The sequence below is a fragment of the Paraburkholderia agricolaris genome (genome assembly GCF_009455635.1).
GTDB lineage: Bacteria > Pseudomonadota > Gammaproteobacteria > Burkholderiales > Burkholderiaceae > Paraburkholderia > Paraburkholderia agricolaris.
Map to the genome: position 1 here is coordinate 914278 of NZ_QPER01000001.1, position 57671 is coordinate 971948.

Annotated in this window: 51 protein-coding genes and 1 other RNA gene (1 of these 52 running past the window's edge); 34 read left to right on the forward strand and 18 right to left on the reverse strand. The window is 62.2% G+C overall.

Features of this window, described 5'->3' with window-relative positions; genetic code table 11:
- Positions 1-31 precede the first annotated feature (31 nt).
- From GH665_RS04165 to GH665_RS04175, 3 genes are all read right to left on the reverse strand, one after another.
- Positions 32-712 carry a GntR family transcriptional regulator gene (locus GH665_RS04165; RefSeq protein WP_153134792.1) on the reverse strand — a complete coding sequence of 227 codons (681 nt, stop codon included), beginning with the start codon at positions 710-712 and terminating at the stop codon, positions 32-34.
- A gap of 143 nt (positions 713-855) precedes the next feature.
- A complete protein-coding gene (locus GH665_RS04170; RefSeq protein WP_153134793.1) occupies positions 856-2208 on the reverse strand; it encodes an MFS transporter in 1353 nt (450 codons plus the stop codon).
- Between the two features lie 7 nt (positions 2209-2215).
- Positions 2216-2905 carry a DUF2848 domain-containing protein gene (locus GH665_RS04175; protein WP_153134794.1) on the reverse strand — a complete coding sequence of 230 codons (690 nt, stop codon included), beginning with the start codon at positions 2903-2905 and terminating at the stop codon, positions 2216-2218.
- A gap of 222 nt (positions 2906-3127) precedes the next feature.
- Here GH665_RS04175 and GH665_RS04180 point away from each other — a divergent pair, with 222 nt between their 5' ends.
- Positions 3128-4885, forward strand: a complete 1758-nt coding sequence (locus GH665_RS04180; protein ID WP_153134795.1) for a cation:proton antiporter — start codon at positions 3128-3130, stop codon at positions 4883-4885.
- 70 nt (positions 4886-4955) lie between these two features.
- On the opposite strand, the gene GH665_RS39010 is transcribed toward GH665_RS04180, so the two are convergent.
- Complete coding sequence (locus GH665_RS39010) at positions 4956-5156, reverse strand: hypothetical protein (protein WP_246216135.1); 201 nt, start codon at positions 5154-5156, stop codon at positions 4956-4958.
- On the opposite strand from GH665_RS39010, the gene GH665_RS04185 reads away from it, so the two are divergent.
- Both GH665_RS04185 and GH665_RS04190 read left to right on the forward strand, forming a co-directional pair.
- Positions 5140-6528, forward strand: a complete 1389-nt coding sequence (locus GH665_RS04185; RefSeq protein WP_246216136.1) for a gamma-glutamyl-gamma-aminobutyrate hydrolase family protein — start codon at positions 5140-5142, stop codon at positions 6526-6528. The genes GH665_RS39010 and GH665_RS04185 overlap by 17 nt on opposite strands.
- Before the next feature lie 384 nt (positions 6529-6912).
- On the forward strand, positions 6913-7629 hold the full coding sequence (locus tag GH665_RS04190; RefSeq protein ID WP_153134797.1) for a DUF2968 domain-containing protein: 717 nt from the start codon (positions 6913-6915) through the stop codon (positions 7627-7629).
- Positions 7630-7705: 76 nt separating this feature from the next.
- Here GH665_RS04190 and GH665_RS04195 read toward each other — a convergent pair whose 3' ends face one another.
- Positions 7706-8899, reverse strand: coding sequence for a hypothetical protein (locus GH665_RS04195; protein WP_153134798.1), 1194 nt, complete (start codon positions 8897-8899; stop codon positions 7706-7708).
- A 279-nt stretch (positions 8900-9178) separates the two neighbouring features.
- Positions 9179-9718 (reverse strand): GNAT family N-acetyltransferase, encoded by a 540-nt coding sequence (locus GH665_RS04200; protein WP_153134799.1) that lies wholly within the window; start codon positions 9716-9718, stop codon positions 9179-9181.
- 288 nt (positions 9719-10006) lie between these two features.
- Between GH665_RS04200 and tcuC the strand changes: the two genes are divergently transcribed.
- Positions 10007-11308: an MFS transporter gene (gene tcuC, locus GH665_RS04205; RefSeq protein WP_153134800.1), complete on the forward strand. Its 1302-nt coding sequence runs from the start codon at positions 10007-10009 to the stop codon at positions 11306-11308.
- A gap of 129 nt (positions 11309-11437) precedes the next feature.
- On the opposite strand, the gene GH665_RS04210 is transcribed toward tcuC, so the two are convergent.
- Positions 11438-13285 carry a tetratricopeptide repeat protein gene (locus GH665_RS04210; RefSeq protein ID WP_153134801.1) on the reverse strand — a complete coding sequence of 616 codons (1848 nt, stop codon included), beginning with the start codon at positions 13283-13285 and terminating at the stop codon, positions 11438-11440.
- A 127-nt stretch (positions 13286-13412) separates the two neighbouring features.
- Between GH665_RS04210 and GH665_RS04215 the strand changes: the two genes are divergently transcribed.
- From GH665_RS04215 to GH665_RS04225, 3 genes are all read left to right on the forward strand, one after another.
- Positions 13413-13772, forward strand: a complete 360-nt coding sequence (locus GH665_RS04215) for an ArsR/SmtB family transcription factor (protein WP_174771699.1) — start codon at positions 13413-13415, stop codon at positions 13770-13772.
- Positions 13769-15043 carry a cation diffusion facilitator family transporter gene (locus GH665_RS04220; RefSeq protein ID WP_246216137.1) on the forward strand — a complete coding sequence of 425 codons (1275 nt, stop codon included), beginning with the start codon at positions 13769-13771 and terminating at the stop codon, positions 15041-15043. Before GH665_RS04215 ends, GH665_RS04220 begins: the two co-directional genes overlap by 4 nt.
- Before the next feature lie 68 nt (positions 15044-15111).
- Complete coding sequence (locus GH665_RS04225) at positions 15112-16836, forward strand: FAD-dependent monooxygenase (protein ID WP_153134802.1); 1725 nt, start codon at positions 15112-15114, stop codon at positions 16834-16836.
- Between the two features lie 76 nt (positions 16837-16912).
- Here GH665_RS04225 and GH665_RS04230 read toward each other — a convergent pair whose 3' ends face one another.
- The 4 genes from GH665_RS04230 to GH665_RS04245 are packed head-to-tail and all read right to left on the reverse strand — an operon-like array spanning position 16913 to position 22189.
- Positions 16913-17167, reverse strand: a complete 255-nt coding sequence (locus tag GH665_RS04230; RefSeq protein WP_153134803.1) for a formate dehydrogenase subunit delta — start codon at positions 17165-17167, stop codon at positions 16913-16915.
- A gap of 8 nt (positions 17168-17175) precedes the next feature.
- Complete coding sequence (gene fdhF, locus GH665_RS04235; protein WP_153134804.1) at positions 17176-20121, reverse strand: formate dehydrogenase subunit alpha; 2946 nt, start codon at positions 20119-20121, stop codon at positions 17176-17178.
- A gap of 14 nt (positions 20122-20135) precedes the next feature.
- Positions 20136-21707 (reverse strand): formate dehydrogenase beta subunit, encoded by a 1572-nt coding sequence (locus tag GH665_RS04240; RefSeq protein WP_153134805.1) that lies wholly within the window; start codon positions 21705-21707, stop codon positions 20136-20138.
- Positions 21704-22189, reverse strand: coding sequence for an NAD(P)H-dependent oxidoreductase subunit E (locus GH665_RS04245; RefSeq protein ID WP_153134806.1), 486 nt, complete (start codon positions 22187-22189; stop codon positions 21704-21706). Before GH665_RS04245 ends, GH665_RS04240 begins: the two co-directional genes overlap by 4 nt.
- Before the next feature lie 133 nt (positions 22190-22322).
- On the opposite strand from GH665_RS04245, the gene GH665_RS04250 reads away from it, so the two are divergent.
- Entirely contained in the window at positions 22323-23402 is a 1080-nt protein-coding gene (locus tag GH665_RS04250; RefSeq protein WP_153134807.1) for a substrate-binding domain-containing protein, read from the forward strand.
- Positions 23403-23511: 109 nt separating this feature from the next.
- Complete coding sequence (locus GH665_RS04255) at positions 23512-23778, forward strand: hypothetical protein (RefSeq protein WP_153134808.1); 267 nt, start codon at positions 23512-23514, stop codon at positions 23776-23778.
- 198 nt (positions 23779-23976) lie between these two features.
- Here GH665_RS04255 and ssrA read toward each other — a convergent pair.
- The 4 genes from ssrA to ompA all read right to left on the reverse strand — a co-directional run bounded on the left by ssrA (position 23977) and on the right by ompA (position 26819).
- Positions 23977-24346, reverse strand: a transfer-messenger RNA (tmRNA) gene (gene ssrA / locus GH665_RS04260).
- A 168-nt stretch (positions 24347-24514) separates the two neighbouring features.
- Complete coding sequence (locus tag GH665_RS04265) at positions 24515-25228, reverse strand: HAD family hydrolase (protein WP_153134809.1); 714 nt, start codon at positions 25226-25228, stop codon at positions 24515-24517.
- A 31-nt stretch (positions 25229-25259) separates the two neighbouring features.
- A complete protein-coding gene (ubiG, locus tag GH665_RS04270; RefSeq protein ID WP_028200090.1) occupies positions 25260-25958 on the reverse strand; it encodes a bifunctional 2-polyprenyl-6-hydroxyphenol methylase/3-demethylubiquinol 3-O-methyltransferase UbiG in 699 nt (232 codons plus the stop codon).
- 213 nt (positions 25959-26171) lie between these two features.
- On the reverse strand, positions 26172-26819 hold the full coding sequence (gene ompA, locus GH665_RS04275; protein ID WP_028200089.1) for an outer membrane protein OmpA: 648 nt from the start codon (positions 26817-26819) through the stop codon (positions 26172-26174).
- A 498-nt stretch (positions 26820-27317) separates the two neighbouring features.
- Here ompA and gyrA point away from each other — a divergent pair, with 498 nt between their 5' ends.
- Positions 27318-29954 (forward strand): DNA gyrase subunit A, encoded by a 2637-nt coding sequence (gene gyrA / locus GH665_RS04280; protein WP_153134810.1) that lies wholly within the window; start codon positions 27318-27320, stop codon positions 29952-29954.
- 123 nt (positions 29955-30077) lie between these two features.
- Entirely contained in the window at positions 30078-30683 is a 606-nt protein-coding gene (locus GH665_RS04285) for a DUF2059 domain-containing protein (protein ID WP_153134811.1), read from the forward strand.
- 22 nt (positions 30684-30705) lie between these two features.
- Here the strand turns inward: GH665_RS04285 and GH665_RS39015 are convergent, their stop codons facing one another.
- On the reverse strand, positions 30706-31203 hold the full coding sequence (locus GH665_RS39015) for a hypothetical protein (RefSeq protein ID WP_246216313.1): 498 nt from the start codon (positions 31201-31203) through the stop codon (positions 30706-30708).
- On the opposite strand from GH665_RS39015, the gene serC reads away from it, so the two are divergent.
- From serC to cysM, 15 genes are all read left to right on the forward strand, one after another.
- Positions 31093-32139 (forward strand): 3-phosphoserine/phosphohydroxythreonine transaminase, encoded by a 1047-nt coding sequence (gene serC / locus GH665_RS04290; protein WP_246216267.1) that lies wholly within the window; start codon positions 31093-31095, stop codon positions 32137-32139. The genes GH665_RS39015 and serC overlap by 111 nt on opposite strands.
- Positions 32140-32217: 78 nt before the next feature.
- A complete protein-coding gene (gene pheA / locus GH665_RS04295; RefSeq protein WP_153134813.1) occupies positions 32218-33300 on the forward strand; it encodes a prephenate dehydratase in 1083 nt (360 codons plus the stop codon).
- 81 nt (positions 33301-33381) lie between these two features.
- Positions 33382-34494: a histidinol-phosphate transaminase gene (gene hisC, locus GH665_RS04300; RefSeq protein WP_153134814.1), complete on the forward strand. Its 1113-nt coding sequence runs from the start codon at positions 33382-33384 to the stop codon at positions 34492-34494.
- Between the two features lie 51 nt (positions 34495-34545).
- Positions 34546-35496, forward strand: coding sequence for a prephenate dehydrogenase (locus GH665_RS04305; protein ID WP_153134815.1), 951 nt, complete (start codon positions 34546-34548; stop codon positions 35494-35496).
- A gap of 18 nt (positions 35497-35514) precedes the next feature.
- The gene (aroA, locus tag GH665_RS04310) at positions 35515-36819 is read left to right on the forward strand and encodes a 3-phosphoshikimate 1-carboxyvinyltransferase (RefSeq protein ID WP_030101252.1); all 1305 of its coding nucleotides are present in this window, start codon (positions 35515-35517) and stop codon (positions 36817-36819) included.
- Positions 36820-36854: 35 nt separating this feature from the next.
- The gene (gene cmk, locus GH665_RS04315) at positions 36855-37541 is read left to right on the forward strand and encodes a (d)CMP kinase (protein WP_153134816.1); all 687 of its coding nucleotides are present in this window, start codon (positions 36855-36857) and stop codon (positions 37539-37541) included.
- Between the two features lie 163 nt (positions 37542-37704).
- On the forward strand, positions 37705-39438 hold the full coding sequence (rpsA, locus tag GH665_RS04320) for a 30S ribosomal protein S1 (protein ID WP_153134817.1): 1734 nt from the start codon (positions 37705-37707) through the stop codon (positions 39436-39438).
- Positions 39439-39548: 110 nt separating this feature from the next.
- On the forward strand, positions 39549-39875 hold the full coding sequence (locus tag GH665_RS04325) for an integration host factor subunit beta (RefSeq protein ID WP_028200079.1): 327 nt from the start codon (positions 39549-39551) through the stop codon (positions 39873-39875).
- A 256-nt stretch (positions 39876-40131) separates the two neighbouring features.
- Entirely contained in the window at positions 40132-40425 is a 294-nt protein-coding gene (locus GH665_RS04330; protein ID WP_074282569.1) for a LapA family protein, read from the forward strand.
- A 69-nt stretch (positions 40426-40494) separates the two neighbouring features.
- Positions 40495-41670: a lipopolysaccharide assembly protein LapB gene (lapB, locus tag GH665_RS04335; RefSeq protein ID WP_153134818.1), complete on the forward strand. Its 1176-nt coding sequence runs from the start codon at positions 40495-40497 to the stop codon at positions 41668-41670.
- Between the two features lie 148 nt (positions 41671-41818).
- Positions 41819-43234: a UDP-glucose dehydrogenase family protein gene (locus GH665_RS04340; RefSeq protein WP_153134819.1), complete on the forward strand. Its 1416-nt coding sequence runs from the start codon at positions 41819-41821 to the stop codon at positions 43232-43234.
- Positions 43188-44195: a D-glycero-beta-D-manno-heptose-7-phosphate kinase gene (gene rfaE1 / locus GH665_RS04345; protein ID WP_153134820.1), complete on the forward strand. Its 1008-nt coding sequence runs from the start codon at positions 43188-43190 to the stop codon at positions 44193-44195. The genes GH665_RS04340 and rfaE1 overlap by 47 nt, the downstream gene beginning before the upstream one ends.
- 98 nt (positions 44196-44293) lie before the next feature.
- Complete coding sequence (gene rfaD / locus GH665_RS04350) at positions 44294-45286, forward strand: ADP-glyceromanno-heptose 6-epimerase (protein WP_153134821.1); 993 nt, start codon at positions 44294-44296, stop codon at positions 45284-45286.
- 76 nt (positions 45287-45362) lie between these two features.
- Positions 45363-45764: a ComEA family DNA-binding protein gene (locus GH665_RS04355; protein ID WP_153134822.1), complete on the forward strand. Its 402-nt coding sequence runs from the start codon at positions 45363-45365 to the stop codon at positions 45762-45764.
- Between the two features lie 293 nt (positions 45765-46057).
- A complete protein-coding gene (cysM, locus tag GH665_RS04360; RefSeq protein WP_028200072.1) occupies positions 46058-46960 on the forward strand; it encodes a cysteine synthase CysM in 903 nt (300 codons plus the stop codon).
- 146 nt (positions 46961-47106) lie between these two features.
- Here cysM and mltB read toward each other — a convergent pair whose 3' ends face one another.
- On the reverse strand, positions 47107-48258 hold the full coding sequence (gene mltB, locus GH665_RS04365; RefSeq protein WP_246216268.1) for a lytic murein transglycosylase B: 1152 nt from the start codon (positions 48256-48258) through the stop codon (positions 47107-47109).
- A 281-nt stretch (positions 48259-48539) separates the two neighbouring features.
- Here mltB and GH665_RS04370 point away from each other — a divergent pair, with 281 nt between their 5' ends.
- Both GH665_RS04370 and GH665_RS04375 read left to right on the forward strand, forming a co-directional pair.
- Complete coding sequence (locus GH665_RS04370; protein ID WP_153134824.1) at positions 48540-49463, forward strand: histone deacetylase family protein; 924 nt, start codon at positions 48540-48542, stop codon at positions 49461-49463.
- A 63-nt stretch (positions 49464-49526) separates the two neighbouring features.
- Positions 49527-50330, forward strand: coding sequence for an enoyl-CoA hydratase (locus tag GH665_RS04375; protein ID WP_153134825.1), 804 nt, complete (start codon positions 49527-49529; stop codon positions 50328-50330).
- Positions 50331-50408: 78 nt separating this feature from the next.
- Here GH665_RS04375 and GH665_RS04380 read toward each other — a convergent pair whose 3' ends face one another.
- Positions 50409-51311, reverse strand: coding sequence for an alpha/beta hydrolase (locus GH665_RS04380; protein ID WP_153134826.1), 903 nt, complete (start codon positions 51309-51311; stop codon positions 50409-50411).
- Positions 51312-51561: 250 nt separating this feature from the next.
- On the opposite strand from GH665_RS04380, the gene GH665_RS04385 reads away from it, so the two are divergent.
- The 6 genes from GH665_RS04385 to GH665_RS04410 all read left to right on the forward strand — a co-directional run.
- Positions 51562-52596 carry a methionine ABC transporter ATP-binding protein gene (locus GH665_RS04385; protein WP_028200067.1) on the forward strand — a complete coding sequence of 345 codons (1035 nt, stop codon included), beginning with the start codon at positions 51562-51564 and terminating at the stop codon, positions 52594-52596.
- Complete coding sequence (locus GH665_RS04390; RefSeq protein ID WP_054037200.1) at positions 52586-53239, forward strand: methionine ABC transporter permease; 654 nt, start codon at positions 52586-52588, stop codon at positions 53237-53239. The genes GH665_RS04385 and GH665_RS04390 overlap by 11 nt, the downstream gene beginning before the upstream one ends.
- A gap of 47 nt (positions 53240-53286) precedes the next feature.
- Positions 53287-54087, forward strand: a complete 801-nt coding sequence (locus GH665_RS04395; protein WP_153134827.1) for a MetQ/NlpA family ABC transporter substrate-binding protein — start codon at positions 53287-53289, stop codon at positions 54085-54087.
- A gap of 261 nt (positions 54088-54348) precedes the next feature.
- On the forward strand, positions 54349-55098 hold the full coding sequence (locus GH665_RS04400) for an electron transfer flavoprotein subunit beta/FixA family protein (RefSeq protein ID WP_153134828.1): 750 nt from the start codon (positions 54349-54351) through the stop codon (positions 55096-55098).
- Between the two features lie 13 nt (positions 55099-55111).
- On the forward strand, positions 55112-56047 hold the full coding sequence (locus GH665_RS04405) for an electron transfer flavoprotein subunit alpha/FixB family protein (protein ID WP_153134829.1): 936 nt from the start codon (positions 55112-55114) through the stop codon (positions 56045-56047).
- Positions 56048-56154: 107 nt separating this feature from the next.
- Positions 56155-57671 carry the 5' portion of an acyl-CoA dehydrogenase gene (locus tag GH665_RS04410; RefSeq protein ID WP_153134830.1) on the forward strand. The gene runs 274 nt beyond the window's last position, so only the first 1517 of its 1791 coding nucleotides appear in the window; it begins with the start codon at positions 56155-56157; its stop codon lies beyond the right edge, outside the window.

The following is a 57671-nucleotide window of genomic DNA, read 5'->3' on the forward strand; positions in this document are numbered from 1 at the left end:
CGATTGGTTGCGTACGATGAAATGCGTTCGATCAGATGCGGCTGAACAAGGTCGCGCGAAACGCTTCGATATGCTTTTGCACCGATTGGCGGGCGCCTTCGGCATCGCGTTCGCGCAGCAAGCGAAACAGTTCGAGATGTTCTTCGTGCACGTCTTCCAGATGATGCGGCTCGGACAGCGAAATGAACCAGAAGCGCAGCGAGCGTTCATGCAACCCACGCAGGATGTCGGCCAGCACCGGGTTGCGCGAGGCCGCCGAAATCGCCAGATGGAACTCGCGGTCGATATCCATCATGCCTTCAATATCGTGCGCGGCGACGCAAACCGCCGAGCGTTCGAGCAAGGCCTGCATCGCGTCGAAATCGTGTTGCTGCGCATGGCGCGCGGCCAGCTCGACGCAGTAGCTCTCGTTGACGAGCCGCACGTCGATGATCGCCAGCACGTCGTCGAGTGAAACCGGGCGGACCATGATGCCCTTTCTCGGCATGATGGTGAGCATGCCTTCGTGCACCAGCCGATGCAGCGCCTGATGAACCGGCGTTCTGCCGATGCCCGTCAACACCATCAATTCCGCTTCGTTCAGCACCTCGCTCGGCCGCAGACGCATCGTGATGATCTCGCGCTTGACGAAGGCGTAGGCCTGTTCGGCGAGACTCGCCGAGGCGGTTTCGCGGGGGGCACTGGAACGGCGGGCAGTCTGCAAAAGCGTCATGTGAAGAAAGAGCGGGCGGTGTCGTCCGCATTGTAGAGCAAGGTTTTGCGCGGACGGCGGCCGGTGGGCGGTTGCTCTGCGGCGCCGTTTGCGTATGACGTGCGGCTGCGCGTCATACGCAATCACGGGAACCGCGCTATATGTCAGGCGCTCCTCGGTGTCACGGCGGCGGCGTGCTGCACCTTGACGCGCGGCATCATCAGCGTGACGAGGCCGCCGACGATCAACGCGCCCGCGATCAGCACCAGCCCGAAGGTCACGCTATGCGTCGCGTCCTTGACGATGCCGAGTACGTAAGGACTCACGTAGCCAGCCAGATTCGCAATCGAGTTGATCACGGCGATGCCGGCAACGGCCGCGGTGCCTTGCAGGAAGGTGGTGGACATCGACCAGAAAATGCCGAAGCCCGCCAGAATGCCGATATAGGCGATCGACAAACCGGTGACGGCGAGCGGAATCGAATTCGTCACGGAGGCACTGCCGAGCAGGCCCGCCGCACCGATGAAACAGCACACGGCATAGTGCCAGCGCCGTTCGCCGGTGATATCCGACGAGCGTCCGATCAGGATCATGCCGATACCTGCCGCAAGGTACGGAATCGCGGTGACGAAGCCGTTCGTGACGAGATTCGTGACACCGAGGTCCTTGACGATCTGCGGCAGCCAGAACGAGAAGCCCGCGTTGCCGGTGACGAGGCAGAAGTAGATCAGCGTGAGCAGCCAGAAGCGGCCCGAGCGCAAGGCAACCGAGAGGCTATGCTCGGCGCCGGCTGCCGCGGCGGCCGTATTTTCGCGCGCGAGGCGGCCGAGAATCACGCGCTTTTCGTCGTCGCTCAACCAGGCGGCTTCGGCGGGCGTGTTGCGCAACACGGCGAGCGCCCAGAAGCCGGCGAGGATCGACGGAATACCTTCGATCAGGAACATCCACTGCCAGCCGCGCAAGCCGTGCGCTTCGTGCAGCGCCGACATCAGAAAGCCCGACAAGGGCGCACCGATGATGCCCGCGACCGGAATTGCCGCCATGAACACGGCGACCATCCGCGCGCGCCGGTCGGACGGAAACCAGAAAGTCAGATACAGCACCACGCCCGGCACCAGCCCGGCCTCGGCGACGCCGAGGAAAAAGCGCAGCACGTAGAACGCCGTTTCCGAGCGCACGAACATCATCAGGCACGACAGCAGGCCCCACAGCATGGTGATGCGGGCGATGGTGGCGCGTGCGCCGAATTTCTTCAGCAGCAGATTGCTCGGCACTTCGAACACGAAATAGCCGAAGAAAAAAATCCCCGCGCCGAGGCCATACGCCGCATTCGAAAGGCCGAGATCGCCGGTGAACTGCAACTTCGCGTAGCCGATGTTGACGCGGTCCAGGTACGACAACACGTAGACGAGAAACAGGAACGGCATGATGCGCCAGGTGATCTTGCGCAGGGCGGCGGCCTCGATCCACGCGTCGGAAGACGTGTCGGCGTTGGCGGATAGCGGGGGGGTGCTCATGGGTGCCTCATTCGACGATGGGGAGCGCGTGCACGCGATAAGCGTGATGCAGTGTGCGTTTCAGGACGGGGTCGTGCAGTTCGAGTTCAAGCGCGTCGCCGTCGGCCATGCCGACGATCCCGCCTTGTACGGCCAGCGTGCCGCAGAACATCGCGGCGCCTTCTGCCACCGGCGCGCGTTCCAGCAGGTCGGCAGCCGCCAGCAGCGACGCGACGCTGCCTTGCTGATAGAGGCGCCGCTCGCCGTTGCTGGTCACGGCGAAAGCGCGCAGTTCAAGCTGATCCCAGTGGCCGGCCACATCGTCGAAGCGCCAGGCGTCGCGCGCGACCGGTTTCGGGCAGACCTGTTTGGAGACGGTGACGCCGTAGGCCTCGACTTCGCGATCGGTGTGATCCGAGCCGACGGTGACGAGCAGTCCCGCTTTCGAGCGGACCAGCACGCATTCGGCTTCCCCGCTGGACTTCACGCCAACCACGTCGATCTGTTCGGCCTGCGTCAGCAGTTCGGCGCCGAGGCGATAGAAGCAGGGCGTGGTCGACGGACGCTTCACGCCAAGTTCGGCCAGCTCGGCGATGTGATGCTCGATCGCCGCCTGATCGCGGCCGGCCCAGCCTGCAATTGTCAGACGATTCACTTCGACGATATCGGCGTGGCTGTCGCCGGAACGATCTACAACATTGAAGGACACCTGCTGCATCACTCGACTCCCAAGAAAATATGCAGCAAATATTATTGTGATATTTCACACGTGTCCAGCGTGTCAAAAAAGTTTCGGACGAAACGGCCGGCCGGTCCGCTGGCAGTTCGCTGCCGGTTTGACCAATCCCGCGCCCTTTCGGCGTTTGCGCGTTGCCGGCCGGTCGCATGAGTACGTTACACTGCGTTTTTTGAAACATTACTTTTTGTAAGGGACGCATCCATGCATCATGGCATCGGCTTCATTCAGGACCTGGCGGTCGTGATGGCGCTCGCCGGCGTCGTCACCGTGCTGTTCCATCGCCTGAAACAGCCGGTGGTGCTGGGGTACATCGCCGCGGGCGTGATCATCGGGCCGTACACGCCGCCGTTCCAGCTGATCCACGACGAGCAGACCATCCAGACGCTCGGCGAACTCGGCGTGGTGTTCCTGATGTTTTCGCTCGGGCTCGAGTTCAGCTTGCGCAAGCTCTTCAAGGTCGGTGCGACGGCGATCGTCGCGGCGCTTTCCGAAATCGTGCTGATGCTGTGGATCGGTTACGAAATCGGCAGCGCATTCGGCTGGAGTTCGATGGACTCGCTGTTTCTCGGCGCGATTCTCGCAATCTCGTCGACCACCATCATCGTCAAGGCGCTCTCCGAGTTGGGTCTCAAGCGCGAGAGCTTCGCGCAACTGGTGTTCGGGATTCTGATCGTCGAGGACATTCTCGCCATTGCGATGCTGGTGCTGCTCTCCGGCATTGCGCAGACGGGGGAGTTGAGCGCCGGTGTCGCCGTCGTGACGCTCGGCAAACTGCTGCTCTTCATGACGGTGTCGCTCGTGGTCGGTATTCTGGTCGTGCCGCGTGCGCTGAACTATGTGGCGCGCGCCAAAAGCGACGAAATGCTGCTGGTATCGGTGCTCGGCTTCTGTTTTGGCTTCTGTCTGCTGGTGGTGAAGCTCGACTACAGCATGGCTCTCGGCGCGTTCCTGATCGGCGCGATCATGGCCGAGTCGCGCCATCTGCATCGCATCGAGCATCTGATCGCGCCGCTGCGCGACGCCTTCTCCGCGATCTTCTTCGTGACGATCGGTCTGATGCTGAACCCGACCGTGCTGCTCGACTACGCGTGGCCGATTGCGGTGATTACGGTGGCGGTGATCGTCGGCAAGATCGTGTCCTGCGGGCTCGGCACTTTTCTCGCCGGCAAGGATGGGCGCACGGCGATGCGGGTCGGCATGACCGTTTCGCAGATCGGCGAGTTCTCGTTCATCATCGCCTCGCTTGGCTTGACCTTGAAGGTGACGAGCGCGTTTCTGTATCCGATCGCGGTAGCCGTTTCCGCGTTGACCACGCTTTTCACGCCTTACCTGATTCGCGCCGCCGACCCGTTGACGCAGCGCCTCGGCCGGGCGATGCCACCCACGCTGGCCAATGTGTTCAGCCTGTATGGGCAGTGGTTGCGCAGCTTGAGCACCGGGAGCGGTGAGCCGACGCTATTCAGCATGACGCGGCGGATCATTTTGCAGATCGCCGTCAATCTTGCGCTGGTCGCGGCGATCTTCCTGATCGTGTCGTATAGCGCGCCGTACACCAGCACCGTGCTCGCGCACTGGGTGGCGTCCGAGCCGATGCAGCGTGTGGTGCTGTGGAGCATTGCGCTGGTACTGTCGCTGCCGTTTCTGGTTGCGGTCTATCGCAAGACTAAATCGCTTGCGCTGTTGCTCGCCGAGGTCAGTGTGCAGCCGGCAACCGCGGGGCGCTTCACCAGCGCGATCCGTTATGCGATTTCGGACCTGGTGCCGGTGGTTTCGATGGTCGGCGTATTTCTGCTGGTGGCGGCGCTCTCCGGCAGTATCTTGCCGCCGACCGGCCTTCTGACCGTGGTGCTGGTGTGCGCCGCGCTGCTGCTGGCGCTGGTCTGGCGCTGGTGCGTGAAAATCCACGCGGCGATGCAGATTGCCTTGCGCGAAACCTTTGAAGAGCAGCCTGATCCCTAAGCTCGACGGCCTCACGGCTTGAGCCGTAACAATGTGAGCAATTGTGTGCGGGTTTGCCGGGCTTGCCGCGCTAGCGGATAATCAGGGCATATTCATTCGTTCGCGTGGAAGGCGCCTGTCTGACAGTTATGAGCGAAAACAAACCTGAAAACGCCGGCAAGCCCGGCAGCCCATCGTCGCCTTCGGGGACGCCATCGCCCTCAACGTCGCCAACGTCCGCAACGGCGCCAGCTTCGTCCGGCTCCACGCCCGGCATGTCGAAACCCGACATCTCGTCGCCTGAGCCGGCGGTTACGCTACCGCTCTCGCACGAAGACTCGATCCAGTCTCCAGTCAAGGACGTGGTGACACCGGCTGCCGCAGAGGCCGCGGTGAGATCGTCGACCGACAACCCTGACAGCGCTTCCACGGTCACTCCCACCCATCCGCAAACGGCGCAGCAACGCGACGCGGCCGAAGCGCGCAGTTCAGCGGCCGCGTCGACCGCGCGGCAGGAGGCCGAGGTTCACGAGCGCGCGGCGGCCAAAGCCGAACGTGCCGCCAAGGTTCAAGCGTCACGTCCGGCTACGCTCGAGAGCAACGAAACGCTTGCGAGCGGATTGAACGTGCCGGCCGACGAGGTGGTTCTGACAGAAAAGGCGGAAAAAGCGGAAGAAGCCGCGGCCGCAACTCGCCCGGCCGGCTCGCCGCCGCCGGGGTTCGGCGCTGCGCCAGATTTCACGGCAACGAACCCGCCGCCGCCGAACGCATTGCCGCCGTCGCCACCGCGCTATCTGAAGCAAAGCGACTCGGCGTGGACCGTGTTTGGGCGCATCATCGCGGCCCGCGCGCGTCAGTTGTTCGATCGCGCCGGTCAGCGGATCACGCAGCGCACGCTGCGCATCGGCGTGTCGGCACGCATCTTCCACCCCGAACCGGGTGCGAAGGGGCTGCGAGGCAAGACCTTGCAATATCTCGAGGAATCGATCGCGCACTGGGTCATGTCGCGTGACGTGCTGGTGTTCATGATTCCGACGGTCGGCCATCAAGGCATGCTGCACCCGAGCAATATCCGTTTGCGCGACTATGCGAAGCACCTTGACGGTCTGCTGCTGCAGGGCGGCGCGGATGTGTCGCCGCAGTCCTACGCCGAACAGGCGACGAGCCCCGAGTGGCCGGGCGACCGCGTGCGCGACATGTACGAGCTCGAACTGCTGCATGAGTTCATCGAGTCGGGCAAGCCGGTGCTTGGCGTATGCCGCGGTTGCCAGTTGATCAATGTGGCGTTCGGCGGCACCTTGTATCAGGACATCGCCACCGACGTGCCGACCGCCGGCGCGCACGTCAACGAGAACTACGACCAGCATCGGCACAGCATTCATTTCCCGGACGGCTCGACGCTCGCCAATATGTTTCCGGGCCGGCGCGAGGCGATCGTCAACTCGATTCACCATCAGGCGGTCAAGACGCTCGGCCGCGATCTGAATATCGAGGCCGTCTCGGCGTCGGACGGCATCATCGAGGCCGTGCGCTATCGGCGCGCACCGTTCGTGATGGGTGTGCAGTGGCACCCGGAGTTTCATCGCGCAGGCGGCCCCGAATTGCTCGATTGCACACCGTTGCTCGACACGTTCCTGCGGGTGGCACGCGAAACGCGGTTTTAGACGCGCGGTTTTAAAGACGCGGTTCCAGAAACGCGGTTTAAAGGCCATGCCTTTAAACCGCGCTTTCGCGTGCGGTCGTTCACGAAGATTCTTGCAGCGTGCCGCCACCATCTTCGCGGCGGCTATCTCTTATTGTCACGATGCTTGATGTCGAATTCGTGCGACTGCGGTGCAGATTGGGAAACGTCCGCACGAGTCAGATTGTTGTGTTTTTGTCCTATCTGAAATCTTTTATTTCGCGACTGACGTCTCCGTCCGGCCAAATCATTCGGTATCGATTTATCTCGATTTAAAGTCCGTCAGTGTGGCGTTTGAATGCTTCGCTTAACGGCTATTCCGCGCGATAATCCGAGGCTGTTTTGGATTTGCATGGAGCATGCACGTATGAAGTACCCCTTAATAGTACGGCGCGCCATGCTGCTCGCGACCTCGTGTGCGCTGTTGCAGCATGGCGGTTTCGTGCTGGCAGCACAAAGCGACGAGGCCGCGCCTCTGGTCGGCACGCGGCCGGCCATGAACACGCTAACGCCGCAACCGGTCGCGGATGCGCTGCGTAGTGCGGCATCGAGTACATCGGCTACCGCTGGCGACGTACAAGGTAATGTTGCCGAACTGATGCAAATGATTCACGACGCCAGGCTGAGCGAATTACGCACCACGTACAACGGCAGTTACGGCGCAAGTCTGTTTTTCTATCCACAGGAAATGACGTACTACGTCGCGCTTTTTCAGGACAAGCATTTCTGGCGGGTGATCAGATCGGAAGACGTTGGCCGTGCTGAAGCGATCTACGCGGGTTTCGTCCAGCAGACGGCACAACTCGCGGACGTCGAGATTCGCCGCACGCAACTGCAAGCGCAGAAGGCGTATATCGAAAATATTATCGCGTTGTCGGAAGATCGCGCGCGGCGCTTGCAGGCCGATCTCGAGGTTGCGCGTACGCAGCAGGCCAAGGTCAACGACTATCAGCGGCAGACGCAAGGCGAGGCGGCTGCGTTACACGCGGAAAAGGAACGGGTACAAGCGCAGTTGCGTCAGGTGCAGGGCGAAGTGATGCAGTTGCAGCGGCAAACCGAGTTCGGATTGCCAACCCAGAAGTAGGCGCATGAATGTAAAAAAAGCCCGGCAAGATGAATTGCCGGGTTTTTTTTGTGCCGCGTTTTTTAGATAACGGCGCTTACCTGGCGAACTGATCGGGCACCTCGGTCACGCGACGTTGCGACATGTGATTGATCCATTCTGTCCCGCTGGTTCCGGGCGGATTGATCGACGAAGCTGGGCGCGATGGCGGCGCGATATTGCGCAGGTGTGTGCCGGCCGACATGATCGCCGGCGCGTATTCATCGGCGCCGAGCCGCGATGGCGCGAGTGGCGAGTAAGGTCCCGCCGACGATGGTTTCGGCGACGTTTGTTGTGCATTTTCCGGCGCCGCGATCTGCGGCACTCCGTAGCTCATTGGCGCGAAGCCTGGCAACTGTGGTGGCCGCGGCGTCGCGATGCTGGCCTGCGAACTGCGGCCATGTCTTTGGTGCGAACCCGGCGCGACGTCGCGCAACTTATCCCGGCGTCGCGATATCTTTTTGCCGGTTGCAGCGCGCGGCAGCGTTGCCTTGACTGACGCGACGATTTCCGTGGCGGGACTTGCCTTGAAATCGCGCAGCGGAGCTGCGTCAATGGTGCCCGGCAATTTTTCAGGCGTTGCGGGTGCGGATGTTTGCGCAGATCCAGAAGCACCTGCGACGCGTGCAGGCAACGACGCGGCGCCCGGAGCAAGCGTCACTGCGCGGTTGTTCGCCGATGCGTAGGGCGTGGCAGTAGCATCAGGCGAGTGACGATTCGCCAGTTGCGCTTGCTGGCGCACCGGAATCCTGTTCGTCGGTTTGACATCGCCAGGCGCGTGGCGCTGCGCCAGATGACCGAACGCAATCCACGCAAGCATTGCGGCGCCGCCAAGTGCGCAGGCGCCGCCGGCTAGCGCGCCCCAATGCATCGATCGGCCGCGCGGCGCGGCAACAACCGCCGGCGTGCTAACCGGTGAGAACGATGCGGCTTCGGCGGAGGTTCGCAATGATTCGTCGGCCGGCGCGTCGAGCACGCTTGTCGAAGTCGCCGGCGCGGCGAACGCCGAGGACGCAGCTGGCGGTTTGCGTAACGATTCCCAGTGGCAGAGTGCGGGAATCGTTTCCGCGTTCAGACAGAAGGTGCGTAGCACGGCCGCATAGAGTGCCTTGAGTTCCGCGCGCAAACTGCGCACCGGCGGCACTAACGACCAATCGCGACCGAATGGCGGCGGCAGCAGGCGGCACTGTGGCGACAGGCTCGGCAGCGCCATGGTGCCTTCGATCAGCGTGAGGGGAATAGTGGTCGACATCGGTTTCTTCGCAGCGCCTCGTAAAAGGGCCGCGGACAGGCGGCTCAGGGGCTCTGGCTTCGAGCGATGTGTAGGGAAATGCGGTACACAACGCCATAGGGAAACGCCGTACTCAGATCGAGCACGCCGCCGCATGAGCGGTCACTGTGAAGCCATCGGGGTGCGGAAGATGATGCCGGGAAGCCGCTGAACTAACGATCGGATTGCTCTGAAAAAATGCGCTGCTTCGTTTTATGTCAGCCCTGGTCCGGGGCAGCGATCAAAGCAAGCGCATCTCGTTCATCGATCCAGCCGGTACACATAGCGCAATGCAGTAATATCCACGCCGCCCATATGATCCGGTTCGGCGCCGACGAACTGCCAGCCGTGTTTTTCATAGAAGCCGATCGCCGGTGTGTTGCCTTCAAGCACGTAAAGGTACAACTGCGTCTCCCCCTGTGCGCGAGCCCAGTCTTCGGCCGCACGCATCAACAGCTTGCCTGCGCCGATCCCCTGGTGCCCAGGCAGCGCATGCAGGTTGTCGAGCAGGACTCCCCACGCGGACGCCGGTTGCCGCTCGACGCAGACGAAACCGATCGGCTCGCCCGCGAGTTCGGCAATCAGAACCATGCGACGTTCGCTGCCCGGTGCACGCAGGCGCGCTTCCCAATAGGCGGCACGCTCCCGCGTCACTTCGCCGTCGAGGAAGGCGTCCGGCAACAGGCCGCGATAGGTGGCCTGCCAACTGGTGCTATGGATCGAGGCGATCAGCGTTGCATCCGCGAGGGTCGCAGGGCGCAGCGAAAGCGCGGGGGAGGTTTGCGTCGGGAGGGTGGTCAACGGGAATTGCCTGTCTGCAAAAAGATTATCGCGAGGGTGAGCAAGCACGGTCTGTAATGAAACTGTATGGAATACGCGACAGTGCCATGAACGGTAACATTACGTGTTGCAGGCTCCGGGTATTTCACAACGTTTACCCTGATACCGTGTAAATGTGTTCAGCATGAAAATGCAGCGCCCCCGGCGCGTTTTAAATTGCCCGTGGCATCCGCTTGCCGAACGCGGTGGATCGTTTCAACTGCCCGAGCGCCGCCAGTCTGCGTGGCGACGGGCTACTCAGAGAATGTCATGTCTACTGCGTCACACGCTGCTTCCTCATCCAGAGAATCCAAGGTCAAGACAGTTTTCCGCGTGGTCAGCGGCAACTTTCTTGAGATGTACGACTTCATGGTCTACGGCTATTACGCATCCGCGATCGCCAAGACCTATTTCCCGAGCGGCAACGAATTCGCCTCGCTGATGCTGTCGCTGTCGGTATTCGGCGCGGGGTTCCTGATGCGTCCGCTCGGCGCGATCATACTGGGCGCCTACATCGACCATCACGGCCGGCGCAAAGGCCTGATCCTCACGCTTGGTCTAATGGCGCTCGGCACGCTCACGGTCGCCGCGATTCCAGGCTACGCGACCATCGGCGTGCTTGCCCCGGCGCTCGTGCTATTCGGCCGGCTGCTGCAAGGCTTCTCCGCCGGGGTCGAACTGGGCGGCGTGTCGGTCTATCTGTCGGAGATCGCTACCAAGGGTAACAAGGGTTTCTATTGCGCGTGGCAATCGGGCAGCCAGCAGGTCGCCGTGGTGTTCGCCGCGCTGATCGGCGTGGTGCTCAACAAGGTGCTGCCGGCCGACCAGATGACGGCCTGGGGCTGGCGCGTGCCGTTCCTGATCGGCTGCCTGATCGTACCGTTCCTGTTCCTGATTCGCCGTTCGCTGCAGGAAACCGAGGAATTCACGGCGCGCAAGCATCATCCGAGCATGGGCGAAATCATGAAGACGATGGCCGCGAACTGGGGCATCGTGCTGGGCGGGATGGGCATGGTCATTATGACCACGGTGTCGTTCTACATGATCACGGCCTACACGCCGACCTTCGGCAAGGAAGTGCTGAAGCTGTCGTCGATCGATACACTCGTTGTCACCGTTTGTATCGGTTTGTCGAACCTGATCTGGTTGCCGCTCGCGGGCGCGTTGTCGGATCGCATCGGCCGCCGTCCGGTACTGCTGGCCTTCACGATTCTGACGATCATCACCGCGTATCCGGCGCTGCAATGGCTGGTTGCCGAGCCGTCGTTCGTTCGCCTGCTGGCGGTCGAGTTGTGGTTGTCGTTCCTGTACGGCAGCTATAACGGCGCAATGGTGGTGGCGCTGACCGAAGTGATGCCGGTCGAAGTGCGGACCGCCGGTTTCTCGCTGGCGTACAGCCTTGCTACGACGATCGGCGGCTTCACGCCGGCCATCTCGACGCTGCTGATTCACACTACCGCCAATAAGGCCGCACCGGGGTTGTTCCTCGGCGCGGCGGCAATCTGCGGGTTGATCGCGACGCTGGTGCTGTATCGCACGCCGGAATCGCGCAATCAGTATCGAACGGCCTGAGGGACGCCTGGCTGAAGGTTCACCAGTTGGTCTGGACAAACAAAAACCCCGCGCTCGTGAGAACGCGGGGTTTTTTTCTGAGCTCCGCACTGCCACATCGGCAATGGGCTCCAGACGAATCTGGCCTTGCTAACCGCGGCGCAATTCGTTTGCCACTGCCTCTACCACCTCGTTCCACGCGCCGGGTTGCGGCTGGCGCAGCAGCGTCGCGCCCGGATACCACGGGCTGCGCGTCTCGTTGACGAACCAGCGCCAATCCGCCGCGAACGGCAGCATCAGCCACAGGGGTTTTTTTAGCGCGCCGGCGAGGTGAGCGATCGACGTATCGATCGATACCACGGCGTCGAGCCGCTCGATGATCGCCGCGGTATCCGCAAAATCGCCGATCCGTTTATCCATGCGATGAATCGACGCCGCACGCGGATGCGTGTCGAGCGCCGCGCGTTCTTCAGCGCTCAGTTCAGGTTGCAGCACGATCCAGTCGATGCCTTCAAGCGCGAATAGCGGTGCAAGCGCGGCGAGCGGCATCGAACGGGTTTCGTTCTGCTGGATGCGTCCTGACCACGCAATGCCGATCTTGCGCTTCGCGTGACCGCCGAGCGAACCGCGCCATTTGCGGCCGTATGCGGGCGGTACGTTGAGGTAGGGCGTGCGGGCGGGAATCGTGTCGTAGGTCGTGCCGAGCGCGAGCGGCAGGCTCAGCAGCGGACAGTGCAGATCCGCCGCGGGGCGGGGTGTGCCCTGCGCGATCAGGGTGACACGCCAGGCTTGCGCGGCCGGTGCGAGCAGCGGCAGTAGTTGCGGCTGCACCTCGAGTACGACGCGCGCGGCGCGCTGTGCGGCCAGCGGCACGAAGCGCACGAACTGCAAGGTATCGCCGAAACCCTGCTCGGCATGCACGAGCAGCGTGCGCTGTTCGATCGGCTCGCCGTGCCAACGCGGCAAGGTCTGGATGACCGGCTGCGCGGTAGTTTGCAGCCGCCATTCGTACTCCGGCAGCCCGCGCGCGAAATCGCGCAGCGCGAGCCAGGCAAGCGCACGGTTCATGTGCGCCGACGCGAGATCGGGGCGCAGACGCAGCGCCTGATCAAAAGCCCGCACCGCCGCGGCATGCGCGCCTAGCGCCTGATGGGCTGTGCCGAGACTCAGCCAGGCGAGCGCGAATTGCGGATCGAGGCCGACTGCGCGCTCGAGATAGGGCAGCGCCTGGGCGTGGCGTCCCAGCGCCGCGAGCGCGTTGCCGAGCCCGAAGATGGTGGGCGGCAGGTTCGGCTGCAATGCGAGCGCTGCCTGGAAAGAAGCGACCGCCTCTTCGTGACGGCCGGTGGCGTCGAGCGTATTGGCGAGATTGAAGTGCGCTGCGACGAAACGCGGTTCGGCTGCCAGTGCCGCCTGAAAGTGCTGGATCGCCTCGTCTGCCCGTTCAAGCGCGTTCAGCGACATGCCCATGTTGTTGAGTGCACCCGCATGCCCCGGGCGCAATTCGAGCGCGCGCTGGAACGACGCGATCGCTTCCGCATGACGGCCGAGCGCATGCAATGCGTTGCCGAGATTGTTATGCGATGAGGCGTCGTTCGGTTGCAGGCGCAGCGATTTCTCGAAAGCGTCGGCGGCGTCTTCGTGGCGCCCCACCGACGCGTACGCATTGCCCAGGTTGTAGTGCGCCATCGGGAAAGTCGGCGCCAGCGTGAGCGCATTGCGGAACTGTTCGATGGCGTTGTCTATCTGGCCCAGCGCCTTGAGTGCGTTGCCGAGGTTCAACTGCAGCGCGGCATCTTCCGGGCGCAGGTTCACCGCGCGCCGCACGAGCTCGGCGGCTTCGGCGTGCTGGCCCTGCTGGTGGCGCAGAACGCCCAGCAGGTGCAACGCATCGACGTGCACGGGATTGCCGTCGAGCGTCGCGCGGTAGCCGCGTTCGGCATCGTCGAGGCGGCCGTCACGATGCGCCGCGAAAGCGCGGTCAAATACTTGTTGCATGACGCAGGGATGGGATTTCGGGTGAGGCAGACGCCGCATTTTCCCACACTCGCCGGGCCACCCTCCGATTTGACCTGTCGTCTCGATATCTATAACATATGAATACCTGTTCATATGTGTGTCAATCATGCCGTTTGCTCTGGCTTCCGCTGCGTTGCCTGCTGGTTTCGAAGACCGCCCGGTGGGGACGATCGGGCCGCTGGCCGACCTGTTTCGCCTGCTCGGCGACCCGACGCGCTTGCGCATCGTGCTCGCTTGCGTCGAGGAGCGGCGCGCGGTCGGCGCGATTGCCCAGGGGCTGGGTTTGTCGCCGTCGCTGGTGAGCCACCATCTGCGGCTGCTGCGTGCGGCGCGGATCGTGCGCGCCGAGCGGCAGGGCAAGCAGGTGTTCTATCTTGCCGCCGACCGCCATATCAGCGCGATGCTGACCGGCATGCTCGAGCACGTGGCTGAGCCGGCCGGCGAATTTCCTCTGGATCCGTCATGAGAAAAACCACCACGCCGAACCAGGCAGCCGAAGAGCGCGAGGACGACCACGCGCCGGTGTGGCTCGACGGGGAATCCGACGGGACCGATGGCGACGATGCGCAGGTCGAGGGCAAAGCGCGCGCGGCCGATGATCAGGACGGGCGTCACCATGGCGCGGTTCGTCCAGATGCCGACGACGCTCATGAGCGCAGCACGCAGGACCACGGCGCACACCTGCACGGTTCGCACGACGACAGCGCCGACCACATCCACACCCACAGCCACGGCACCGACAGCGGTCACAGCCACGATAGTCACAGCACGCACAACCACGGCGATCACAGTCACGATAGCCACGCCGGCCATAGTCACGGCGCCCACAGCCACGCCGGCCACAGCCACGCCCATGCCCCCGTCGCAGGCCACGGCCGCGCCTTCGCACTGGCCGTCGCACTGAACGTAGCGATCGTGGTGGTTCAAGCCGTCTACGGCGTGATCGCGCACTCCACCGCGCTGCTTGCCGACGCCGGCCACAATCTCTCCGACGTGCTCGGCCTGCTGCTTGCCTGGGGCGCAGCCTGGCTCTCCACGCGCCGGCCTTCGGCACGCTATACCTTCGGCTACGGCAGTTCGTCGATCCTCGCGTCGCTTGCCAACGCGGGGCTGTTGCTGTTCGCATGCGGCGTGATCGTCGCCGAGGCGATCGGGCGTCTGATGAACCCGGCGCCGGTCGCAGGACTGGTGGTGTTCGTCGTCGCGACGGTCGGTGTGATCGTCAACGGCTTTTCCGCATGGCTCTTCATGCGCGGCCAGAAAGAAGATCTGAACATTCGCGGCGCTTTTCTGCATATGGCCGCGGATGCCGGCATCTCCGCCGCGGTCGCGATCAGCGGCCTCGTGATTCTCTATACCAACTGGACCTGGCTCGACCCGGTGATGAGCCTACTGGTGGTCGCGGTGGTGGTCTACGGCACCTGGGGTCTGCTGCGCGATTCGGTGCGCATGGCGCTCGACGCCGTGCCGCCGGGCGTCGACCTGCAGCCGATCCGCGACTATCTCGCCGGACAGCCAGGTGTCACCGACGTGCACGATCTGCATGTCTGGGCGTTGTCGACCACCGGCAATGCGCTCAGCGCCCATCTGGTGATGCCGGCAGGCCATCCCGGCGACGAGTCGATCGACGGCATCGTGATCACGCTGCGCGAACGGTTTTCGATGCAGCACGCCACACTGCAAGTCGACCTCGGCACCACCGAGCATCAATGCGCGATGGGTCATCCCCGCGATTGATGCAGCGCACCGTTAAGCGGACTATCGGCGGCGTACACTAGGACGTCCTGTTGTCTCCGGAGGTCCGCATGGATGCTGCCGCACACGATGCGTCGCCGGTGCTGGTCGTCGGCGCGGGTCCGACCGGGCTCGCCGCGGCGATGAGTCTCGCGCGTGCCCACATCCCCGTGCGTCTGGTCGACAAGGCGTTGCAGCCGAACCCGTACTCGCGGGCCATCGGCATTCAGGCGCGCACACTCGAACTGTTTGAACAACACCGGCTGATCGAACCGTTTCTCGAACTCGGTCATCGCGCGCGCATCGCCAATCTTTTTTCCAATGGCATGCGTCTCGCGCGCCTCGATTTCGATCCGCTGCACACCCGCTATCCGTATCTGCTGTTCCTCGATCAGTCCGTGACCGAACGTTTGCTCACCGAGCATCTCGCGACGTTCGGCGTGACGATCGAACGCGGCGCTGAGCTGACGACGTTCTCGCAAGGTTCAGCCGGCATGCAGGCGACTTTGCGGCACGTGGACGGCCGCACGGAAACGATCCGCCCGTCGTACATGATCGCCGCCGACGGCGCGCATAGCACGATCCGTCACCGGCTCGGCTTAAGCTTTGAGGGCAACACCTTCGAGCAGACATTCCTGCTTGCCGATCTGCACGCCGAAACCGATTGGCCCGACGACGAATTCCATATCTTTGCTTCCGGCGAGGGTCTCGTCGCGTTGTTTCCGATGGGCCATGGCCGTCATCGTCTGATTGCGGATCATCCCGCCGAACCGGTTACGGTTTTGACATCGGCCACGCCCGCCGTACTCGGTGAACCGCCGCTCAACCAGGTTGCGCCGCCGTCGCTCGCCGAATGCAAGGCGCTGATCGCCCGGCGCGTGCGCGAGCGCGTCGACGTGTCTGACCTGGCATGGTCGTCACATTTCCGTCTGAACAGCAGGATGGTGGACAGGCTGCGTGTGGGCCGCATTTTCCTGGCAGGCGACGCGGCCCATGTCCACAGCCCGGCCGGTGCGCAAGGGATGAACACGGGCATTCAGGAAGCGTTCAATCTCGGCTGGAAGCTCGCGCGCGTGCTGCAAGGCGGCGCGCCTGACCGGCTGCTCGATACGTACTATCACGAACGGCATCCCATCGAGCGCGACGTGCTGCGGCAAACCGGTTTCATCACGCAGATGGCCGAGGCCGATCATGGTCCGCTGAAGCTGCTACGCGAGCGCGTGATGCCGGTGCTGGCCGCGCTCGGCCCGTTGCGCGATGCGGCGCGGATGACCATCAGCGAGTTGTCGATCCAGTACCGGCGCAGTCCGCTGACGCTCGAGCGCGTACTCGACGGCGGTCCGCGTGCCGGTGAGCGCGCGCCGGATGCGCTGGTGCATGTGGTGGATGGCCCGCTTGGCCGCGCGCCGGGTGTCGGGTGCATCTTCGATCTGCATGATCCCGCGTTCTTCTCGCTCTTCCTGCTGGTCCCGCCGCAACCCGTCGACGACACGCCGCTCGATCCCGCCGCGAAGCACGCGCCGCCGCCGGACCCGGAACTGGAGAGAGTGACCGCCGAAGTCGAAAGATTATTGCCGGGCGCGGTACGTATCTGGCGCGTGACCGATACGAGCGGCGAGGGCGCTCCGGCGCTCTCCGAATCCTATGGACGCACACGGCCTTCGTTCTATCTGGTGCGGCCGGACGGCTACATCTGCGCGCGCGGGCGCACCGGTTCCGATCTGAACGGCTTGCTGCGGCATTGCGAAGCGTGGTTTGCCGTAGGGGGAGTAATACCGGAACAGGCGGCCTTGTGAAATGACCGTGCAGGCCGGCCCGTGAGGTGGGCCGCCTTATCGATGGATGACTGGCGCCGTTCGAACGGCGCCTCGCCTATACCGCCGTAGAAAGTGCTGCCGGTGTCAATCCGTCACGATGCTTGACGAGCGCCTCCGTGACGATGCCCGACATCTCGACGCCGTTCGCGTCGGGCTCATCGAGCGTCGACAGCAAAGCGCGCCGCATGCGCGGCTCCCAGAAGCGGCGGATATGATCGGCGATGCCGTCGAGCGCTTCTTCGCGATCCGGCATCGAATCGAAAAAATCGCCGATCCGGTTCGCCATGTCGATCAGATTCTGATTGTCCATGGCTTGCCTCACTTACCCGAGCTTGCATTGGCCAACTCGCGCTGCTTCAGCAGATCGAGCTGCTCGGTGTTGAAGCGCGAATAGTCCTTTTGCCATTGCGACGGTTGCTCGACCGGCATCACCTGCACCGCGGTCACCTTGTACTCAGGACAGTTGGTGGCCCAGTCCGAACTATCGGTGGTGATCACGTTCGCACCCGATTCGGGGAAGTGGAATGTCGTGTAGACGACACCCGGCTGCATCCGCTCGGTCACTTTCGCGCGCAATACGGTTTGTCCCGCGCGCGATTCGATGCCGACCCAATCGTCATCCCTGATGCCGCGCTCCTCCGCATCGTGCGGGTGGATCTCGAGACGGTCTTCGTCATGCCAGCGCGAATTTTCGGTGCGGCGTGTCTGTGCGCCGACGTTGTACTGCGACAGGATGCGGCCCGTGGTCAGCAACAGCGGGAACTTGCGCGTGACCTTTTCCGGTGTGGCGATGAACTTCGTAATCACGAATTTGCCCTTGCCGCGCACGAAAGTATCGATGTGCATGGTTGGCGTACCGTCGGGCGCGTCTTCGTTACACGGCCACTGGATGCTGCCGAGCTCGTCGAGCTTCCGGTACGACACGCCGTGGAAGGTCGGCGTGAGACGCGCGATCTCGTCCATGATCTGCGACGGATGCGTGTAGTCCATCTCGTAGCCGAGCGCCCGCGCCAGCATCACCGTGACTTCCCAGTCGGCGTAACCCGGCACCGGCGGCATCACCTTGCGCACGCGCGAGATGCGGCGCTCCGCGTTAGTGAAGGTGCCGTCCTTTTCGAGGAACGACGAACCCGGCAGCAGCACGTGCGCGTACTTCGCGGTCTCGTTGAGGAAAATATCCTGCACGACGATGCATTCCATCGACGATAGCGCCGCTGACACGTGATGCGTATTCGGATCGGACTGCACGATGTCTTCGCCCTGGCAGTACAGGCCCTTGAAGGTGCCGTGCACGGCGGCGTCGAACATGTTCGGAATGCGCAGGCCCGGTTCCGGCTGCAGCGTGACATTCCAGGCTTCTTCGAACAGCGCGCGCGTGATCGAATCGCTGATATGACGATAGCCGGGCAGTTCGTGCGGGAACGAGCCCATGTCGCACGAGCCCTGCACGTTGTTCTGCCCGCGCAGAGGGTTCACGCCGACACCTTCGCGACCGATGTTGCCGGTGGCCATCGCCAGATTTGCGATGCCCATCACCATCGTCGAGCCCTGGGCGTGTTCGGTGACGCCAAGGCCGTAGTAGATCGCGGCATTGCCGCCGGTGGCATAGATGCGGGCGGCTTCACGGATGGAGGCGGCGGGCACGCCGGTGAGTTCCTCCGTCGCTTCCGGTGCATTCTCGGGCAGCGCGACGAACGCACGCCATTGCTCGAAGGCGCGCGTTTCGCAGCGCTCGGCGATGAACGCTTCGTTCAGCAGGCCTTCGGTGACGATCACGTGTGCCAGTGCGTTGACCACCGCGACGTTGGTGCCCGGACGCAATTGCAGATGATGCGACGCCTTCACATGCGGCGTATCGACGATATCGATGCGGCGCGGGTCGACGACGATCAGCTTCGCGCCTTCGCGCACGCGGCGCTTCATACGCGAGCCGAACACCGGGTGGCCGTCGGTCGGATTCGCGCCGATCACCATGATCACGTCGGCTTTGTCGACCGAGGCAAAGGTCTGGGTGCCGGCGGATTCGCCGAGCGTGGTCTTCAGGCCGTAGCCGGTTGGCGAATGGCACACGCGCGCGCAGGTGTCGACGTTATTGTTGCCGAACGCGGCACGCACGAGCTTCTGCACCAGATACGTTTCTTCGTTCGTACAACGCGACGAGGTGATGCCGCCGATCGAATCGCGGCCGTGCTTCGCCTGAATCCGGCGGAATTCCGAGGCCGCGTAAGTGAGCGCCTCTTCCCAGCTGACTTCGCGCCACGGATCGGTGATCTTTGCGCGGATCATCGGTTTGGTGATGCGGTCCTTGTGCGTCGCGTAGCCCCATGCGAAGCGGCCCTTCACGCACGCGTGCCCTTCGTTAGCCTGACCGTTCTTGTGCGGCACCATCCGCACGACCTCGTTGCCCTTCATCTCGGCCTTGAACGAGCAGCCGACGCCGCAATACGCGCATGTCGTGACGACAGAATGCTCGGCCTGGCCGAGCATGATGACGGTTTTCTCCTGCAACGTGGCGGTCGGGCACGCGGCGACGCAGGCGCCGCACGACACGCATTCCGATTCCATGAACGGCTTGTTTTCGCTGGCAGCCACGCGCGATTCGAAACCGCGTCCGGCAATGGTCAGCGCAAACGTGCCCTGGGTTTCTTCACACGCGCGCACGCAACGATTGCAGACGATGCACTTCGACGGGTCGTAGGTGAAGTACGGGTTCGATTCGTCTTTCTTGTCTTTCAGATGGTTCGCGCCGTCGAAGCCGTAGCGCACTTCGCGCAAGCCGGTAACGCCTGCCATGTCCTGCAATTCGCAGTCGCCGTTGGCGGGGCAGGTCAGGCAGTCGAGCGGGTGATCGGAGATGTACAGCTCCATCACATTACGGCGCAGCGATTGCAGACGATCGGTTTGCGTGCGGACCTTCATGCCGGCTTCGACAGGCGTCGTGCACGAAGCAGGGTAGCCGCGCTTGCCTTCGATTTCGACCAGGCACAACCGGCATGAGCCGAACGGTTCGAGCGAATCGGTCGCGCAGAGCTTCGGCACGTTGACGCCGGCTTCGACGGCGGCGCGCATCACGGACGTGCCGGCCGGAACCGTCACCGCCTGACCGTCGATTTCCAGCGTGACGTCGACGTCGGCATAACGTAGCGGTGTGCCGTAGTCGGTATCGTCAAACGGTGAGCGCGTGGCGCGTTGTTGCGCCGGGGATTTGCACGCGCAGTTTCCGGAGCCGCAGCCGCCGGCAGGGGAGTTGAGCACATCGGACATGTGAGGCTCCTGGGTCAGGCCGCAGCCGCCTTGGGCGCGTGGTCGTGTACGTGGTCGAGACCGAAGTCTTCGGGGAAATGATCGAGCGCGGATAGCACCGGGAACGGTGTCATGCCGCCCATTGCGCAGAGCGAACCGGACACCATCGTGTCGCACAGGTCGCGCAGCAACTGCACTTGCCGCGTGGACGTGTCGCCGTTGCGGATCCGTCCGATGACTTCGACGCCACGTGTCGAGCCGATCCGGCACGGGGTGCACTTGCCGCACGATTCGAGCGCGCAGAAGTGCATCGCGTATTGCGCGAGTTCGGCGAGATTCGACGTGTCGTCATGCACGACGATGCCGCCGTGGCCGACCACCGCGCCGACGGCCGCGTATGCTTCGTAGTCCATGGGGATGTCCCACTGGCTTTCCGGCAAATACGTGCCGAGCGGGCCGCCGACCTGCACGGCGCGCGCCGGGCGTCCGCTTGCCGTGCCGCCGCCATAGTCATACAGCAGCTCACGCAGCGTGACGCCGAACGCCAGTTCGACCAGGCCGCCTTGCTTCACATTGCCGGCGAGCTGGAATGGCAGCGTGCCGCGCGAGCGGCCCATACCGAAATCTTTGTAGAACGCCGCGCCGCGCGCGAAGATGATCGGCACCGTCGCGAGCGTGATGACGTTGTTGATCACCGTTGGTTGGCCATAGAGGCCGACTAGCGCCGGCACTGGCGGCTTTGCGCGCACGATGCCGCGTTTGCCTTCGAGCGATTCGAGTAGCGCGGTTTCTTCGCCGCATACATAAGCGCCTGCGCCTTTCGCCACGAACAGTTCGAAGCGGTGCGCCGCCGAGCCGAGCACGCTGTCGCCGAGCCAGCCGGCGGCGCGTGCTTTCGCGATCGCGGCTTCGAGCGTTGCGATCGAGTGCGGATATTCGCTGCGGACATAGATGTAGCCGACCGTCGCGCCCGTTACCACGCCCGCGATGATCATCCCTTCGATCAGCACGTACGGGTCGCTTTCCATCACGAGGCGATCGGAGAAAGTGCCGGAATCGCCTTCGTCCGCATTGCAGACGATGTATTTTTGCGCCGCTTTGGCGCCGCGCACGGTGCGCCATTTGATGCCGGCGGGGAAGGCCGCGCCACCGCGACCGCGCAGCCCGGATTCGATCAGCGCTTCACAAGCGGCGTCGCCGTCGGTTTTCAGGGCTTGCTTGAGACCTTCGAGGCCGCCGTGGGCGACGTAGTCGTCGATGGAAAGCGGGTCGGTGATGCCGATGCGCGCGAAGGTCAGGCGCTGCTGCTTCTTCAGATAGGGTATTTCATCGACCACACCGACACGGCTGGCGTGCTCGCCGCCTTCAATAAAACCGGCGTCGAAGAGCGCGGCAACATCGCTTTCTTCGACGTTCGCATAGCCGACGCGGCCTTCAGCCGTGGCAACTTCGACGAGCGGTTCGAGCCAGAGCAAACCACGCGAACCGTTGCGAACCAGTTCGACTGCAATGCCGCGACGGGCGCCTTCGGCTTCGATCGCTTGAGCCAGTGCATCGGCGCCGAGCGCAAGCGCCGACGAATCGCAGGGTACGTAAATGCGCGTCATGCTGTTACCTCCACGCATTTACTGGCGGCCGCGAACAGCGCGTCGAATTTTTGCGGTGTGACTTTTGCGTGCAGCGTGCCGTTGAGCATCAGCGCCGGCGACAGTGCGCATTGGCCGAGACAATACACCGATTCCAGTTCGACCGCCGCACCATGCCGATGCTCAGCGTCAAAACGGCAGCCGGTGTGCGCTTCGATATGCTGCGCGAGCGCCTCGGTGCCCATGCTGCGGCAGGCTTCGGCGCGGCACAGTTGTACCGTGACGGGCGCCGCGGGCTGCGTGCGGAAGTGATGGTAGTAGGTGATGACGCCATGCACTTCCGCGCGCGACAGGTTCATGGCGCGCGCGAGAGGCGCGACTGTGTCGGCGGGTACGTAGCCGAGCTCGTCCTGAATCGCGTGCAATACCGCTAGCAGTGACCTGCCCGGCTGCGCGTGACGCTGCACGAGTTGTTCCGGCGCGACAGCGATGGAATCGTCCAAGTGGGGCTCCTCCAAAGTCATATATGCACTTGTTATTCATAATGCGTGCACTTATGCTTCGTATATTCGATATGGGATAGCCGAACAATAGGCGGGTGATACGCCTCGTGCAATAGGAAAGAGTTGAGCATATATGATCAGAATCGAGTGTCAGGCGCAGCTGGTCGTGAAGGGCCCGGATGGCCGTGAGGCAAGCCTGTCGGACGTCGTGCCGCTGCTTGCGCTGGTGGACGAATCCGGCAGCATCGCGCAGGCGGCGACGCTTAAGGGTTTGTCCTACCGTCACGCGTGGGGTTTGTTGCGCAGCATCGAGGAGCGTTTGGGTGGTCCGCTGATCGCGAAGGAGCGGGGGCGTGGCTCGGTGCTGTCCGAACTCGGGCAGGCCGTGTTGCGCGCGCAGCGTCTGTGCGGTGAGCGGCTCGATGGCAACATGCAGGCACTTGCTAGCGAAGTCGCCAGCGATCTGAACCGGTGGCTCGCGCCAGCCGCCGACGACGTGAGGATCTATGCGTCGCACGGTTACGCCGTGGCGGCGCTGGTGACGGCGCTGGTCGCGAACGATCTGCCGGTCGATATCAAATACCGCGACAGCGCGGACGCGGTGAGTGCGCTCGCTCGTGGCGAATGCGATCTGGCTGGTTTCCACTTGCCACTGGGCGAATTTCGCGCGATCTGTGCCGATACGTACCGGCGCTGGCTCGATCCGCAGCGTCACGTGCTCGTGCACTTGACGAGGCGCAAGCAGGGTCTCTTTCTCGGCAAGGGGAATCCGAAGGGAATCGGCGGCCTGGGCGACCTCGCGCGCGACGACATTCGCTTCGTCAATCGTCAGCCCGGTTCCGGCACGCGCATGTTGCTCGACCTCGCGCTACGCAAGGTCGGGGTCGATCCGGACCGGGTCAACGGGTATGCATCTACGGAACTCACGCATTCGGCGATCGCGGCCTTCGTGGCCAGCGGCATGGCGGATGTGGGTTTCGGCGTCGAGCCGGCGGCGCATCACTTTGGGCTCGACTTCATTCCGGTCGTTGACGAAGACTATTATTTCGCCTGCGACCGGGCGCGGCTCGAGCGCACGCCGCTCGCAACCGTGATCGGTTTGCTGCGCGGCGCCGCCTTCCGGCATAACGTCGACCAGCTCGAAGGCTACGATCCGCACGACTGCGGCAAGCTGCTCGATCTCGATACCGGGCTCGGCCCAACGGCGCTGTAAGCGACTGTAAACTTTTTAGTGCGGCGGCCACTGCGTGAGGCGTTCGTTTGGGATAATCTCTAACCTTCCGCTTACGCCTTAACCGCGCGCTGTGCCGCGCTGAATCGATATGAAAGTTCTTCTTCACGCATGTGCTGCAGCAGCGACGGCCACGGTGCTGCTCGCTACCGCTTCGGTTGCCTTCGCCCAGAATTCGCCGGGTGTGCCGGGCGGCATCCTGCAAGATCAGTTCCGTCTTGCCGAGCATCCGCAACTGCCATTCGCAGCGTCGGCGCCCTCGGACAAATACCAGTCCAACAAGAAGTCAGCCATGCGCAAGCGCGGCGACAACGGCGATCCGAACGGGTGTAATTTGCAATGCCCTAAAGACGAGTAAGCGCGCGAGCTAGCGGTTTTTGCTTGCGTGGTTCATCTTCGGGTTCTGCTTTTGTGTTGATTTGAGACGCCGGCATGCTGCCGGCGTTTTCGTTTGAGGCGTTCTATTGTGAGCTTCGCGGCGCTGGCAACAAAAAACCCCGAGAGCCTTACGCTGTCGGGGTTTCTGGTAAAACTTTGCTGCTACGTGCAAGGTGTTTGGTGGAGGCGGCGGGAATCGAACCCGCGTCCAGAAGCACTCTACGACTAGTTCTACATACTTAGTTCTGTCATTTGATTTAACCACCACGACGCGGACGAACACGCTGCGTGACGGCGATTCACTAGGTTTTCGACCCGGGCGTCGTGACGCCGCCAAGGCTTAACTGACGTATATGACCTCTGTCGGTATTGCTACCGGTCTTGCGACTCTAGCCCGTCAGTGAACTAGGCAGAGGACGGCGGCCCTTAGGCTGCCAGTGCGAACGTTTCGTCGTTTGCAGTTACGTTTTTCCCATTGATTAACGAGGTGACGGGTCCTCGGTATGCCCTAGCCGCTTCGCAACCCCTGTCGAAACCAGGTCGCCCCCGCGGTTCGTTGCCCAAAAATCTGGGCCAACGACCATTTTACAATAGTTTGACAGCCACGTCCTGTCTGATTGCTTCGCTGTCTTGCTGTTCCGGCAACGCTGCGGCATTGCCGCGGTGAAGCAGCAAAGCGCTGCGTTACGCCCGGTGCGCCGTGTCCATTTATGCGCTCAGCCGATATCGCGCAGCAGCTTCAGCAATTCAGCGGGCGATTGCACGACATGTTGCGCATGCCACTGTGTAGGCGGGATGTCGTTGCCGCAGTAGCCGTAGGCGGCCGCAATGGTCTTCATGCCGGCCGCGAAACCTGCCTGCACGTCGCGCAGGTCGTCGCCGACGTAGACAATGCGCTCCGGCAGCACATCCAGCTCGCGTGCCGCGTGTAGCAAGGGTGCGGGGTGCGGTTTCGAATGGGGCGTCGTGTCGCCGCTTACCACGCAGCCGGCGCGCTCTTCGAGGCCCAGTAGGGCAACTAGCGGGTCGGTGAGCCTTGCCGCCTTGTTTGTCACAATGCCCCACCGCACGCCCCGTGCATCGAGGTCGTCGAGCAACTCGGGAATGCCGGGAAACAGCGTGGTCTCGATGCACAAGTCCGCTTCGTAATTGGCGAGAAACTCCTCGCGCATCGACGCGAACTCATGGTCTTGCGGACCGATGCCGAAGGCTCCGCCGATCAGCCCGCGTGCTCCTGCCGACGCGAGCGGTCGCAGGTCTTCGAGCGGCACCATCTCGAGGTTGCGATCATGGCGCATTTTGTTGACGGCCGCCGCCAGATCGGGCGCGGTGTCGGCCAGCGTGCCGTCGAGGTCGAACAGGACAGCCTGGCAAAGACCGAGGGCGTCCTCGTTGTCTTCGCGTTGGGGCAGGGGCGTGGGATCGCTCATTGAGTGGCTTGAGTCCGGGCAGGTCGGGGGATCAGGCGTCGCGGCGGCAGGCGAGCATGTAGTTCACGCTCGTGTCGTCGGACAGCGTGAAATGCTTGCTGAGCGGGTTATAAACGATACCTTTGATATCGGCGGTGCGCAGGCCGGCGGCGCGCACGAAGCTCGCCAATTCCGACGGGCGGATGAAGCGCGCGTAATCATGGGTGCCCTTGGGCAACATCCGCGCGATATATTCGGCGCCAATGACCGCGAACAGATAGGACTTCACGTTGCGGTTGAGCGTGGAGAAGAACACCCAGCCGCCCGGTTTCACCAGTGTCTTGCATGCCTCGACGATAGCTGCCGGTTGAGGCACGTGTTCGAGCATTTCCATGCAGGTGACGACGTCGTACGTGCCCGGTTCGCGGGCCGCCAGCGCTTCAGCTGCGATTTCTTCGTAACTAACGGTTACACCACTTTCAAGGCTGTGAAGATCCGCCACGCCGAGCGCCTGGCTCGACAGGTCGATTCCTTTTACGTGCGCCCCTAATCCCGCCATCGACTCCGTCAGAATGCCGCCGCCGCAGCCGATATCCAGCACGGTCTTGCCGGCGAGATGCGCATGCGCGTCGATCCACCCCAGGCGGATCGGATTGAGTTCATGCAGGGGTTTGAATTCGGCATTCGGGTCCCACCAACGATGTGCAAGGTCGCTGAATTTCTGCAGTTCGTGGGGATCGGCGTTGGTCATAGCGGAAGCTGCCTCGATGAGAGCGTTGAGCGGGCGCTCGAGGATAAACCCTGAGTATATAGGCCGAGTGTCGGGGCGGCAAAATGCCGCGCGATGGCTGGCGTGTGCTGTTCCGGCAAATCAGGCGCGCACTCGGAGGAGAAGGCGAGCGGCGCCAGCGGCATAAAAAAAGCCCCGCCGAAGCGGGGCTTTGATACTGCGGTAATTTGTAGCTTACTGCTTCGAAGTACCGACAACTTCGACTTCCACGCGGCGATCCGGTGCGAGGCAGGCGATGAGTTGCTTGTGGTTCTTCTGGTTGCAACCGGTCGTGACCGGGTTGCGCTTGCCCTTGCCTTCCGTATAGATACGGTTGGATTCGATGCCCTTGCTGACCAGGTATGCCTTGACAGCTTGAGCACGGCGCAGCGACAGACGGTCGTTGTACTTGTCCGAACCGATACGGTCCGTGTAACCCGTTGCGACGACGACTTCCAGGTTCAGCGCGCCGATCTTCGATGCCAGATCGTCCAGCTTTTCCTTGCCAGCCGGCTTCAGGATAGCCTTGTCGAAGTCGAACAGAGCGTCAGCTTGATACGTAATCTTTTGGCTCGTAATAGCCGGTGCAGGTGCGACCGGAGCCGGCGGGGTCGGAGCCTGGGCAACCAGGGCGCCATCGCACTTTGCGTTGGCCGTTGCCGGCGTCCAGAATGCATCGCGCCAGCAAAGCTCGTTCGTGCCGTTCATCCACACGTATTCGCCGGTACCATTCACCCAGTTGTCGTTCGTGGCTTGTCGCGACGCCGGCACCGATTGCGCCATGGCGGATGCAGCCATAACTGCGGTAGCTGCAATGAACGCGAGCTTTGAAAGTTTATTCATATTTCTCCTCTCGAAATTGAGATTACCGCAGGTTTACTGCGAGCCTGTTGACGAAGACAAGTCATACATTGCTCGAAGTATAACATCGGTGTAGAACAAAAAACGTGCTGTGTAGACTTCGAGCAGTGTCTAACTCTTTGTGCGTTGGCATTTTGCCATATCGTTCCCTTCCAACGATAAAAAAATCTGCCCCCGATCAAATCGCCCTCCAATTGTGGTGCATGCGCAACAGAAGCAATCCGCTGGAGGCACCGCCAGTCATGGCTGAGCGGCGGATTGGCCCACGCACAAATCGAGCCTGCCCCAAGTCGATCATGGGGCGTTCAGGCGCCGTTTCCGTTCGCCTGCTAATAGGTATACGTACCCCCGCCGGGGGCGGATGCGCGGCATGTTAGAATCGCGTGATGCGTTGCGCCTGCAATGCTTACGCGAAGGCACGGCGAGTTGGGCTTCAAGCGAGCTTCACGCCGTCGCCTTGGCACGTAAAAGATACGGATAATGGATCAATTCGCCAAAGAGACTCTGCCAATCTCCCTTGAGGAGGAAATGCGCCGTTCGTATCTCGATTACGCGATGAGCGTGATCGTGGGGCGTGCGCTTCCCGATGTTCGCGATGGCCTGAAGCCGGTGCACCGGCGCGTGCTGTACGCGATGCACGAACTGAACAACGACTGGAACCGGGCTTACAAGAAGTCGGCGCGTATTGTCGGCGACGTCATCGGTAAATATCACCCGCACGGCGACACGGCTGTATACGACACGATTGTCCGGATGGCGCAGGACTTCTCGCTGCGTTACATGCTGGTAGACGGCCAGGGCAACTTCGGTTCGGTCGACGGCGACAATGCCGCGGCGATGCGGTACACCGAAATCCGCATGGCAAAGATCGGCCACGAGCTGCTGGCCGACATCGACAAGGAAACGGTCGATTTCACGCCGAACTACGACGGCAGCGAAAACGAACCGGCCATCCTGCCGGCGCGTATCCCCAATCTGCTGATCAATGGCTCGTCCGGTATCGCGGTCGGCATGGCGACCAACATCCCGCCGCACAACCTCAACGAGGTTGTCGACGCTTGTCAGCATCTGCTGAAAAACCCGGAAGCCACGATCGACGAACTGATCGAAATCATTCCGGCGCCCGATTTCCCGACCGCCGGCATCATCTACGGCGTGGCCGGCGTGCGCGATGGCTATCGCACCGGCCGTGGCCGTGTCGTGATGCGCGCGCTTACGCACTTCGAAGAAATCGACCGCGGTCAGCGCATGTCGATCATTGTCGACGAGTTGCCGTACCAGGTGAACAAGCGCTCACTTCTGGAGCGTATCGCCGAGCTGGTCAACGAGAAGAAGCTCGAAGGCATCTCCGACATCCGCGACGAATCCGACAAGAGCGGCATGCGCGTCGTGATCGAGCTGAAGCGTGGCGAAGTGCCGGAAGTCGTTCTCAACAATCTGTATAAGGCGACCCAGCTTCAGGACACCTTCGGCATGAACATGGTCGCGCTGGTCGACGGCCAGCCGAAGCTGTTGAACCTGAAGGAAATGCTGTCGTGCTTCCTGTCGCATCGCCGGGAAGTGCTGACGCGGCGCACTGTATACGAACTGCGCAAAGCCCGTGAACGCGGCCATGTGCTCGAAGGTCTGGCGGTTGCGCTGGCCAATATCGACGAGTTCATCGCGATCATCAAGGCGGCGCCTACCCCTCCGATCGCCAAGCAGGAATTGATGGCGCGTCCGTGGGATTCGTCGCTGGTGCGGGAAATGCTGGCACGCGCCGAGGCGGAAAACGCGTCGGCCGGTGGCCGCGAGGCTTACCGTCCTGACGGTCTGAACCCGTCCTTCGGTATGCAGTCCGACGGCCTCTACCGCTTGTCCGACACTCAGGCTCAGGAAATCTTGCAGATGCGTCTGCAACGCCTGACGGGTCTGGAGCAGGACAAGATCATCGGCGAGTACCGCGAAGTGATGGCGCAAATCGCCGACCTGCTGGACATTCTGGCTCGCCCGGAACGCATTACGGCGATCATCGTCGACGAACTGACGTCGATCAAAGCCGAATTCGGCGACGCGCGCCGCTCGAAGATCGAGCTCAACGCAACCGAGCTGAACACCGAAGACTTGATCACGCCGCAAGAGATGGTCGTGACCATGTCTCATGCCGGCTATGTGAAATCGCAGCCGTTGTCCGAATATCGTGCCCAGAAACGCGGTGGTCGCGGCAAACAGGCAACTTCCATGAAGGAAGACGACTGGATCGACACGCTCTTCATCGCCAACACGCACGATCACATCCTGTGCTTCTCGAATCGCGGCCGCGTCTACTGGGTCAAGGTTTATGAAGTGCCGCAGGGGTCGCGGAACTCGCGCGGCCGTCCGATCGTCAATATGTTCCCGTTGCAGGACGGTGAAAAGATCACGGTCGTGCTGCCGGTCAAGGAATTCACGGCAGACAAGTTCGTGTTCATGGCCACCGCGTTAGGAACGGTAAAGAAGACGCCGCTGGAAGCCTTCAGCCGGCCGTTGCGCAAGGGTATTATTGCGGTCGGTCTGGATGACGGCGATTACCTGATTGGTGCCGCCATTACAGACGGTCAGCACGACGTGATGCTGTTCTCGGATTCCGGCAAGGCAGTGCGTTTCGACGAGAACGACGTTCGTCCGATGGGCCGTGAAGCGCGGGGTGTGCGCGGCATGCAGCTTGAAGAAAGCCAGAGCGTGATTGCGTTGCTGGTGGCGGGCGACGAGCAGCAGTCGGTGCTTACCGCAACCGAAAACGGCTATGGCAAGCGCACGCCGATCACCGAATACACGCGTCACGGTCGTGGTACGAAGGGAATGATCGCGATCCAGACGTCGGAGCGTAACGGCAAGGTCGTCGCCGCCACGCTGGTGGATCAGGAGGCGCAGATCATGCTGATCACCGATACGGGCGTGTTGATTCGTACGCGCGTATCGGAAATTCGGGAAATGGGACGCGCAACCCAAGGTGTTACACTCATCAGCCTTGACGAAGGGACCAAGCTTTCAGGTCTGCAACAGGTTGCTGAGGCAGAAGCGGATGGTGATGTGGAAGGCGACGCCGAAGGTCCTGCCGAAAGTGATAACGGCGGTGAAGATGGCGGTGCGGCCTGATCCGCGTCAGCGGCTTTCAGTCTCAGTTATTAGTTGAAAGCTGCGCAGGGAGCAATGGCGTGTCGGGCCGACACGCATCCCGCGCGGCTCGCTGTTCAAGTTAATTTCTCTTAGGGAGTAATGATGCAAAAACGATTCAAACAACTGATGTTGCTGGCTGCTCTCGTGCCGACCTTCGCTATGGCTCAAGCGCTTCAGAGCCAGGCCCCGGCGGCTCCGGCTGCTGCCGCTGCAGCACCGGTTGATCCGGCCAAGCAGGCTGCAATCAAGGACCTGCTGGACGCAATCGATGCACAAAAGCTGGTTGGCGCAATCGGCAACAGCGCCCAGATGCAAGCCAAGCAGCTGGTTCCGGCGATCCTGTCGGACGCCCTGAGCGAAAACAAGACGATGACGGACAAGCAGAAGCAGGCTTCAGTCCCGACGCTGCAAAAGAACGCTGTGCCGAAGCTGGTTGACGGCGCAGGCCAGGTGTTCGCAACGGACGCTTTCCGTCAAGACGCCATGCAAGCTCAGTACGACGCTTACGCGAAGTACTACAGCACGTCGGAAATCAAGGATCTGACCACGTTCTACAAGAGCCCGACCGGCCGCAAGTTCATCCAGGTGCAAGACCAGGTTGGCCGCGACGTCGTGAATGGCTTGATGCAAAAGTACATGCCGCAATCGATCAAGGCAACGCGCGACCAGGCTGACAAGGAAGTCGCTTCGGTCAAGCCGGCTAAATAAGTCAGCTAACTAAGCCAGCTGACTAAGCCAGCTGACTAAGCCAGCTGACTAAGCCAGCTTCAGGTCCAAAGATCGACAGGCAGCGCTGACGCGCCAGCCGTTGCTTGGCAAGCTGTACGGCGTGCTGAGTGGCGTTCCGGTTTGGCGGGTTTGCGGTGACAATGCGATAATGGCTGTTTGCGCACATGCGCAGACGGCCATTTTCTTTTTGGGCGCGGAAATGTTGCCAGATGCGTGTTGCCAAATACGCACCGTCAAACTCGGGTTGTCGGGTTCGCGGCGCTGATTTTGCGGTGGCTACCTTTGTGGCTGCCAACTTCGCCGATTTTCGCGCGATCTGTTCGTTTTTCGCGCCAGCTTCCAGGATCTCACGATGCGCGTCTTTAATTTCTCCGCCGGCCCCGCTGCCATGCCCGAAGAAGTGCTGCGTCAGGCAGCCGACGAAATGCTCGATTGGCAGGGCAGCGGCATGAGCGTGATGGAAATGAGCCACCGCGGCAAAGAATTCATGTCGATCCATGAGGAAGCGCTCGTCGATCTGCGTGAGTTGCTCGAGGTGCCCGCCAGCCATCGCATCCTGTTTCTGCAAGGCGGCGGTCTGGGCGAAAACGCCATCGTGCCGATGAACCTGATGGGTGCGAAAGCGCGCGCGGATTTCATCGTGACGGGTTCGTGGTCGCAGAAGTCGTTCAAGGAAGCGCAAAAGTACGGTGCGGCACATCTTGCGGCGAGCGGCCAGACGGCCGAAGGCTTCACGCGCGCGCCGGCACGCTCGGAATGGCAACTGTCGGACGATCCGGCCTACGTGCATCTGTGCACCAACGAGACCATTCACGGTGTCGAGACGTTCGAAATTCCCGAGCTTGGCAATATTCCGCTGGTGGCGGACGCCTCGTCGCACATCCTGTCGCGCCCGATGGATATCGCCAAATACGGCGTGCTGTTCGGTGGTGCGCAGAAGAACATCGGCATGGCTGGTGTGACGGTCGTGATCGTGCGCGAAGACATGCTGGATCGCGCGCAAGCGATCTGCCCGTCGGCGTTTGAATGGAAAACCGTCGCCGAAAACAATTCGATGTACAACACGCCGCCCACGTACGCGATTTACGTCGCGGGGCTGGTGTTCAAGTGGTTGAAGAAGCAGGGCGGCCTTACCGCGATGGAAGCGCGTAACCTCGAAAAATCGAAGCTGTTGTACGACGCGATCGATTCGAGCAGCTTCTATCTGAACAAGGTCGAACGTGGCTCGCGCTCGCGGATGAACGTACCGTTTTTCCTCGCCGACGAGTCGCGCAACGAAGATTTCCTGGCCGGCGCGAAAGCGCGGGGAATGGTGCAGCTAAAGGGCCACAAGTCCGTCGGCGGCATGCGGGCGTCGATTTATAACGCTGTCCCGCTCGAAGGCGTCAAAGCGCTTGTCGAATACATGAAGGAATTCGAACAGCGCAGCGCCTGAGTCTGTCAGATATTCAGGCACGCGTATCCTTTCCAGCACGCATTTGTGCAGCAGCTACCGGCAGGGCCGTTTTCACGCATGGACGACGAACTCAATACCCGACTCAAGCCCCTTCGCGAACGCATCGATGCGCTCGACGCGCAACTGATCGCGCTCCTCAATCAGCGCGCCGCGGTGGCGCTCGAAGTGGGCGAGGTGAAGAAGCATTTCAACGCGCCGGTGTTCCGCCCCGAGCGCGAGCAGCAGGTGATCGCGCGTCTGCAGGATATGAGCAACGGCCCGCTGGCCGGCGAGCATATCAGCGCGATCTGGCGCGAGATCATGGCCGCGAGCCGCGCGCTCGAAAAGACCATCAAGGCCGCGTATCTCGGCCCGGTCGGCACGTATAGCGAACAGGCAATGCATGAGTACTTCGGTCAATCGATCGAAGGTCTGCCGTGCCCGTCGATCGACGAGGTGTTTCGCTCGGTCGAAGCCGGCGCGGCTGAATTCGGCGTCGTTCCGGTCGAGAATTCGACTGAAGGCGCGGTGTCGCGCACGCTCGATCTGCTGCTGCAAACCCAGCTCACGATTGGCGGTGAACTGGCGTTGCCGATTCATCACAACCTCCTGACCCTGAGCAGTGGTCTCACCGGTGTGAAGCGGGTGTGTGCGCACGCGCAGGCGCTCGCCCAGTGCCAGCGCTGGCTCGCGACCAACGCGCCGCATCTCGAGCGCCAGGCGGTGTCGAGCAATGCCGAAGCCGCGCGCATGGCGGCGGAAGATCCGACCGTTGCGGCTATCGCCGGCGATCGCGCCGCGACGCATTACGGGCTGCAAGTCGCCTACGCGCTGATCCAGGACGATCCGCACAATCGCACGCGGTTCGTGATGATCGGCAAGGAACGCACCGGTGTTAGCGGACACGACCAGACTTCGTTGATTGTTTCGGTGGCGAACGAGCCGGGTGCCGTGTTCAAGTTGCTGGAGCCGTTGGCGCGCCACAGCGTATCCATGACCCGTTTCGAGTCGCGCCCGGCGCGCGTCGGCACGTGGGAGTATTACTTCTATATCGACGTCGAAGGCCATCGCGACGAACCGGCGGTTGCCGCCGCGCTGACCGAACTCGGCCAGAAGGCTGAATTCCTGAAGATACTCGGCTCGTATCCGCGCGCCCGTTAATGTTTGTCGAGGCACGCTCATACCGCTCGGGCGTGCCTGTCGCATATTCATCTACTACTAATTAGTCGTTCGGAGATTTTCATGACAACGTCCTTCGGCCCTTCCTATGTGCGCGCGATTGCGCCTTACATCGCCGGCAAGCCGATCTCGGAAGTGGCTCGCGAGTTCGGCCTCGACGAAGCGACCATCGTGAAGCTGGCGTCGAACGAAAATCCGCTGGGCATGCCGGAGTCGGCGCAACGCGCCATGGCGCAAGCGGCCAGCGAACTTGGCCGCTATCCGGACGCGAATGCATTCGAACTGAAGGCCGCGCTGAGTGAGCGTTACGGCGTGCCGGCCGACTGGGTCACGCTTGGCAACGGCAGCAACGACATTCTCGAAATTGCCGCGCACGCGCTCGTCGAGAAGGGGCAATCGATCGTCTACGCCCAGTACTCGTTCGCGGTGTACGCGCTCGCCACGCAAGGTGTGGGCGCGCGGGCGATCGTCGTACCGGCCGTCAGATACGGCCACGACCTCGACGCGATGCTCGCCGCGATCACCGACGACACCCGCCTGATTTTCGTCGCCAATCCGAACAACCCGACCGGCACGTTCATCGAAGGCGCGAAGCTCGAAGCGTTTCTCGACAAGGTGCCGCGCAACGTAGTCGTCGTGCTTGACGAGGCATACACGGAATATCTGCCGGAAGAAAAGCGCTACGACTCGATCGCATGGGTGCGTCGTTATCCCAATTTGCTGGTGTCGCGCACCTTCTCGAAGGCGTTCGGTCTGGCCGGATTGCGGGTCGGCTTCGCCATCGCACAGCCCGAATTGACCGACTTGCTGAACCGTCTGCGTCAGCCGTTCAATGTGAACACGCTGGCGCAAGCCGCGGCGATCGCGGCGCTGAACGACAAGGCATTTCTGGAAAAGAGCGCGGCCTTGAATGCGCAGGGCTATCGCCGTCTGACCGAGGCGTTCGACAAACTCGGTCTCGAATATGTACCGTCGGACGGCAACTTCGTGCTGGTGCGCGTCGGTAACGACGACGCAGCCGGCAACCGCGTCAACCTCGAGCTGTTGAAGCGGGGCGTGATCGTTCGTCCGGTCGGCAACTACGGTTTGCCGCAATGGCTGCGCATCACGATCGGCCTGCCGGAAGAAAACGAAGCATTCCTCGCGGCGCTCGAAAAGACGCTTGCCGCCGCGTAAGCGGTTGACCTTGACCTACGCGCCTCATTTGACGGAAGGTGCGCTTTTTCTGTGACCGACGTGGCCGCGTTTTCTTTTAACAAGTTGGTGATTTTCGGTGTCGGCCTGATCGGCGGATCGCTCTCGCGCGCGCTGCGTGAGCGGGGTGAGCAGAGTGAGGCGACGGGCGCGCGCACCGTGATCGGCGTCGGGCGTTCGTCCGCGTCGACGGCGCGCGCGTTGGAATTGGGCCTGATCGATCAATCGGCGGCGTTGGCCGACGATGCTGCGTTGCGTGCCGCGCTCTCCGGCGCGGATATCGTGCTGCTTGCCGCGCCCGTTGCGCAGACACAAGCGCTGCTCGAGCGCATTGTGCCGTTTCTCGACGCAGGCACGATTGTCACCGATGCCGGCAGCACCAAATCCGACGTGGTTGCATCCGCACGCGCGGCGCTCGGCGTGCGCATCGGCCAGTTCGTGCCGGGGCATCCGATTGCCGGCCGTGAAGCGAGCGGCCCGGATGCCGCGTTGCCTGATCTGTACGTGAATCGCAATGTCGTGCTGTGCCCGCTGCCGGAGAACCCGCCGGAAGCGGTCGAGCGCGTTGCCGCGATGTGGCGCGCAACCGGCGCCTGCGTGCGGGACATGACGCCTGAACAGCATGACCGGGTGCTCGCATCGGTCAGCCATCTGCCGCACGTTTTGTCTTTCGCGCTGGTCGAGCAGATTCTCAATTCGCCCGACGCTGCGCTGAAATTCTCGTTCGCTGCCGGCGGTTTCCGCGACTTCACGCGCATCGCCGCGTCGAGCCCGGAAATGTGGCGCGACGTGTGCGTGGCGAACCGCGCCGCGTTGCTCGACGAACTCGATGCGTACACGGCGGTGCTCGCACGCCTGCGCGCGGCGATCGAAGCCGCCGATGGCGCCGCACTCGAAGCCGTGTTCACGCGTTCGCGAGTCGCGCGCAGCGAATGGCAGGAGCAGCGCACCGCCGGGGCAGCCCTCGGCGACGCTTCGAAATAACCGGAACTGGACTCAATCATGGAATTCCTCGATCTCGGACCATTCTCTCGTGCGTCCGGCACGGTTCGTTTGCCCGGCTCGAAAAGCATTTCGAATCGTGTGCTGCTGCTCGCGGCGCTCGCCGAAGGCGAAACGACGATCACGAATCTGCTCGACTCCGACGACACCCGCGTGATGCTCGACGCGCTTGAAAAGCTCGGCGTGCGTCTGAAGCGCGAGGGCGACACTTGTGTCGTGACCGGTACGCGTGGCGCGTTTACAGCACGCACCGCCGATCTGTTCCTCGGCAATGCCGGCACGGCGGTGCGTCCGCTGACCGCGGCGCTCGCGGTGAACGGCGGCGATTATCGTATTCACGGCGTGCCGCGCATGCACGAACGGCCGATCGGCGATCTGGTCGACGGCTTGCGCCAGCTTGGCGCGAAAGTCGACTATGAAGAGAACGAAGGTTATCCGCCGCTGCGGATTCGCCCGGCGCAAATCACGGCCGACGCGCCGATCCGCGTGCGTGGCGACGTGTCGAGCCAGTTCCTGACTTCACTGCTGATGACCTTGCCGCTGCTGCGCACGGAAAGCGGCGTAACCGTCGTGCAGGTGGACGGCGAGCTGATCTCGAAGCCGTACATCGAGATCACGATCAAGCTGATGGAGCGTTTCGGCATCAAGGTCGAGCGCCATGAATGGCATCGCTTCGTCGTGCCGGCGGGGCAGCGCTATCAGTCGCCGGGCACCATCATGGTGGAAGGCGATGCATCGTCGGCGTCGTATTTCCTCGCGGCCGGCGCGCTCGGCGGCGGACCGCTACGAGTGGAAGGCGTGGGCCGCTCCAGCATCCAGGGCGACGTCGGCTTTGCCGATGCGCTGATCAAGATGGGCGCGAACCTGCAGATGGGCGACGACTGGATCGAAGTGCGCGGAGTCGGCAACGACAACGGCAAGCTCGATCCGATCGACATGGACTTCAACCTGATTCCCGATGCCGCCATGACGATCGCCGTTGCCGCGCTGTTCGCGGACGGCACGACCACGCTGCGCAATATTGCCAGTTGGCGTGTGAAGGAAACCGACCGGATCGCCGCGATGGCCACCGAGTTGCGCAAGGTCGGCGCGAAAGTGCAGGAGGGTGAGGATTTCCTCGTCGTCACGCCGCCTGAAAAATTGATTCCGAACGCCTCGATCGACACTTACGACGATCACCGCATGGCGATGTGCTTCTCGCTCGTGAGCTTGGGCGGCGTGCCGATCCGGATCAACGACCCGAAGTGCGTCGGCAAGACGTTCCCCGATTATTTCGAGCGCTTCACCGCGCTCGCTCAACCCTGATTCGCTTCTGAATCGACTGACGTGCGACTTTTTCGATGAAACCGATCCGTCCCTTTCACCAAACGCCCGTCATTACGATCGACGGCCCCAGCGCCTCCGGCAAAGGCACCGTGGCTGCGCTGGTCGCCGCGAATCTTGGCTTCCATTTGCTGGATAGCGGCGCGCTGTACCGGCTCGCCGCGTTGGCCAGCATGCGCTACAACATCGTGGCGGATGACGTCGAGGCGCTGGTAAAACTGATCGACGATCTGCATATCACGTTCCGCGAGGGGCTGGCGCAGCTCGACGGTGCCGACGTATCCGCCGACATTCGCGCCGAGGAAGTCGGCAGCCGGGCTTCGTCGATTGCCGTGCACGCCCCCGTAAGAACCGCGCTGGTGGCCCGTCAGCGGGCTTTTCGCAGGGAGCCGGGGCTGGTCGCGGACGGCCGCGACATGGGCACTGTGATCTTTCAGGACGCCGTGCTGAAGGTGTTCATGACCGCCAGCGTCGAAGCCCGTGCGGCGCGCCGGCATAAGCAATTGATCCAAAAAGGATTTTCTGCTAATATAGATGACTTGCTCCGGGATTTGCGTGAGCGCGACGAGCGTGACAGTCAGCGCGCGGCCGCGCCGCTCAAGCCCGCAGCGGATGCAAAGCTGCTTGATACTTCGGCATTGTCGATCGACCAGGCGGTTGAACAGGTGGTGCAGTGGTATGAAGCATTGGTCCCGCATGCTTGATGTCTGAGTGGTATCTGACTGAGTAGCGGGCGCAGTAGAAGTAGGCGTTGTCAGTAGGTGCTCCACGAGTGTCGTGGAGCGTGTTTTAACCCCTTAACCCCGCGTGGCATTCGCACACAGCCGTCATTGCTGATCATCCGGTCAGCCGGGCACCGCGAGAACCATGCAAATTTTGATTTTTATGTCCGACCTGCAAACTTCCAACCCGAATACCGAATCTTTTGCGGCTCTGTTCGAAGAGTCGCTGACCAAGCAAGACATGCGCGCCGGCGAAGTGATCTCCGCCGAAGTCGTGCGTGTTGACCACAACTTCGTGGTCGTCAACGCTGGTCTCAAGTCCGAAGCCTACATCCCGCTCGAAGAGTTCCTGAACGACGCGGGCGAGGTAGAAGTGCAGGCGGGCGACTTCGTTTCCGTCGCGATCGACGCGCTGGAAAACGGCTATGGCGACACGATCCTGTCGCGCGACAAGGCGAAGCGCCTCGCTTCGTGGCTGTCGCTGGAAAAGGCTCTCGACAACAACGAACTCGTGACCGGCACGATCACGGGCAAGGTCAAGGGCGGCATGACCGTCATGGTCAACGGCATCCGCGCGTTCCTGCCGGGTTCGCTGGTTGACACGCGTCCGGTCAAGGACACGACCCCGTACGAAGGCAAGACGCTGGAATTCCGCGTCATCAAGCTCGACCGCAAGCGTAACAACGTCGTGCTGTCGCGCCGTGCCGTGATCGAAGCTACCCAGGGCGAAGAGCGCGCAAAGCTGCTCGAAACGCTGAAGGAAGGCGCGATCGTGGAAGGCGTGGTGAAGAACATCACCGATTACGGCGCGTTCGTGGACCTCGGCGGTATCGACGGCCTGCTGCACATCACCGACATCGCATGGCGCCGTGTGCGTCACCCGAGCGAAGTTCTGTCGGTTGGCCAGGAAGTCACCGCGAAGATCCTCAAGTTCGACCAAGAGAAGAACCGCGTTTCGCTGGGTATCAAGCAACTGGGCGACGATCCGTGGGAAGGCATTTCCCGCCGTTACCCGTCGGGCACGCGCCTGTTCGGTAAGGTCACCAACATCACCGACTACGGCGCATTCGTCGAAGTCGAATCGGGCATCGAAGGCCTGGTTCACGTGTCGGAAATGGACTGGACGAACAAGAACGTTGCACCGTCGAAGGTTGTGCAGCTGGGCGACGAAGTCGAAGTCATGGTTCTGGAAATCGACGAAGACCGCCGCCGTATCAGCCTCGGCATGAAGCAATGCAAGCCGAACCCGTGGGACGACTTCAGCCGCAACTTCAAGAAGGGCGACAAGCTGCAAGGCGCAATCAAGTCGATCACCGACTTCGGCGTCTTCATCGGTCTGCCGGGCGGCATCGACGGTCTGGTTCACCTGTCGGATCTGTCGTGGTCGGAAACGGGCGAAGAAGCAGTTCGCAAGTACAAGAAGGGCGACGAAGTGGAAGCGATTGTTCTCGGCATCGACGTCGAGAAGGAACGCATTTCGCTGGGTATCAAGCAGCTCGAAGGCGACCCGTTCAGCAACTTCGTTGCAATGAACGACAAGGGTTCGATCGTCGACGGCGTGGTCAAGACGGTAGATGCGAAGGGTGCAGTGGTTCAGCTGTCGGCGGAAGTCGAAGGCTATCTGCGCGCTTCGGAACTGTCGCAAGACCGCGTGGAAGATGCTCGCAACGTGCTGAAGGAAGGCGACAAGGTCAACGCGATGATCATCAACATCGATCGCAAGTCGCGTGGCATCAACCTGTCGATCAAGGCCAAGGATTCGGCTGAGCAACAGGAAGCGATCCGCGGCCTGGCTTCGTCGGATTCGAGCTCGGCTGCTACCGGCACGACGAACCTCGGCGCGCTGCTGAAGGCCAAGCTCGACGGTCAGAACCAGTAATTGAGGAACGCCCCCAACCTGGCGCTTTGCGCCAGGTCCTCCGAGGGGACTTCCTTCGGGGCGAAAAACATGGGGGCGACCCGGCGTTTTCTTGAGAGGTCTGCTGCAGTATGACCAAATCGGAATTGGTCGCCCAGCTGGCTACGCGATTTCCGCAACTTGTACTTAAAGATGCGGATTTTGCGGTGAAGACGATGCTTGATGCGATGTCGGAGGCGCTTGCCAACGGTCATCGGATTGAAATTCGCGGCTTCGGCAGCTTCGGCCTTAATCGTCGTCCGTCCCGCGTCGGGCGTAATCCGAAGTCAGGCGAGAAGGTGCTGGTACCTGAGAAGTATGTACCGCACTTCAAGCCGGGCAAGGAATTGCGCGAGCGGGTAGACCGACGTTCGGGCGAGCCGTTGAAGGCCGATGAGCCGGATGACGACGACCTGTAAATGCTTCGCTGTGCGGTTCGCAGCATGGCATTGGTAGCGTCAGCGGCCAAAGCCAGACGGCAAAAGACCAGAAAAAGCGCCTTCGGGCGCTTTTTTTTCGTCTGTAATTTCCCCCGCGTCGGTCCTCTGTTAGCCAGTTCCTGCCCAGCCGCGAGGGCATCCATTACAATACGGGTCACTTCGGCGCGGGCAACACCGTGGCGCGACGCGTCATCAAGCCGGCGTCACCCCGCAACTGCCGTCAAGAGACCTATTCATGAAATTTATCGTCTGGCTGATCCGTGTGCTGGTGTTCGTGCTCCTGCTGGTGCTCGCGCTCTCCAATACGCAACCTGCTACGCTGAATTTCCTCGCCGGCTACGCGTGGTCGGCGCCTTTGATCCTGATCGGCCTCGCGTTCTTCGTGGTGGGGCTGCTGGCCGGACTGGTGTCGTCGATGCCGGCGATGGTGCGCCTGCGCATGGAGAATGGCCGGCTCAAGCGCGAGTTGCGTGTGGCGCGCGAAGCCCCGGTCGTGGTCGAACAACCGCCCATGCCGCCGCTGATCTAAGTTGTCTTCTGCCGCGCCTTTCAAGCGCGGCTTTCCGTTTCCGCTGTCCCGCACATTTGCCTTAATCGCATGGATCTAGACTTCTGGTGGCTGCTTGTCATACCCGTCGCTTTTGCGTTCGGCTGGATGGCCGCACGCTACGACCTCAAGACGCTGCTGTCTGAAAGCGCCAACCTGCCGCGTTCGTACTTCCGTGGCCTGAATTTCCTGCTCAATGAGCAGCCCGACCAGGCCATCGACGCGTTTATCGAAGTCGTCAAACTCGACCCGGAAACGATCGAGTTGCACTTCGCGCTGGGTAATCTGTTCCGCCGCCGCGGTGAGACGGACCGCGCGATTCGCGTGCACCAGAACCTGCTGAGCCGTACCGATCTGCCCGTCACCGAGCGCGATCACGCGCTGTACGAGCTGGGCCAGGACTTTCTGAAGGCCGGGTTGCTCGATCGCGCCGAAGAGACTTTCCGCACGCTCGAAACCGGCAGCTACGCGCTGGGTGCGCAGCGTGCGCTGCTCACCATCTACCAGATCGAGAAAGACTGGGTTAAGTCGATCGACACCGCGCGTCACCTGGAAACCATGGGTGCCGAGTCGCTCGACAAGGAAATCGCGCAGTTCCATTGCGAGCTCGCCCAGGAAGCACTGCAGCAGAAAAATGCCGACGAGGCACGCCGCCAGCTAGGTTTTGCGTTAAAAGCGAACCCGACCAACGTACGCGCCACGATCCTGTTCGGCGACGTCGATGCGTCGGCCGGTTCGCAAGAGGCGGCGATCGTCCAGTGGCGGCGCGTCGAGGACCAGAACTCCGCCTATCTGCCGCTCGTCGCGGAGAAACTGATGAAGGCCTATGAGGCGCTCGGCCGTCCGCAAGATGGTGCCGATCTGCTTACCACATGGGTTGACCGCTATCCGTCGAACGATCTGCTCGACGTGACCTATCCGCATATCGCGGCGATACGCGGCGCTGACGCCGCACATGCGCTGGCGCGCTCGCAGATGCAGAAGTCGCCGAATCTGGCGGGCATGACGCGTCTTCTGGAAGCTCAGGAAGCCGTCGCGGAAGAGCCGCGGCGCAGCGAGCTCGAATTGATGCGTACGCTAATTCGGCAACGCACCAAAAATCTGCCACGGTATACGTGCCAGAATTGTGGTTTCAGGGCGCGACTGTTCTACTGGCAGTGCCCGGGTTGCAGCGGTTGGGAAACCTATGCGCCGCGTCGCGTCGAACCGATCACGGCGTCGAATTGACGCGGACGCAGTCGCGGATGCAATTGCGAATGCATCCGTATAGCCGCGCCGCAACGACGGCGGCCCGTCGGGCGGATTAGGCCGACGGGATCATGACGGCCTTGTTTACTACGAGAAACCCTCACCGGAACCCTCCACCGGAAAGCGTATGAAAATCACCATTATCGGCACGGGCTATGTTGGCCTCGTCACTGGCGCGTGCCTCGCCGAAATCGGCCATGACGTCTTCTGTCTCGACGTCGATCCGCGCAAGATCGAAATCCTCAACAACGGCGGCGTGCCGATTCACGAGCCGGGTTTGCTGGAGATCATTGCCCGCACGCGCGCGGCGCGCCGCATCACGTTTTCGACGGATATCGAAGCGAGCGTGGCGCACGGCGAGGTGCAATTCATCGCCGTCGGCACACCGCCCGATGAAGACGGTTCGGCCGACCTGCAATACGTGCTCGAAGCGGCGCGCAACATTGGCCGTACGATGAACGGCTTCAAGGTGATCGTCGACAAATCGACGGTGCCGGTCGGCACCGCGCAACGTGTGCGCGCGGTGGTCGAAGAGGAACTGGCTAAACGCGGGCTCGCCAATAGCGCGCAGCACCGCTTTTCGGTGGTGTCGAACCCTGAATTTCTGAAGGAAGGCGCGGCCGTCGACGACTTCATGCGTCCCGATCGCATCGTACTCGGCAGCGACGAAGACGAAGCCGGCCTGCGCGCGCGCGAACTGATGAAGCGTTTGTACGCGCCGTTCAACCGCAATCACGAACGCACGCTGTACATGGACGTGCGCTCGGCTGAATTCACGAAGTACGCAGCCAATGCGATGCTCGCCACGCGCATCTCGTTCATGAACGAGATGTCGAATCTGGCGGATCGGGTCGGCGCGGATATCGAAGCGGTGCGTCGCGGTATCGGCTCGGACCCGCGCATCGGTTACCACTTTCTGTATGCCGGTTGCGGCTACGGTGGCTCATGCTTCCCGAAGGACGTGCAGGCGCTGATCCGCACCGCCGCCGAAACCGGCCACAATCTGCGCATCCTCGAAGCGGTCGAGGAAGTGAATTACAAGCAGAAGGACGTGCTGGTGCGCAAGATCACGGGCAAGCTCGGTGAAGACCTGAGCGGCCGCACGTTCGCCGTGTGGGGCCTCGCGTTCAAACCGAATACCGACGACATGCGCGAGGCGCCGAGCCGCCGCGTGATCGCTGAACTGCTGGCGCGTGGCGCGCAGGTTCGCGCCTACGATCCGGTGGCGGTGGCCGAAGCACGCCGCGTGTTCGCGCTCGATTTGCACGACGCACCGGATCAACTCGCGCGTCTGCATTTCACCAGCACCCAGGACGAAACGCTCACCGGCGCCGACGCGCTGGTGGTCGTCACCGAATGGAAGGAATTCAAGAGCCCGGATTTCTTGCATCTGAAATCAGTGCTGAAGTCGCCACTGATTTTCGACGGCCGCAATCTGTACGAGCCGGACGCAATGACCGAACTCGGCATCGACTATCACTCGATCGGACGACCTTATGCCCAGCCCTCTGAACTTCCGGCCGGTGTCTCCAGCGATGCCTGAGGCTGCTCACTCCGCACCCACAGCGGCACTGACCGTGGTGCCGCGCGAACGCCTCGGGGCGGCGCGCGTGCTGGTAGTCGGCGACGTCATGCTCGATCGCTACTGGTTCGGCGACGTGAACCGTATCTCGCCGGAAGCGCCGGTGCCGGTCGTGCATGTGCAGCGCCAGGAAGATCGGCTCGGCGGCGCGGCGAACGTGGCGCGCAATGCGGTTGCGCTCGGCGCGCAAGCGGGGTTGCTGTGCGTGGTCGGCCACGACGAGCCCGGCGAGCGCATCGTGCAATTACTCGACGAAAGTGGCGTGGTGCCGCATCTGGAACGCGATCCGGATTTGCTCACCACCATCAAACTGCGCGTGCTGTCGCGTCAGCAGCAGTTGCTGCGCGTCGACTTTGAAAACTCGCCGGCGCACGAAGTGCTGCTCGCGGGCCTCGCGCGTTTCGACGACCTGCTGCCGTCGCACGATGTGATCCTGATGTCCGATTACGCGAAGGGTGGTCTCACGCACGTCACGCAGATGATCGCGAAGGCGCACGCGGCGGACAAACCGGTGCTGGTCGATCCGAAGGGCGACGACTGGGAGCGCTATCGCGGCGCCACGCTGATCACGCCGAATCGCGCCGAGTTGCGCGAGGTGGTCGGCCAATGGAAATCCGAAGAAGATCTGATCGCGCGTGTGACTAAACTCCGCACCGATCTCGAGTTCAAGGCCTTGCTGCTGACGCGCTCGGAAGAGGGCATGACGCTCTTCTCCGACGACGGCATCCTGCATGCTTCGGCCGTTGCACGTGAAGTGTATGATGTATCGGGCGCGGGCGACACCGTGATCGCCACGCTCGCCGCCATGCTTGGCGCGGGTTTGACGCTGGTCGAGGCGGTCGGACTCGCGAATCGCGCAGCCGGCATCGTGGTCGGCAAACTCGGCACCGCCACTGTCAACTACGACGAACTCTTTCATTGATGCGGCCCGCGGGAATCCCGGCTTTGCGCGCTTCGGTTTCAGCGGCGCAAAAGAGGAACCCGCGAGGCGTCAACTGAACACATTACCGCAGGATCATCATGACCCTCATCGTCACCGGCGCGGCCGGCTTTATCGGCAGCAATCTCGTGAAGGCGCTCAACGAGCGCGGTGAACAACGCATCATTGCGGTGGATAACCTCACGCGCGCGGACAAGTTCAAGAATCTGGTCGACTGCGAGGTCGACGATTATCTCGACAAGACCGAATTCGTCGAACGCTTCAAGCGCGGCGACTTCGGCAAGGTGCGCGCGATTTTCCACGAAGGCGCCTGCTCGGACACGATGGAAACCGACGGCCGCTACATGATGGACAACAACTTCCGCTATAGCCGTGAAGTGCTCGACGTCTGTCTCGCGCAGAACATCCAGTTTCTGTATGCATCCTCGGCGGCAACGTATGGCGGTTCGAGCCGGTTTGTCGAAGAGCGCGAAGTCGAGCAGCCGCTGAACGTGTACGGCTATTCGAAATTCCTGTTCGACCAGGTGATTCGCCGCGTGCTGCCCACAGCGAAAAGTCAGATTGCCGGCTTCCGTTACTTCAACGTGTATGGGCCGCGCGAGACCCACAAGGCGCGCATGGCATCGGTGGCGTTTCACAACTTCAACCAGTTTCGCGCGGAAGGCAAAGTCAAGCTGTTCGGCGAATACAACGGCTATGCCGCCGGCGAACAGACGCGCGATTTCGTCTCCGTCGAAGACGTGGTCAAGGTGAACCTGTTCTTCTTCGACAATCCGGACAAGTCGGGCATCTTCAACCTGGGCAGCGGCCGTGCGCAGCCGTTCAACGACATCGCGAGCACGGTGGTCAACACGCTGCGTGCGTTGAATAACGAGCCGCCGTTGTCGCTCGCGGATCAGGTGCAGCGCGGACTGATCGAGTACATTCCGTTCCCCGATGCATTGCGCGGCAAGTACCAGTGCTTCACGCAAGCCGACTTGACGAAGCTGCGTGCCACCGGCTACGACGCGCCGTTCCTGAGCGTGCAGGAAGGTGTCGATCGGTACGTACGTTGGCTATTCGGCCAGGTGTAAATCTTTCGGATACCTCTTTAAACTGGAATCTCCCGGTTGGTGATGTCGCCAACCGGTTGTACGAGGGAGATTCCATATGTTTCGAAAAATTCTGGTTACCGCGGCCATGCTCGCCGCTTTCGGCCACGCGTATGCGGCGGTCGACGTCAACACGGCTAACGAGGATGCGCTGCGCGGCATCAAGGGCATCGGTCCTGCCAAAGCGAAAGCCATTCTCGAAGAGCGTTCAGCGCATGGTCCATTCAAGGACCCGGTCGATCTCGGCAAGCGCGTCAAAGGCATGGGCGGGCATACCGTCGAGCGCCTGCAGGCGGAGGGTCTCGCTGTCGGTCCGGCTGGCGCGGCTGCTAACACGCAGGCTGCGGCGTCTGCACAGAGCAAAGGCGTGCCCGCTTCGGGTAACGGTGCCAACCCGGCCAACTCGACTAGCGCGGCCGCTACTCAAAAGAGCAACGCCACTGTGGCGGTGAAGAAATAGCCTGACGCGGGCCGGGCGCGCGAGGCGGGTCACCTCTGCGCGGCCGGTCCCGCATCTCGTCAGTTACCGTCGTTCCCCTTCATGGTCGGAGTGGGTAAGAACACTCCTTCAGCTGTCATGCAGATGACTGGCTCCCGCGGTCCTCAGCCGCGGGTTTTTTGCGTTCGGGCGGGGGCTCGCTCGCAACGCCTGCATCCATACGCTCAGAAGGGCCGCGCGGCGACCGTGCGAATGGTGGTTTAGAATCGATAGATTAGAGACCCCGCGCATCTATCGAGAGCACCAGAACCGATATGGCTTACAAAACGATTGAAGACACGATCGGCAATACGCCGCTCGTGCAACTCGTCCGGCTGACTGACGACGAGATCCGCAGCCGCAATAACGTGATCCTTGCAAAGCTCGAGGGCAACAACCCCGCGGGGTCGGTGAAGGACCGTCCGGCGCTGTCGATGATCAAGAAGGCGGAAGCGCGTGGGCGCATCAAGCCGGGCGACACGCTGATCGAATCGACCAGCGGCAACACCGGCATCGCATTGGCCATGGCGGCGGCAATCCGCGGCTACAAGATGGTGCTGATCATGCCGGAAGATCTGTCGGTGGAGCGCCGTCAGAGCATGGCTGCTTATGGCGCGCAGATCGTACTGACGCCGGTCACGGGCGGCATGGAATACGCGCGCGATCTGGCCGAACAGATGCAGCGCGAAGGCAAGGGCATCATCCTCGACCAGTTCGCGAACCCGGACAATCCGGCCGCGCATGTCGAAGGCACGGGTCCGGAAATCTGGCGCGATACCGAAGGGCGAATTACGCACTTCGTCTCGTCGATGGGCACGACCGGCACGATCATGGGCGTGTCCACCTACCTGAAGGAACAGAATCCGGCGATCGAGATCATCGGCGCACAGCCTGAAGAGGGTTCGCGCATTCCGGGCATCCGCAAATGGCCGGAAGCCTATTTGCCGAAGATTTTCGATCGTAGCCGCGTGGACCGCGTCGAGAATGTGAGTCAGGCCGCAGCCGAAGCGATGGCGCGGCGCATGGCTTCGGTCGAAGGGATCTTCGCCGGCATCTCGTCGGGCGGGGCCTGTGAGGTGGCGCTGCGCATCGCGCGCCAGGTCGAGAACGCGACGATCGTGTTTATCGTCTGCGATCGGGGCGACCGGTATCTGTCGACGGGTGTGTTCCCGGCTTGATTGCGCCTGGGCGCATTCAGCGATCCTCGAACTGAGATGGCCAAAAAAAAGCGCCGGTTTAACCGGCGCTTTTTTTGTGTCGCTTGCTATCTGTTTGTAATGTGGACCGGACCTGACGGGCCAGTGACTGGCAAGCGTCGCTCAGCTTACTGCGAAGCCGCGCCAGGCGCCGCCGCATTACCGCTGCTGGCGTTGTTCGCAGCGTCGCTCGCTTCCATCTGCGCCTTGACTCGCTGACCCAGTTGATAAACCGCGAGTGCGTAAAAGAAACTGCGGTTATAGCGTGTCAGCACGTAGAAGTTCTTCAGGCCCAGCATGTACTCGGTGCCACGCCCCGGCGACGGCAGATCCACCACGGTCACCGGCGTGCCGGCTTCCGCCGCGACATCGACGCCTGGCTCGTTCAGCAGCAATCCGGCACGCAGCAACTGGTCCAGCGGCCAATGCGGCTCTGGCTTGCCGTCGGCGGCCGCTTGCGCCACACCCAGGCTGCCGGCATCCGAGCCAATCTTCCACACGACCGGCCGGCCGTTTTCCCAGCCGTTCTGGCGCAGATAATTCGCCACGCTGCCGATCGCATCCGCCTGGCTCGTGCGCAGGTCGATCTGTTTGTTGCCGTCGTAGTTCACCGCGTATTCCACGATGCTGCTCGGCAGGAACTGCGGAATCCCGATTGCGCCGGTATAGGAACCGAGCACGGTGGTCGGATCGATTTGCGAATCGCGCGTCCACACCAGGTAGTCTTCGAGATTCTTGCGGAAGGTCGCCTGGCGATCCGCGCGATTGGCGGTATTCGGATAGTCGAACGTGAGCGTGGTCAGAGCATCGAGCACACGGAAGTTGCCCATGAAGCGCCCGTAGATCGTCTCCACGCCAATGATGCCGACGATCACTTCCGGCGGCACGCCGAACTCTTCATAGGCGCGCTGCAGCGTGGCCTGGTTGGCGCGCCAGAAGCGCACGCCGGCGTTGATGCGTACCGGGTCGAGAAAGCGCGACTGATACACGCGCCAGTTCTTGATCGACGGCGAGGGCGACGGCGTGACGAGTTTGACCGCCGTGGCCGAATAGCTCACGCGCGCGAAAAGGGCGTGCAGGCCGGCTTCGTCGAAGTCATAGCGCGCTGCCATGTCGCTGATGAACGCGTCCACATTGGCGTTGTTCGCGTAGCGCTGCGGAATAATCTCTTCTTCGAAGGTTTGCCCTTGCGGCACGGCCGGTTGCGGCTGGCTTTGCGCCACCAGCAGCGGTTTCTTCGTAACGCTTTGCGCGATCGCCGGACTGGTTGCCATGAACATGCACGATGCGATAGACAGTGCGGCGGCCGCGGTCTTCGTGCGTAGCCGGTTTCGTGCGGACAGAGCAAGCTTGACGGTCATAGTGAGCTGAGGGCGCAGTGCAAAAGAGACAGGGGAAAACGGATCGGGGCAGTATACCCGACGCCTCCCGCAAAACTGTGCCCAGCGCGTCACAGTCGCATCGTGTGGTAACTTGGCAAATGTTGGTGCGCCTGGTGTGCGCGCCCTGGACGGAGACACGCCGCGCGCGCTTTGAGAGCGCCGCGCCGCATACGAGAATCATGGCAACAGGCTTTTATTCCCACGCCGATTGTTTGCTGCACGATATGGGGCAGTGGCATCCCGAATGCCCGGCCCGGCTGCAGGCAATCGAAGACCAATTGATCGCGAGCCGCATCGACTCGCTGATCGAACGCGAATCGCCGCCGCTCGCCGACGATGCCGCGCTGTTGCGCGTGCATACGCAAGCCCACGTCGACTACATCCGCAGCCGTTCGCCTGCGCAGGGGCTCGCGGAAATCGATCCCGACACGTCGATGAACCCGCACACCTTGCAGGCCGCGTTGCGCGCAGCGGGTGCCGCGGTGGCCGCGACCGACGCCGTTATCGAAGGCCGCTTCGATAACGCGTTCTGCAGCGTGCGCCCGCCTGGCCACCATGCGGAGCCGGCACGCGCAATGGGCTTCTGCTTTTTCAACAACGTGGCGATCGCCGCGCGTCATGCGCTCGAAGTGCACGGCATGCAGCGCGTGGCGATCATCGACTTCGACGTCCATCACGGTAACGGTACCGAAGCGGCCTTTGCGGGCGATTCGCGCGTTCTGATGTGCAGCATCTTCCAGCATCCGTTCTATCCGTTCACCGGCGCCGACAACCAGGCGCCCAACATGTGCAACGTGCCGATGCCGGCGCGCTCGAAAGGCATGGCGGTGCGCGAGGCGGTCGACATGCTGTGGCTGCCTCGCCTGCAAGAATTCAAGCCGGAAATGATCTTCATCTCGGCGGGCTTCGACGCGCATCGCGAAGACGATCTGGGCAACATGGGGCTGGTCGAAGACGACTACGCATGGATCACCGACCAGGTGCGCGAGATCGCAAAGCGCTATGCGGGTGGGCGGATCGTCAGTTGTCTCGAAGGCGGGTACAACCTGTCGGCGCTCGGGCGCAGCGTGGTCGCGCACGTGCGCGCGCTGGCCGGAATCTGAGCTTCCACGCGGCAAGCGTTAGTCGAGTGCCGCGAACCGTACGAGTTCAACGAGGGGCAAGCCATGAATGCCGAAGTGCGCAGCGCTTCTTCACTGGTCGAAATCGAACACGACGCGTACGGCGTGCCAGGCGTTGTCCGTTTGACGATGAACCGGCCTGATGCCTTCAACGCGCTCTCCGAAGCATTGCTCGACGCGTTGCAGTCGGCGCTGACGGCGTTGGCGCAGTCCAATGCGCGGGTGGTGGTGATCGCCGGCGCCGGCCGCGCCTTTTGCGCCGGACACGATCTGAAGGAAATGCGCGCGGCGCCGTCGCTGGCCTACTACCAGGCCTTGTTCGCACGCTGCACGAAACTGATGTTGACGATCCAGCGCCTGCCGCAACCGGTGATCGCGAGGGTGCACGGCATTGCCACGGCGGCCGGATGTCAGCTGGTCGCGATGTGCGATCTGGCCGTTTCCGCCGATACCGCGCGTTTTGCCGTCTCAGGCGTCAACCTGGGGCTCTTTTGTGCGACGCCTGCAGTGCCGCTGTCGCGCAATCTGTCGCGTAAGGCGGCGCTCGAAATGCTGCTCACCGGCGATTTCATCGACGCCGTGCAGGCGCGACAGCAAGGCCTCGTGAACCGCGTCGCGCCGGCCGATGCGCTCGATGCGGAGGTCGCGCGACTCGCGAAGAGCATCTGCGCGAAACCTGTCGAGGCGGTGAGCGCCGGAAAGGGCCTGTTCTATCGCCAGCTCGAAATGGGCATCGAAGCGGCGTATCAGCTGGCTGGACAGACCATGGCCTGCAACATGATGGACGACTCCGCGCTCGAGGGCGTGCAGGCCTTCATCGATAAACGGCCGCCGGACTGGAAGCGTTAGCCGGGCCGTTGCTGGCCGCTGGCCGGGTTCGGTGCCGTTGCTGTAGGCAAACCCGAACATCTACAAGCCGGCCATTGCTCAGGCTCTGTGCAGCCGCTTCTCCATCCAGTCGATCAACGCGCCGATCACCCGATCCCGGTCGAGATCGTTCATTGTCTCGTGATAGCTGCCTTCGTGCATCGTGAGCGTTTTGTCCGGCGAACCGGCGTGCGCGCCGAAATCGCGGCTGCCTTCGGGTTCAGTGAGTTTGTCGGCGGTGCCGTGATACACCAGCAGCGGGACGCGTAGTGCGGCCCGGCCGCGTTCGATGCGCGCCATCGCCAGCAACAACTCCGCGCCCGTACGCGCGGGAATCGCGCCGTGATGAACCAGCGGATCGTTGCGATTGGCGTTCACCACGGGCTCAAGCCGCGAGAGCAAGGCCGCGTCGATTTTCATCGCCGGGAAGGTCGGCCAGATGCCGCTAATCACCTGGCTCACCTTGAGCATCCAGCGCGGCACGTCACGACCCGGTGCGAGCGCGGGGCTCGACAGGATCAGGCCACTGAGCCGGCGCCCGCTCGCCTCGAGCCGTTCGATCGCGTATAGCGCCGCGACCGCGCCGCCCATGCTGTGCCCCATCAGGAACAGCGGGGCGCAACTGGTGGCCGCTTCATCGAGCAAGGCCTGGGCGTCGAGCAGATAGTCGTCGAAACGGTTCACCCATACGCGTTTGCCCGGCGCATGCCCATGTCCGCGCAAATCGATGGCGACGAGTTCAACGCCGGCCGAATTCAGCCGGTCCGCCAGCGCCGCGTAACGCCCTGCGTGCTCCGCCAGTCCATGTACCAGCGCGACCGTGCCGCGCAAGGGCGTTGTCGCGGGCCAGCGATACAGAGGCAGTTCGATGCCGTCGCTCGTCGTGACGGTCGAACGCTGCGCAGCGCCGCCTTTCGGGGCGCCCGCAATGGGACGCGCATTGCCGGGTCGGGTTGTGTCCATGGCTGCCCTTTATCCTGAATGTGTCCTGATTTCGAATCGCCCGATCATAGTCGCAGCGGGCGCGCGCACGCGAGCGTCTCACGCCGGGCACGCCTCTAATGCTTTATGGTTATGAAAAGATCGTAATTGATTATTAAAGGGAATGACGGCGCTGCGGTAGAATCGCGGGTTCAAATCCCAATAAAAGCAACGGCGGCCGCTTGTCGGGAGCGCACAACGCTCGTTGGCAAACTCCGCCGTTTTGTTTTCCATGATCGAAATACGCAATATCTCTCAGCGGTTTGCCGGGCCCCGGGGCTGGGTCGAGGCGTTGCATAACGTCAATCTGTCGATTCCGGCGGGTGAGGTGTTCGGCATCATCGGCCGCAGCGGCGCGGGCAAGAGTACGCTCGTGCGTACCATCAACCTGCTGACGCGCCCGAGTGAAGGCAACATCGTTGTCAACGGCCGCGATCTGACGACGCTGCCCGCCGCGCAATTGCGCGAAGCACGTCGCGAGATCGGCATGATTTTTCAGCACTTCAACCTGCTGTCGTCGCGCACGGTGTACGAGAACGTGGCGTTGCCGCTCGAACTCGCCGGCATGAAGCGCGACGAGATCGAGGCGAACGTGTTGCCGCTGCTCGAACTGGTCGGCCTGTCGGCGCAGAAGGACCGTTATCCGGCGCAGATCAGCGGTGGGCAGAAGCAGCGTGTCGGCATTGCACGCGCGCTCGCGAGCAAGCCGAAGGTGCTGCTTTCCGACGAAGCGACCTCGGCGCTCGACCCCGAAACCACACGCGCGATCCTCGAACTGCTCAAGCGCATCAATCGTGAACTGAACCTGACGATCGTGCTGATCACGCACCAGATGGACGTGATCAAGCAGGTCTGCGACCGCGTCGCGGTGCTGGACGCAGGCCGTGTGGTCGAGGAGGGAAAGGTCATCGACGTGTTCCTGCAACCGCATCATGAAGTCACGCGCGCGCTGATCGGCGACGTGATCGCGCAGGAACTGCCGCCCGCAATGAAGGCGCGCGTGGCTGAACGCCTCAAGACCGGTAGCGGCCATTTGCTGCGCCTCGCATTCACCGGCTCGGGCGTCGATCAACCGATTCTGTCGGAAACGATTCGCCGCTACGAACTCGACTTCAACATTCTGCACGGCCAGATCGACGAGATTCAGGGGCAGGCGTTCGGCTCGCTCGCGGTGCTGGCGGGCGGTGAACCGGCGAAGGTGGCGCAGGCGCTGACGTATCTGCGCGAACAGGGTGTGGTGGTGGAGGAGCTGTCGTATGTTGAGTGAAATGTTCGATATGTTCGTCCAGTCGTTCTGGGAAACGCTCGTGATGGTGGGCATTTCCGGACTGGTCGGCGCGGCGGTCGGCCTGCCGCTCGGCGTGCTGCTGTATTTGACGGACCGTCAGGGCGTGCTGCAGAACATCGCCGTGAATCGTGTGATGGGGGTGATCGTCAACGCGGTGCGTTCCACGCCGTTCATCATTTTGCTGGTCGCCGTGATTCCCTTCACGCGCCTCGTGGTGGGCTCGTCGATCGGCACGGCTGCGGCCGTGGTGCCGCTGACTATTGCCGCGGCGCCGTTTATCGCGCGTCTGGTCGAGACGGCGTTGCGCGAAGTCGATCGCGGTCTGATTGAAGCCGCGCAGGCAATGGGCGCGACCACCAGCCAGATCGTTTTCAAAGTGCTGTTGCCGGAGTCGCTGCCGGGTGTGGTCGCCGGATTGACGATTACGTTCGTGTCGCTGGTCGGCTATTCGGCGATGGCCGGTGCGATCGGTGGCGGCGGGCTCGGGGATCTGGGCATTCGTTACGGGTATCAGCGGTTTTTACCGGAAGTGATGGTGACGGTCGTGGTGATCCTGATCGTCTTCGTGCAACTGGTGCAGTCGTTCGGGGATTGGCTCGTGCGTCGTTTGAGCCATAAATAAACAAGGGTCATCGGAACCCGCCAAGCAGAATCGAGAAAAGGTCCATCATGCAACGTCGTTTCATTCTCAAGCTGGCCGCCACGCTCGGCGCCGCGTCGCTGTTCGCTGCCGCCACGGTGGCTCACGCTGACGACACGATCAAGGTCGGCGTCACCGGCGGCCCGCACGCGCAGATCATGGAAGTCGTGAAGACGGTCGCGGCAAAGAACGGTCTGAACATCAAGATCGTCGAATTCTCCGACTACGTGCAGCCGAACGCGGCGCTTGCCGGCGGCGATCTGGATGCGAACAGCTACCAGCATGACCCGTACTTGCAGGCACAGGTGAAGGATCGCGGCTACAAGCTGATCCGCATCGCCGACACGGTCACGTACCCGATGGGCCTCTACTCGAAGAAGGTGAAGACGCTGGCCGAATTGCAGCCGGGCGCGAAGATCGCCGTGCCGAACGATCCGACCAATGGCGGCCGGGCACTCCTGTTGCTGCAAAAACAAGGTCTGCTGAAGCTGCGCGCGGATGCGGGTCTGAAGGCAACGCCGCTCGATATCGTCGACAACCCGAAGAAGCTGAAGATCGTCGAACTGGACGCCGCGCAAATCCCGCGTTCGCTGAACGACGTGGACGCCGCCGCGATCAATACGAACTTTGCGATGGAAGCGGGCCTGAAGCCCAAGCAGGACGCCATCGCAATTGAAGACCCGAAGGGTCCGTACGTGAACATCATCGCAATCCGCGAAGCGGACAGGAACAAGCCGTGGGTTGCGAAGCTGGTCGCGGCGTATCATTCGCCGGAAGTGAAGCAGTTCGTCGAAAGCAAGTTCGGCGGGTCGGTGATCACGGCCTGGTGATTTGACGGCCGGTTGTTCGGCCGTTTTCCAACTGTTGGCATGGCAAGACACGGCGGCAATGCAAAATTAGAGTCGTAAGTCTTAACCCGGGGTTGTCGCCCGGGTTTTTTCGAGATTAAAATAGAACGATCGTTCGATATTGCCGTCACGCCGCTGAGGAGCGATATCCTCCTGCTAGAGCGCCCGCGACACGGCTGCTGCGAAAGGGCAGTCGTTATAATGTTCGTTGGGTTGACGTATTCGTAACTTTGGAGCGTGTGCATGAAAATCCTGGTGCCAGTGAAGAGAGTGGTCGATTACAACGTGAAAGTCCGGGTGAAATCGGACGGCACGGGCGTCGACATCGCGAACGTGAAGATGTCGATGAATCCGTTCGACGAAATTGCGGTTGAAGAAGCCGTGCGTCTGCGCGAAGCGGGCGTGGCGACCGAAGTGATTGCCGTGTCGGCGGGTGTGGCGCAAGCGCAGGAAACGCTGCGCACGGCGCTCGCGATCGGCGCGGACCGCGCGATCCTGATCGAGTCGAATGAAGAATTGCAGCCGCTGGCCGTGGCCAAGCTGCTCAAGGCGCTGGTCGACAAGGAACAGCCGCAACTGGTGATCCTCGGCAAGCAGGCGATCGACGACGATTCGAACCAGACCGGCCAGATGCTGGCTGCGCTGGCGAATTTGCCGCAAGCCACGTTCGCCTCGAAGGTGGTCGTGGCCGACGGTAAGGCGACGGTGTCGCGCGAAGTGGACGGCGGCGCGGAAACGCTGTCGCTGAGCCTGCCGGCCGTGATCACGACCGACCTGCGCCTGAACGAGCCGCGCTACGTGACGCTGCCGAACATCATGAAGGCGAAGAAGAAGCCGCTGGAAGTCATCAAACCGGAAGACCTCGGCGTTGATGTGACGCCGCGCCTGAAGATGCTGAAAGTCGTTGAGCCGCCGAAGCGTTCCGCCGGTGTGAAGGTGCCGGATGTGAAGACGCTGGTCGAGAAGCTGAAGACCGAAGCCAAGGTGCTGTGAGGAGACGGACGAAATGACGAATCTGGTAATTGCAGAACACGATAACGCGTCGATCAGGGCCGCGACGCTGAACACGATTGCAGCCGCGCAGAAGATTGGTGGCGATATTCACGTGCTGGTGGCAGGCGAAAACGCGCAGGGCGCAGCGGATGCGGCTGCGAAGATTGCAGGCGTGAGCAAGGTGTTGCTGGCTGACGCGCCGCAACTCGCAGCGGGTCTGGCAGAAAACGTTGAAGCCACGGTGCTGAACATTGCGAAGGACTATTCGCACATCCTCACGCCGGCCACCGCTTACGGTAAAAACATCGCGCCGCGTATCGCCGCGAAGCTGGACGTCGCGCAGATCAGCGACATCACCGCAGTGGACAGCGCCGACACGTTCGAGCGCCCGATCTATGCAGGCAACGCGATCGCTACCGTTCAATCGGCTGACCCGATCAAGGTCATCACGGTCCGCACGACCGGTTTCGACCCCGTCGCGGCCGTTGGCGGCAGCGCAACGGTCGAGAAGATCGAAGCAGCCGCCGATAGCGGCCTGTCGCAATTCGTGAGCCGTGAAGTGACGAAGCTGGACCGTCCGGAACTGACCTCGGCGAAGATCATCGTCTCGGGTGGCCGCGGTCTGGGCAACGGCGAGAACTACACCAAGGTTCTGGAACCGCTGGCCGACAAGCTGAACGCAGCGCTGGGCGCCTCGCGTGCCGCAGTGGACGCGGGCTTCGTGCCGAACGACTATCAGGTCGGTCAGACCGGCAAGATCGTCGCGCCGCAACTGTACGTGGCGGTCGGTATCTCGGGTGCGATCCAGCATCTGGCCGGCATGAAGGACTCGAAGGTGATCGTGGCGATCAACAAGGATCCGGAAGCGCCGATCTTCAGCGTCGCCGATTACGGTCTGGTGGGCGATCTGTTCACGGTCGTGCCGGAACTCGTGAGCGAGCTTGGCTAAGCGCCGCAGCGCCGGTTAAAAGGCGTCTGGCAGCACACGAAAGGGCGCGGGACCTATCAAGTCCAGCGCCCTTTTTTTATCGACAGACAGGCAGGAGGAGAACTGAAATGAGCTATACGGCGCCCATCAAGGACATGCTGTTCGTGATGAAAGAACTGGCCGGTCTCGAAGACATCGCGACGCTGCCGGGTTTCGAGGACGCGAACCTCGACACGGCTCAGGCCGTGCTCGATGAGTCAGCGAAACTGTGCGGCGAAGTGCTGGCGCCGCTGAACGTCGAAGGCGATCGCAATCCGAGCAGCTGGAAGGATGGCGTGGTTACTGCGACGCCCGGTTTCAAGGATGCGTTCCGCCAGTTCGGCGAAGGCGGCTGGCAAGGCGTGCAGCATCCGGTCGACTACGAAGGCCAGGGTCTGCCCAAGCTGATCGCCACCGCCTGTATCGAGATGCTGAACGCGTCGAACCTGTCGTTCGCGTTGTGCCCGCTACTCACGGATGGCGCCATCGAAGCGCTGCTCACGGCGGGCAGCGAAGAGCAGAAGCAAACCTACGTGCCCAAGCTGATTTCCGGCGAGTGGACCGGCACGATGAACCTGACCGAGCCACAGGCCGGCTCCGATCTCGCGCTGGTGCGCACGCGCGCCGAGCCGCAAGGTGACGGTTCGTTCAAGCTGTTCGGCACCAAGATTTTCATTACGTGGGGCGAGCACGATATGGCGAAGAACATCGCCCATCTCGTGCTGGCGCGCACGCCGAATGCACCGGAAGGCGTAAAGGGCATTTCGCTCTTCATCGTGCCGAAGTTTCTGGTCAATGAGGATGGTTCGCTCGGTGAGCGTAACGACGTACATTGCGTGTCGATCGAACACAAGCTCGGCATCAAGGCGAGCCCGACGGCGGTGCTGCAATTCGGCGATCACGGCGGCGCGATCGGGCACCTGATCGGCGAAGAAAATCGCGGCCTGGAGTACATGTTCATTATGATGAACGCGGCGCGCTTCGCGGTGGGCATGCAGGGCGTTGCCGTGTCGGACCGTGCGTATCAGAAGGCTGTGGCGTATGCGAAGGATCGCGTGCAAAGCCGGCCGGTCGATGGCTCCGCGAAGCAGTCGGTGGCGATCATTCAGCACCCGGACGTGCGCCGCATGCTCGCGACGATGCGTGGTCTCACCGAAGCGTCGCGAGCGTTGGCTTATGTCGCCGCGGCTCATTGCGATATCGCGCATCGTCATCCTGAGGAAGCCACGCGCGCTGAACATCAGGCGATCTACGAATACCTCGTGCCGATCGTGAAGGGCTGGAGCACGGAGCTGTCGATCGACGTGACGAGCCTCGGCGTGCAGGTGCATGGCGGCATGGGCTTCATCGAAGAAACCGGCGCCGCGCAGTATTACCGCGATGCGCGCATTCTGCCGATCTATGAAGGCACGACGGCGATCCAGGCCAATGACCTGATCGGCCGTAAGACCGTGCGCGACGGCGGCAAGGTGGCGAAGTCGCTGCTGGCCGGCGTGGCTGAAACGATCGAAGCACTCGGCGCACAACAGGGCGCTGCGTTCGAATCGATGAAGACGTATCTGGCGCACGGGCATCGTTCGCTGAGCGCGGTGGTCGATTTTGTTGT

Excerpts from the sequence above, each read along its gene's own strand:
- GH665_RS04165 (WP_153134792.1), bottom strand. The coding sequence starts at position 712 with ATGACGCTTTTGCAGACTGCCCGCCGTTCCAGTGCCCCCCGCGAAACC.
- GH665_RS04170 (WP_153134793.1), bottom strand. The coding sequence starts at position 2,208 with ATGAGCACCCCCCCGCTATCCGCCAACGCCGACACGTCTTCCGACGCG.
- GH665_RS04175 (WP_153134794.1), bottom strand. The coding sequence starts at position 2,905 with ATGCAGCAGGTGTCCTTCAATGTTGTAGATCGTTCCGGCGACAGCCAC.
- GH665_RS04180 (WP_153134795.1), top strand. The coding sequence starts at position 3,128 with ATGCATCATGGCATCGGCTTCATTCAGGACCTGGCGGTCGTGATGGCG.
- GH665_RS04185 (WP_246216136.1), top strand. The coding sequence starts at position 5,140 with ATGTCGAAACCCGACATCTCGTCGCCTGAGCCGGCGGTTACGCTACCG.
- GH665_RS39010 (WP_246216135.1), bottom strand. The coding sequence starts at position 5,156 with ATGTCGGGTTTCGACATGCCGGGCGTGGAGCCGGACGAAGCTGGCGCC.
- GH665_RS04190 (WP_153134797.1), top strand. The coding sequence starts at position 6,913 with ATGAAGTACCCCTTAATAGTACGGCGCGCCATGCTGCTCGCGACCTCG.
- GH665_RS04195 (WP_153134798.1), bottom strand. The coding sequence starts at position 8,899 with ATGTCGACCACTATTCCCCTCACGCTGATCGAAGGCACCATGGCGCTG.
- tcuC (WP_153134800.1), top strand. The coding sequence starts at position 10,007 with ATGTCTACTGCGTCACACGCTGCTTCCTCATCCAGAGAATCCAAGGTC.
- GH665_RS04210 (WP_153134801.1), bottom strand. The coding sequence starts at position 13,285 with ATGCAACAAGTATTTGACCGCGCTTTCGCGGCGCATCGTGACGGCCGC.
- GH665_RS04215 (WP_174771699.1), top strand. The coding sequence starts at position 13,413 with ATGCCGTTTGCTCTGGCTTCCGCTGCGTTGCCTGCTGGTTTCGAAGAC.
- GH665_RS04220 (WP_246216137.1), top strand. The coding sequence starts at position 13,769 with ATGAGAAAAACCACCACGCCGAACCAGGCAGCCGAAGAGCGCGAGGAC.
- GH665_RS04225 (WP_153134802.1), top strand. The coding sequence starts at position 15,112 with ATGGATGCTGCCGCACACGATGCGTCGCCGGTGCTGGTCGTCGGCGCG.
- GH665_RS04230 (WP_153134803.1), bottom strand. The coding sequence starts at position 17,167 with ATGGACAATCAGAATCTGATCGACATGGCGAACCGGATCGGCGATTTT.
- fdhF (WP_153134804.1), bottom strand. The coding sequence starts at position 20,121 with ATGTCCGATGTGCTCAACTCCCCTGCCGGCGGCTGCGGCTCCGGAAAC.
- GH665_RS04240 (WP_153134805.1), bottom strand. The coding sequence starts at position 21,707 with ATGACGCGCATTTACGTACCCTGCGATTCGTCGGCGCTTGCGCTCGGC.
- GH665_RS04250 (WP_153134807.1), top strand. The coding sequence starts at position 22,323 with ATGATCAGAATCGAGTGTCAGGCGCAGCTGGTCGTGAAGGGCCCGGAT.
- GH665_RS04255 (WP_153134808.1), top strand. The coding sequence starts at position 23,512 with ATGAAAGTTCTTCTTCACGCATGTGCTGCAGCAGCGACGGCCACGGTG.
- GH665_RS04265 (WP_153134809.1), bottom strand. The coding sequence starts at position 25,228 with ATGAGCGATCCCACGCCCCTGCCCCAACGCGAAGACAACGAGGACGCC.
- ubiG (WP_028200090.1), bottom strand. The coding sequence starts at position 25,958 with ATGACCAACGCCGATCCCCACGAACTGCAGAAATTCAGCGACCTTGCA.
- ompA (WP_028200089.1), bottom strand. The coding sequence starts at position 26,819 with ATGAATAAACTTTCAAAGCTCGCGTTCATTGCAGCTACCGCAGTTATG.
- gyrA (WP_153134810.1), top strand. The coding sequence starts at position 27,318 with ATGGATCAATTCGCCAAAGAGACTCTGCCAATCTCCCTTGAGGAGGAA.
- GH665_RS04285 (WP_153134811.1), top strand. The coding sequence starts at position 30,078 with ATGCAAAAACGATTCAAACAACTGATGTTGCTGGCTGCTCTCGTGCCG.
- serC (WP_246216267.1), top strand. The coding sequence starts at position 31,093 with ATGCCCGAAGAAGTGCTGCGTCAGGCAGCCGACGAAATGCTCGATTGG.
- GH665_RS39015 (WP_246216313.1), bottom strand. The coding sequence starts at position 31,203 with ATGGATCGACATGAATTCTTTGCCGCGGTGGCTCATTTCCATCACGCT.
- pheA (WP_153134813.1), top strand. The coding sequence starts at position 32,218 with ATGGACGACGAACTCAATACCCGACTCAAGCCCCTTCGCGAACGCATC.
- hisC (WP_153134814.1), top strand. The coding sequence starts at position 33,382 with ATGACAACGTCCTTCGGCCCTTCCTATGTGCGCGCGATTGCGCCTTAC.
- aroA (WP_030101252.1), top strand. The coding sequence starts at position 35,515 with ATGGAATTCCTCGATCTCGGACCATTCTCTCGTGCGTCCGGCACGGTT.
- cmk (WP_153134816.1), top strand. The coding sequence starts at position 36,855 with ATGAAACCGATCCGTCCCTTTCACCAAACGCCCGTCATTACGATCGAC.
- rpsA (WP_153134817.1), top strand. The coding sequence starts at position 37,705 with ATGCAAATTTTGATTTTTATGTCCGACCTGCAAACTTCCAACCCGAAT.
- GH665_RS04325 (WP_028200079.1), top strand. The coding sequence starts at position 39,549 with ATGACCAAATCGGAATTGGTCGCCCAGCTGGCTACGCGATTTCCGCAA.
- GH665_RS04330 (WP_074282569.1), top strand. The coding sequence starts at position 40,132 with ATGAAATTTATCGTCTGGCTGATCCGTGTGCTGGTGTTCGTGCTCCTG.
- lapB (WP_153134818.1), top strand. The coding sequence starts at position 40,495 with ATGGATCTAGACTTCTGGTGGCTGCTTGTCATACCCGTCGCTTTTGCG.
- GH665_RS04340 (WP_153134819.1), top strand. The coding sequence starts at position 41,819 with ATGAAAATCACCATTATCGGCACGGGCTATGTTGGCCTCGTCACTGGC.
- rfaE1 (WP_153134820.1), top strand. The coding sequence starts at position 43,188 with ATGCCCAGCCCTCTGAACTTCCGGCCGGTGTCTCCAGCGATGCCTGAG.
- rfaD (WP_153134821.1), top strand. The coding sequence starts at position 44,294 with ATGACCCTCATCGTCACCGGCGCGGCCGGCTTTATCGGCAGCAATCTC.
- GH665_RS04355 (WP_153134822.1), top strand. The coding sequence starts at position 45,363 with ATGTTTCGAAAAATTCTGGTTACCGCGGCCATGCTCGCCGCTTTCGGC.
- cysM (WP_028200072.1), top strand. The coding sequence starts at position 46,058 with ATGGCTTACAAAACGATTGAAGACACGATCGGCAATACGCCGCTCGTG.
- mltB (WP_246216268.1), bottom strand. The coding sequence starts at position 48,258 with ATGTTCATGGCAACCAGTCCGGCGATCGCGCAAAGCGTTACGAAGAAA.
- GH665_RS04370 (WP_153134824.1), top strand. The coding sequence starts at position 48,540 with ATGGCAACAGGCTTTTATTCCCACGCCGATTGTTTGCTGCACGATATG.
- GH665_RS04375 (WP_153134825.1), top strand. The coding sequence starts at position 49,527 with ATGAATGCCGAAGTGCGCAGCGCTTCTTCACTGGTCGAAATCGAACAC.
- GH665_RS04380 (WP_153134826.1), bottom strand. The coding sequence starts at position 51,311 with ATGGACACAACCCGACCCGGCAATGCGCGTCCCATTGCGGGCGCCCCG.
- GH665_RS04385 (WP_028200067.1), top strand. The coding sequence starts at position 51,562 with ATGATCGAAATACGCAATATCTCTCAGCGGTTTGCCGGGCCCCGGGGC.
- GH665_RS04390 (WP_054037200.1), top strand. The coding sequence starts at position 52,586 with ATGTTGAGTGAAATGTTCGATATGTTCGTCCAGTCGTTCTGGGAAACG.
- GH665_RS04395 (WP_153134827.1), top strand. The coding sequence starts at position 53,287 with ATGCAACGTCGTTTCATTCTCAAGCTGGCCGCCACGCTCGGCGCCGCG.
- GH665_RS04400 (WP_153134828.1), top strand. The coding sequence starts at position 54,349 with ATGAAAATCCTGGTGCCAGTGAAGAGAGTGGTCGATTACAACGTGAAA.
- GH665_RS04405 (WP_153134829.1), top strand. The coding sequence starts at position 55,112 with ATGACGAATCTGGTAATTGCAGAACACGATAACGCGTCGATCAGGGCC.